Raw genomic sequence first — 54230 nt, forward strand, 5'->3', positions numbered from 1 at the left:
TAGTTCGCGTAGTGCGGCTTTATGCTGATCGCACTCCCCGCGACGTAGATTCCGTCCCTTATCCTGTGCTCGTCGTCCAAAACCGGCATGTAGTAGCCGCGCTTGAAGTAGAGCTTCCCTCCGGCCTGGGTTATCGGGTTGATGTCTGGAATCCTTCCATCGGCCACTATCAGCGCGTCAACCTCGTAGACGTTGCCGTTCTCGTCAATGACGCGCTCGACTCTGTCTTCACCTTCAACCCTCTTGACGTTCGGGACAACGATGTATTCAACACCCCAGCGCTGAAGCTCTGGGATAATCTCCTCGATGAAAGCACCGGTGACGGCGACCTTCCTTCCGGGAGCGACGCCCCAGACGTTCATGACCTCAAGTGCATCGCTCCTCCTGAAAACCCCTGGCCAGTCGTTGTTCTCGAAGAGCATTATGCTGTCAACGGCTCCAGTAGCTAAAACCACCCTCTTCGCCATGAACTCGATGAGCTGGTCGCCCCTGACGGCCGGAACGAGGAAGTACTCGCCCTTATCAAACACGCCCAGGGAGGTCGTTTTGAGAAAGACTCTCACGTTCTCAGGGAAGTTAGTCAGCTTTTCTATCGCTTCCCTCGGGTTCCCGAAGCCCTCCTGCTCAACGCCCTTGAGCCACATGTCGCCGCCGAGCCAGCCCTTCTCCTCGATGAGGGCAACCGTGAGCTTTCCACCAATCTCTTCAACGACACCGAGACCGGCCGGGCCGGCGCCTATGACTGCAACGTCCACAACGTAGCGGAGGATGGGCTTGCCCTCGTCTATACTCACTTGCTCTTGGAAGTCCGCGTAGGTTTGCCTCTCAATCTTCATGCCGTCTTTGACTTTGAGCTTTCTCCCGTTGATGTTTTTCACACCGTTTACGGTAACCGGAACCGGGCCGAAGGTGAAAGCACCTCTGTGCCTGTTCTCGTTGCTTGTAGTGAGCCAGTAAACGCCGTTGGCGAGCATCGCCACCGGAAACTTTTCCCCTTCGTAGGCCTCGTAGGGCTTTCCATCGAGGTATATAGTGACTTTCTTAGAAGGATCTTTTTCCGTAAGGTCAAGTACCCTCATTGGTTTCACCCCAGGGTTTTACAATCGGCGTCCTTACTTATACATAGATGTTTATAAATGTTAGGTTGGCCAAAAATGGTTTAAAACCTTCGGTTAAATACTGCGGAATTCCGAAACACGCGGTAAAAGATAACGACGGAATGATAGAATATAAGGAAAAAAGAAAATCAGGCCATACCTTTGGCAAGGACGAAGTCCGCGACGTTCTCGACCTGGCTCTTGGCCCTGGTCTCGGTGAGACTCTTCCTGCCGCTCTCGATGGAAACCTTTCTGAAGAGCTTCTCGTGGGTCTCGACGATTTCCTCTGGCGGCTTGGTGAGGAGGCTGACTATTATGATGATGAACAGGGTTATGAAGAAGTTAATGAAGAACACTGGAACGTCCTGGAACCAGCCGCCGATCGTTCCCCATATGCCCGGAGCGTCCTTGGTGAAGGCCCAGCCGTATATCTTGGCCTCAAAGATGACCTCGCTGACCAGACCGTAGGCCATTCCAACGATTCCGCCCTCCTTGGTGACGCGCTTCCACCAGAGGCTGAGCGTGAGTATCGGCCCAAAGCCTACCGCGAGTCCACCCCATGCCGTTGCCACCATCTGGTAGATGATCCCCGGGCCGCTTATAGCAAACCAGAGGCCCACGATGGCAACACCAAAGACGACTATCCTCGATATGTTGACCATCTGCTTCTTGCCGACCTCCTTGCCGAGAACCTTGTGGTAGAAGTCTCTCGCTATGGCCGATGAAGCGACGAGCAGCTGGGAATCGGCAGTACTCATGACGGCGGAGATTATACCCGCTATGACGAATCCCGCTATCCAGCTCGGCATGAGCTCAACGGCCATGGCGGGGATGACTCTCTCAGGATCGCTGACGTTTAGCATGCCCGCCTGGTAGAGTGCAAACCCAAGGAATCCCGCGAAGAACGCTCCCCAGAGGACTATCGTCGTCCAGATACCGCTGATGAAGATACCCGGCCTCCTGAGCTTCCTCGGGTCCTCAACGCTCATGTAACGGGTGACTATGTGCGGCTGGCCGAGGTAGCCGACTATCCACGAGGCGTAGCCTATGGCGAAGATTATGGCCGCCCACCCTGCGGCACCGCCGAAGGGGTGGAGTTTAGCGGGGTCAACCTGACCGATTACCTCCGTTGCCTTGCCAAGGCCTCCTATCTTGGCCAGGGCCAGGAACGGAACGATAATGAGGGTCAGCAGCATGAACAGGGCCTGCACCACGTCCGTCCAGACGACGGCGAAGAATCCACCGGTGATAACGTAGGCAGTCAGGATGATAACTGTTATGAGGATTCCGGTGTTGACGCTTACTCCAAAGCCCTCCGCGAAGGTCTTTCCTCCGGCGGTGAACTGAGCGGCTACATAGGCGGTCATGAAGATTATGATGATCAAAGCGCTGAGGATTCTGATGAGCTTGGTGTCATCCTTGAGCCTGGCCTCCAGGTAGTCGGGAACGGTTATTGCTCTAAACTTACCGGCGTAGATTCTAAGCCTCGGTCCGATGAGGACGTAATCTGCTAGTGTACCAAAAAGACAGCCTATTCCGGCCCAGAAGGCTCCAAGGCCTGCTTTGAACGCACTTCCTGGGTAACCGAGCATCAGCCATCCTGAAAAGTCACTCGCCTTGTCGCTGAGAGAAGCGGCAAGAATGTGAACCCTTCTTCCTCCGACGAAGTACTGGTCTTCTGTCTTGGTGTAGCGGTTGGCCCACCAACCTATGTACGCCAGGAGGGCGAGGTATATCAAAAATCCAAATAGTACTCCCGCGTTCATAGCTTACCCTCCTTCTTCAGCTCTTCAACGAGGTCTTCGTCGTAGGCGAGAATCTCGTCATCGACGTAGTACTCCTTCCCGGTTATTCTGTCCCAGTAGCCGTAGAGAACCATAGTCAAAAATCCCAAAATCGTTGGCACCAACAGAGTCGCCCAAGCTGCACCACTAAGCCCCATATTGAACACCCCCGATTGGATGCGTTGGGGAAGCCCCAACATTGTCCATTTGTGTCTTTTACGTATTTAAATATATCGCGGGAACTTCCAAAACAATGTATGGGATGTAATTCAAAAAACGCTCCCGGTTGATGAAAACTACTTCAACAATCCTCGGCCGATACCCAAGGTTTAAAATCCGGTGTGCGGTAGATTATGGGGGTGTTGAAATGGCAAAGGTTAGAGTAATGAGGCCGGTCTTCAGGCCGGAGGCGGAGGAGGGTTTTGTGCTCTACCCCTACCACATATTCCACCTCAGACTCTTCTACAAGCGACTCGGGATGAACGACAGGGTTATGGACTACTACGCCTACGTTGACCTGTACCGCCTCGGGGCCGAGAGGGGGGATGACTTCATAGCCCTGGAGGAGTGGGAGGTGGAGAATAGGATGATCATGGAGCCGCTCGTTGATTACGATGAAGCCGAGAAGAAGGCCTTCGAGAGCGCGATAACATGGGGGAACTCTCGTGTTGTATCGTGGTGGCTGCCGAGGATAGAGGTGGTCAGGCACGAGAGGGCCTACAAGGTCTTCTGGCTCTACGAGAGGGACGGTGAGAAGCTCATAATGGACAGCCTCGACGGAAAGGAGTACTCCCTTGACGCGATGGCCGGAAAGGACGGGAGAAGGTGTAAGGGCTCGTGGTGCAGGTGACGAAAACGTTATCAAATCTTAAGTTTAACGCCTTATGGGGATGTGAATGGACGTGATCTTGAGGGTGAGGGTTCCTAAGGGAATCGACGAAAAGCTCGTGGGGGAAATGGCGGAGATATTCGCACGGGCCCAGGCCTTGAGGATGCTCGCCTCCAACAAGAGAGGTGAAGACTGAGAAGGCATCATGGGGGGAGCTTCGTGAGTATCTACAGGAGTACAGGGACTTTTCTGGACAGTAGCATCCTGCTCAACTTGCTCTTTGAGACCGAACTGACAGAGAGGGCCAGGAAACTCTTTTCCATGGCGGATGATCCGCTGGTTTCCGAAACGGTCGTGGATGAGTGTGTCTACGTCACACTTAGGAAGAAGGCCTCTTCCCGCGGGATTAAGAGCATCCATGAGCTGAGGAAATTCCTGAAAACTGAAGAGGGGAGGGCCCTCCTCGGGAATCCTCCGAGATAGTGCTTTCGTTCATAGGCAAGTACGGAATTGAAATTATTGAAGACCCCGATATCTTTCTGACCCTGAGCATAGCGGAAAAGTACGGCCTTCTGATTCACGATGCAAAAATCGTTGGTGCCATGATGTCCAGCGGGGTCAGGAGAATAGCCACCCTCGACCGGGACTTTGAAGGGATACCCATAATCGAAGTCCTCAAAGAAGGATAGAAGGAAGCTTCAGGCGTTCGTGTACGGCCTCAGGATGTTGTAGATGTGCTGTGCGGCATCGGTGTAGAGTGTGTACTTCTTGTCCCTCGCCTTGAACTCAAGGTAGTGGCCTCCGAGGAGGGCCTTTTTCAGCTCAAGCCACTATATGTCCTTAATATGTGCATTGATGTATTTAGGCGTTTTGCAATCAACACCTGGAAGAAGAGAAGATTTAAAGGGCCGTTCTGCGGGTAAACCCTCTCCCTAATCCTCTCCGGCAGCTTCTAGAATGGTTCTTATTACTCCGTCGGAGAGCCTGAAACCTTTCCCGGAAAGTTCCTCCAAAAGAGGCTTAACGCTCCCAATGGCCTTCCGTTTCTTTGCGAGCAGTATTACGCCCCCGGTTCCTATAATCCGAATTCCTATGTCTCTAGATATCTTCCTTGCTTTAAGGTCGTCCAAAATAAGAAAATCTGCTCTCATCTCTATCGCTAGAGCTATGGCCTCTGCCTCTCCTGCGCCCAGAAGTTTCATGAGGGTTTTCACCAGGGGCCTGTCTTTGGGTTCTTTAAGGTGTATCCAATCCGGAAGAGGTTCTCCAAACTCCTTTGCCACCGCGGGTGGGATGAATATCTCGCCAAAAACGTCCTTTAGAAGTTCCAACCTGTCTATGTTCGAGAGCCCGATCAGCGGGCTGGTGTTGGAGACAACCTTCATAGAAGACCCTCTACCACTTCTATATCCCGCTGGGCCTCCTCAACATCGTAGTTCAACGGGATATTCCTCTTTCTGAGCTCATAGAGGAACTCTCTAACGCTTATGCCGGCGAACTCAGCGGCTTTTCCCAGACTGAGCTTGCCCTCCCTGTATAGCTCGATAGCCGCGAGCAGGCGAAGTTCCTCAGAGGGCCTTGGCCCGAGGAGCTCCCTGAAGTCCAGTGGAACGGCGCCCTCCATAAAACCACCACTTTGGAATTCGTAAAAAGTCGTCAAAAACTTTACTCTACCTCGCGTGAATCTCCACTATGTCCCCGTCCTCGAGCACGTGGTCGGCCCCGACCCTCTGTCCGGGGAACTTGACGCTCTTGCCCCACACCCTCGCGTACTTGAAGTTCTCCGCGAAGTCCTTGTGCACCTTCTTTGCTACCTCTATGACGGTGGCGCCCCTCCTCATGGGTATCGGCGGATAGGCGGGATCCTCCCCGGGGCTCTTGGTGAAGACCCTTATCACGTCCGCCAGCTTGAAGAGTTCCTCCTTCAGCTCCTCGAGCTTTATGCCCTTGCCCGCTGAGACGGGGACTATCTTGAAGCGGTCGCCGTAGGCTTTAACCAGCTTCTTGTAGTTCTCCCTGCTCCCTGGGGCGTCGCCCTTGTTCGCTATGATGATTGCCCTTTTCCACACGAGGCTCTCGTCGAGTGCATCGGCGAACTCCTCGAGGGTTACCTCTTCCTTAACCGTTATCTCCGCGCTGTGGATTTTCTCCTCGCGGAGCATTCTCATGACCTCGCTTACCTCGCCCTTGATGTTCTCCTGGCCGTTGATGATGATTCCACCGCTGGCGGTCCGCTTTATCTCCACCCTTGGTCTCCTCTTGTTGAGCTTTATTCCGGCCCTCTCGAACTCTCGAAGGAGAATCTCCATCTGCTTAACCGGGTCCTGGGAGAGGTCAACCACTATGGCTATTGCGTCGGCGTTCCTTATGACGCTCAAAAGCTGCGTCCCCATGCCCTTCCCAAGGGAGGCACCCTCAACCAGCCCCGGAACCTCAACCAGCTGTATCTGCACGTCCTTGTGGTGCATCATGCCCGGGATTGGCTCCACGGTGGTGAACGGATAATCGGCGCTCTCGACTTCCGCGTTGGTTATCCTCCCAAGTATGGAGGACTTCCCGACGTTCGGCAGGCCCACCAGCACTATCTGAGCCGCCCCTTCCTTTCTGACGCTGAAGGAGTAGCCTCCACCCTTGCGCTGGCTCTGCTGCTTCTCGAGCTCCTTTCGGAGTTCAGATAGCTTCCTCTTTATCTGGAGTCTCAGCTTCTCAGTTCCCTTGTGCTTTGGAACCGTGGCGTACATTTTCTCGAGGGCCCTGATTTTCTGGGGTATTGTCTTGGCTTCTTTATACTCTTCCTCCGCCTTCAGGTACTCTATGGTGACGTTGGTGGGCATGCTCTCACCTCGCTAATCGGATTAACCGGAGCGTATTTTTAAAGCTATGGTAATCAAGTTGCGGCAACTTTATATAACCTGTCGAAAAATTTTAGACGGTGATGACGGTGAGAGCGGTCCTCGATGAGACTGACAGGAAGATACTCGCGATACTCCAGAAGAACAGCAGGACTCCCCTGCGGGAAATCTCCAAAGAAGTTGGCCTCGCCGAATCAACGATATACGAGAGGATAAAGAAGCTCAAGGAAAACGGCGTGATAGAGCGATTCACGGTCATCCTGAACCCGGACTCCCTGGGCTTCACTATGCTAGCCTTCATTCTCATAAAATCCAGGGCGGGGATGTACCCTCAGGTGGCCGCGGACCTCGTTAAGTACCCTGAAATCGTCGAGGTCTATGAAACGACCGGCAACTACGATATGGTGGTGAAGATAAGGACTAGAAGCAGCGATGAGCTCAACACTTTCCTTGACAGAATAGGCGAGATTCCAGGGGTTGAGGCCACCCACACGATGGTGGTTCTCAAGGCCCACAAAGAAACAACGGAACTCCCCCTCTGACCAGATATGTCCAGAAAGGGTTATAAGTGTCTCTTTCTATTTATCTCTGAACGCTACGGGGGTGTTTTGTATGAAGGTGTTGTTTCTGAGTGCGGATGGCTTTGAGGACTTGGAGCTTATCTACCCGCTCCACAGAATCAAGGAGGAGGGCCACGAGGTCTACGTTGCCAGCTTCCAGAGGGGCAAGATTACGGGCAAGCACGGCTACTCCGTCAACGTTGACCTTTCCTTCGACGAGATTGATCCGGATGAGTTCGATGCACTCGTTCTTCCTGGTGGCAGGGCCCCGGAGATAGTGAGGCTTAACGAGAAGGCTGTCTCGACCGTTAAGAGGATGTTCGAGGAAGGAAAGCCCGTCGCAAGCATCTGCCACGGCCCGCAGGTCCTCATTTCGGCCGGCGTGCTGAAAGGCAGGAAGGGTACGAGCACGATAACCATACGGGACGACGTTAAGAACGCCGGTGCTGAGTGGATCGATGCGGAGGTCGTTGTTGACGGCAACTGGGTGAGTTCGAGGCACCCCGGGGATTTATACGCTTGGATGAGGGAGTTCGTAAAGCTCCTTCGCTGAATTTCTCACTTCTATTTTGCTCCCGTTTTTGATCCTTTTGGATTAGTGAAAATTCATGCATTTCCAGATTTTTAATCTGCTGACAGCGTAATACTTATATCCCTTGAGGGCGTTTTAACTTCAGGTGGTGGAAGTGAGACGCGGCGGTCTGCTCGGGGTGGTTCTCATTGTCCTCATACTGTTCGTTGCCCTCGCCGTAATAGCCGCCGCCTTGGTGATGCACGGGCTTGAGAACGGTGAGGGATTTCACTTCACCCCCTCGAAGAAGGTGGGCACCCCACACACCCTCGGTGAGTTCAACGTAACCGGAGTGCGCCTGGAGAACGTGGTGGGCAGGGTCGTGGTTCTCGGCTCAAACGGAAGCTCCCTTGTGGTGGAGACGAACCTTCCCCTTGAGTACCGTTTAAACTCCACCCTAACGCTCTACTGTCCCTCAAAATACGGGCACAACGTATGTTCTGACTACGAGAAGGGCTATGTCGGGATAAAGGCGCCGCACATGGAGTCCCTTCGTGCCGATCACCTCGTGGGAAACCTCGTGCTCAACGTTGAACTCGGGTCGCTCACTGTTAAGGGCGTCGTTGGCAACGTCATCGTGCGGAACACCTCGACGATGGTCGTTAACGACGTAACGGGCAACGTTAGGGGCTCCTGCGGGAAGGGCGTTGTGTCGAAGGTCATCGGGAACGTTGAGGTTGGGGCCCTGGAGGGGCTCACAGTCAGCGACGTCGTGGGCAACGTGAAAGTCATCCTCCCCGAAAACGCCAGTTTGGCGCTTAAGGCGGATGGCTCCTTCACGAGCAAGCTTCGGATTGGAGAGGGGGTTTATGAGGGTTCCTACGAGCTGCCCGTTGAGATAGACAACATCGTTGGAAACGTCGTGATTGAGAAGGGGGCATTCCTTATAACCCCCGAGGGCTGATATAGAGGTGGTGGGAAAATGGAGAAGAGGCTTTACAGGAGCAAAAAGAACCGGGTCTTCCTCGGGGTGCTCGGCGGGATGGGTGAATACTTCGACGTTGACCCGACGCTCCTCAGGGTTGTTTACGTGATATTCCTCCTCGCGAGCCTTGGAACCGCGATACTGCTCTACCTGTTGCTCGCCCTTGTGATTCCGGAGGAGGGAGTGGTATGAGCAAGCGTCTTTACCGGAGCAGGGAGAATAAGATGCTCTTTGGAGTTCTGGGGGGCATAGCGGAGTACCTAGGGACGGACCCGACCCTCGTTCGCGTGCTCTTCGTGCTGCTCCTCCTGGCGATGCCGGGAACGGCAATACTCCTCTACTTCATCCTCGCCATAGTGATGCCCGAGAGTCCCGAGGAAGAGGTTACCCTCGAGAAGCTCCCCGAGAAGGTGGACAAACTGCTCAAAGAGGCGGATGAGACATTGAGCAACGTTGGAAAGAGGGCACCCGACGAGATAGAGAGGGCCCAGAAGGAGGTTATCCGGGAGGACGACAGGAGGGTGCTGGCGGCAATCATAATCATCATAGGGCTCGCCATCATGGTCGGGAACATGAACCTCCTGCTTCCAGCGTGGTTCAGCTTCAAGCTTGTGGTCGCGGCCGTCTTCGTGCTCTTCGGCCTCTACCTGCTGGTGAGGGGATGAGCATGAGAAAGGTTATAGGCCTCTTTTTCCTCCTCCTGGGTGGATACATAATCCTGAAGACCTTCTATCCCGGGTTTTTTGAGGTTATAACACCCTACGCCCACTACATCAAGGCCGCGTTCCCGGGGGTCGTGCTTGTCCTCCTCGGGCTCTTCCTGCTCTCGAAGAAGAGGGGCGTGAGGAACGCAATAGGGGTCGTCTTCGTGGTTTACCTCGTCCTGTACATCGCACTCCCGGGCGAGTTCAGGGCCTACACCTTCAACGCGTCGGGAGTGAGGGCGATAGAGGTGGAAGACGTCTTTGGGGACGTGCAGATGAGGATGGTGCCCGGTGACGATGTGACCGTCAAAAGCGACGAGAGGATAAGTGTAAACCGCGAGGGAGGCATCCTTACGATTCATGCCGGGAAACGGGCCAGTGTCGTCATTGAGGTTGGCAGGGACGCCGGGGTGGAGGATATCTCCCTCAAAAACATTGTGGGGAGCATGAACCTTGAGGTGAAGGGTAGAGACCTGTCCATCAGCGAGTTCACGGGGGATGTGAACGTTGAGGTCGTGGAGCTCGAGCGGCTTGAACTCTCCAACGGCGTCGGTGACGTCACCATAGACGTTCCCTCCGACTACCGCGTGGAGGCCAACGTGCCCGTTGAAGGTAGCTCAAGCGGCGAGAAGGTCTTAAAGGTATCCGTTTGGAGCGTTGTGGGAGAAGTGAGGGTGAAGTAAATGGAGCGCTGGAAGGTGATTAAGGCGTTTACACTGGGGCCCCTGCTCGAGGCCACGATACCAAAACCTGGCAACGTGAACCGCTACCATGATTTCGAAGACCTCACCATCTACCACTTCCTATTCGGGAACACCGCCCTCCTCAACGTCCTCTACGAGGCAACCGAAGTGGCCAGGCTAGTGGCGAGGGGAACCTACGACCTGAGCGAGGCTGGGATAGGTGAGCTCATAAAGAGGGCCGTTGCGGAGTCACGGAGGGCACAGGGGGCGAACCCGAACTTCGGCGTTGTGGTGCTCGAGGTGCCGCTGATAATGGCTCTGAGCGTATCGAAGGGCCTCTTCGATGCCCGGGAAATTGTCAAGCGCCTCATCTCCGCCTCAACAGTGAGGGACACAATGGAGCTCTACAGAGCTATACGGATAGCCAACCCCAAGGGCATACCGAGCGGGGTTAAGTACGACGTTTACAGCGAGAGCGCCTTCGATGAGCTCTTCAGGGACAGGGTAAACCTGTGGGCCCTGGCGGAGATGAGCTGCGAGAGGGAGCTAATATTCTGCGAGTGGCTCAACGGTTACGAACTCTCTTACCAGACCTTTCTCCGCCTCAAGGAGCTTGTAAACGAGCTCGGGCTTGAGGAGGGGACGTTGAGGGCATTCGTGGAGCTGCTGGCGTCCCGCAAGGACACCTTAATTGCCCGAAAAGCGGGGGAGGAAGAGGCACTGCTGGTAATGCAGAAGGCCAGGGAAGTCCTGAAGGGCTCTATGAGCGTTGAGGAACTCGATAATTTCCTCAGAGAAAAAGGAGACCTCAGAAACCCAGGGAGCCTCGCGGACGTAACGGCTATCGCGCTGAGCCTCCTGGTACTCGACGGCTTCACTCTTTGACTATTTTCACCCTCTTAGCCCCTCCGAGTCCGAGACCTATGTTCTTGCTGTCTATGATAAGCGCATCTCCCCCAAGCTCCTCGAGGAGTTTCACGGGGTAGCCGGAGATCTCTGTTACGGCTTCTTCTCCGCCGAACTCCTCCCTGACCTGCTCGAGGAGGAATTCGTAGGCATCCTTTCCAAAGAGCACCAGGTCGGGGGTGTAGCCGTCCATCTTGAGCTCGTTGGCCTTCTCCTCGACCGCACTCAAAACCCTTATGAGTTCCCCGCGCATGTTATCACCGTGGTATCTTCGACGTCCGGAGTTAAAAACCTTGGCTCAGAGGCCGAAGGCTCCCTTAATGCCGTTTATAACCATCTGCACCGCCATGGATGCAAGGATGAGTCCCATCATCCTCGTGAGGACTTTTATCCCGACCTTTCCGAGCCTCTTTTCAATGCCCTCCGCAGAGAGGAGTGTGAGGTAAACAGCGGCGCTTATGAGGGTTATCACTCCAAGGATTATCCCGTTCTCCAGGGGATTGGACGCCTGTGCCATGTAAACCATCACCGTTGTTATTGCCCCCGGTCCAGATATCAGGGGGATTCCTAGGGGGATTATGGCCATGTCCGCGGCCGTTATCTCCTCCTCTTCGTCCTCGCTTATCTTGACCTTGGAAATCTGTCCGCTGAGCATATCGAGCGCCATCCTGAAGAGGAGTATCCCTCCCGCTATGGCGAAGGCGTCCACGGTGGAGCCGAAGAAGCGGAATATCCACTGCCCGACGAGCGCGAACGTTACCAAGGTAACCAGCACCGTGATGAACACCCTCTTGGCAACGCGCCTCTTGCAATCCTTCGAGAGCCCGTGGGTAACCCCCAGAAAAACCGGAACCGCACCCACGGGGTTCGTGATGGCGAACAGTCCAGCGAAGAAGAACGCGAACTCCTTGAATACCCACAGCTCCACGTCAGACCCTCCTGAGGTACTCCAGCTTTCTTAGATCAACTCCGGCGGTCATGTCTATGTTTATAGGTGTTACGCTCACCTTCCTCTCCACCTTCAGGGCGTAGGCATCGGTACCGGGCTCGAACTCCCTCCTCTTTCTCCCCACTATCCAGTAGTAGGAGTGTCCCCTGGGGTCTACGCGCTCCTCGATGGTGGGACAGTATCGTTTTCTCGCGAGTCTTGTGAGTTCCATGGGCGTTTCGGGTGTTGCATCGCTCGGAATGTTGACGTTGAGCATATCAACGCCCTCGGGGAGCCCCTCCTCGAGCACGGCCTCCGCTATCTTCCTGAGGAAAAATGACGCCGTGGAGAAGTCAATGTCCTCCCCCTCCCCCAGAACCTTCTTCCACTCGACCTCGAGGCTAATGGCTATGCTGGGTATACCATGGGTGGCGGCCTCTATAGCGGCGGAGGCCGTCCCCGAAACGGTTATCTCCGTGCTCAGATTCTCACCGAGGTTTATGCCGCTTACGGCGAGGTCGAACTCACTGAAACGGGCCATTGCAAAAATCACGCAGTCGGTTGGTGTTCCGTCAATACCGTAGGCCACCCTCGCACCGGGCACCTCTATGAGCTTGGCCCTAAGCGGCCTGTGGAGTGTCATGGCCCGACCGCTAGCGCTCCTCTGGAAGAGGGGTGCCGCAACGTAGACATCTCCCAGGTCACGCAGGGCTTCAACGGCCGCTCTAAGTCCCCTGGAGTATATGCCGTCATCGTTTGTGATGAGTATCCTCATGTTGGTCCCTCATTCTCTCTCGATTCTCCCTAAGATTTTTCGATCCGTAAAGCTACCCCTGATTTCCCATGCGGGAGAATTTTGCCCCGCGAGCCATGCATTCTCACGGAATCCCCCTTCCTCACATTTTTTCACTTTGCTGGTGGGATATAAATAGGTTCCGCCATGACCCCCTCGCGGGTTTTGTTTTCCCCCACCCAAATCCTGTGATGGCATTTTCAAAATCTTGAAATATTTTCACAGGAAAAAGATTTTATACCACAAAATACATAGAATTTATAGACACCCGGGGTGATACCCATGGAGGAAGTGAAATCAATTTCTGTTATAAGCAAATCGGCCCTTCAGGATCACCTCCAGAGGGAAAGCGGGCTGGTACTTGTGGCGTGCGAAGGGAGGCCAATCATGGTGCTCTCCTCCGGCAGACTCGTCCACGTCCTCGACGAAGTTCCCACTGTGCTTAAGGACGTTTCCATATACCGCATTGACAAATGGGAGCTCCTTGATGCTCTAAACGGCGAGTTGAAGCTTCCGGAAAAGGTTGAAAAATCCCGCAGTCCAAGGGTGGTTGAGTTCTCCATGAGCCTCGACCTCCCCCCGGAGCTGTCGCTCAAGGTTGAGAACGCAATTCTCGACTTCATCAAAAGGCTGGCCCATTCCAACCTTGCGGTGAGCTCCATAAGTGCAAGCGGCAGGGTACGTCAGGGATTCACGGGAACCAACATCCTCCTTCTTCGCGTCTCCATGGGGGGCTACACTACGGGGGACGTTCCGGTGGAGGCTCTGGCGCGTGAGATGGCATCGAGCGTTGAGAGGGAGGTTGGGTTTGAAGTAAGGGTTTACATCAAGGAGGCCAGCTTCGAGCGTGTTTCTGATCTCCCGATTGTGAGGTTCACAAGGAGCTTCGTGAACTTCAGGGGTGGCAGGATAATCGAGATACCCCTTCAGCGGCAGGGTAAGGTCATTCCAAAGGTTGACAGGGCAAAGCTTGAGGCCGAGGTTGAGAGGCTATTGAAAGAGGCGGGAATTTCCCGGGAGCTTGTGGAGCTGACGAAGGAGGGAGGGGAGCGTGTAAGCGTCGGGAGCATCGAGCGCGAGGTCATGAGCGAGCTCTCGGGTATCAGGGGCGTTTCCCTAAACTGGGTGAAGCTCACGAAGGGTGCATCAGGCTACAGAGTGACCATAGGGGTTGACAGGACCTCAAGGGACGTTACCGATTCGGAGCTTATGAACGTTCTCCGGGAAGCCCTGAAGCGTGCGGAGGGAAGAATAAAGGCGCTCGGTAGGGGCGTTGGCTTCGAGGGAGCATATCTGGTGGTCGAGAGGGACATCTACTGACCAAACCCTTAAAAAGGGGCTCCCCGACCTACCCCCAGGTGAGAAGATGAGCTACTGGACGAGCGAGGACAACGTGGCCGGAAAACCGGGGACGGCACTCTTCATAATCCTGCCCACGATAGGCTGCTACCGCTTTAGGATTGGGAAGGCCTGCTACATGTGCTCCTATCCAACCGCGGCACCAAAGGTCAGGTGGAGCCAGGAGGCAATAGTCGACTACGTGAGGGAGGCGCTCAGGAAGATTGAAGGAAAGGAAGGCCCCTTCGCCGTGAGGATGTTCACCTCGGGCTCATTCCTTGACAACGGCGAGCTCAAGCCTGAAACGAGGAAGAAAATCTTCCAACTCCTCGCGGAGCTTGACGAGGTTGAGGAGATCGTCATCGAGAGCAGGAGCGAGCTGGTGAGGTACGAGGCTGTTAAGGAGCTTGCGGAGATAGTCCCTGACAAGCACTTTGAAGTCGCCATAGGCCTTGAGACGGCGAATGATGACATAGCCGACGTCTCCATCAACAAAGGAAACACCTTTGCCGACTTCGTGAAGGCCGCAGAGATAACCCACAAAGCGGGCGCTAAAGTTAAGACCTACCTCCTCCTCAAGCCGATCTTCCTATCGGAGCGCGATGGCATTGAGGACGCCAAGGCGAGCATAATCAAGGCAGAGCCTTACACTGACACCTTCTCCATCAACATAACCGACATCCAGAAGGGGACGCTCTACGAGAGGTTGTGGGAGAAGAAGGAGTACCGCCCGCCGTGGCTCTGGAGCGCGGTTGAGGTTCTCATCTGGGCAAAGAAGAGGTTTCCCAACAAGAGAATCCTTAGCGACCCTGTAGGGGCTGGCTCGAAGCGCGGACCGCACAACTGCCTCACCGACTACGACAGAGTCATCGGTAAGGCCATAAAGAAGTTCTCAGCGACGCAGGACTTGAGTTATATTGCGAACCTCAAACCGGAGTGCCACGAGCGCTGGAGCTACATCATCGAGAATTCTCTCCTCGACTGGCAGCTGGTGACGTGGTGAAGATAGCAGGTTCATTATTTTCGTTCCTCTTGCTTCCCCCTTCAGAGGTTCCACGAATTTAATTTCATGGGTGCTTTTCTTGCGGACTTTTATTCGAAATTTTGGTACTGCTTGTGAATATTTTTCGGCAACATTAGCGCACCCTAGAATAATATTCACGTTCTCCTTGCACACAGGTGTACAGACACGAAAGCTTTAAATGCTTTACATTGGTAAAATACCTTAGCAGATTGCAGGTGAGGATTATGGCAGATGTCGAAAAGAAGACGGTGATCGTTAGGGAGGACTACCTCGTTACAGGTTCCGCCGAGGGCGTCGCCAACATAAGCGTGGACACGTTTCTCTGCAAGGGCTGTGGAATATGTGTCGAGCTCTGTCCCAGGAAGGTGTTTGAGTGGAGCGAAGAGCTCAGCGAAAAGGGTGTACACTACCCTGTTCCGGTTCACACCGAGAAGTGCGTTAAGTGCAAGCTGTGTGAGCTCCTCTGCCCTGACTTCGCCATAGCCGTCAAGTGGTGATAGCATGATCATCCGCGGCGATGAGCCCGAGCAGGTTGAGCTCCTGAGGAGGTTCTTCCCCAAGGGCAACTACTTCATGCAGGGTGACGAGGCCATAGCGTACGGCGCTCTCTTCGCGGGCTGCCGCTTCTACGCTGGCTATCCAATAACACCCGCAAGCGAAATCGCTGAGACCATGGCGCGCGAGCTCCCGAAGGTGAGGGGATACTACATCCAGATGGAGGATGAGATTGGGAGCATCGCCGCTGTAATAGGCGCCTCGTGGACGGGCCTCAAGTCCATGACCGCCACCTCCGGCCCCGGTTTCTCCCTAATGCAGGAAAATCTGGGCCTTGGGATAATGACTGAGACACCTCTGGTGCTCGTTGACGTTCAGAGGAGTGGACCATCAACAGGTCAAGCCACCAAAGGCGCGCAGGGGGACTTTTTCCAGGCAAGGTGGGGCACCCACGGAGACCACCCAATAATAGCAATATCCCCAACGAGCGTTGAGGACTCATTCTGGGAGACGGTCAGGGCCTTCAACCTCTCCGAGAAGTTCAGAATTCCAGTGGTTCTCCTGGCGGACGGAGTGATAGGGCACACGAGGGAGCAGATAAGGATTCCCGATCCGGAGGAGGTCGAGCTCATCTACCGTAGGCTTCCGAGAAATGAGGAGGAGGCGAAGCTTCCATTCGGCGACGTTGACGGTTCCCTCGTTCCCCCAATGCCCCTCTTTGGCCACGGCTACTTCACGCACGTCACCGGATCAACCCACAAGGAGAACGGCCTCCGCGATGTATACACGCCCGAAGTCCACGACAGGCTCGTGAGAAGGCTCCACAAGAAGATTGAGAAGCACGAGGCTGAGATACAGAAGTGGGAGGAGTATTACACGGACGATGCGGAGATACTCGTTGTGAGCTGGGGCGTTACCGCGCGCCCGGCTCTCGGGGCGGTGCTCAATGCGAGGAAGGAGGGAATAAAGGTCGGGCTCTTCGTTCCCAAAACGGTTCATCCATTCCCAGGGAAGCGTATGAAAGAGCTCGGAAAGCGCGTTAGGGCAATCCTAGTCCCGGAGATGAACCTCGGGCAGCTCATCATCGAGGTGGATCGCTACGTTAACGACGACGTCCTGCTGAAGGGAGTGAACAGAATAGGCGGTGTCCCGCTGACGGTGGAGGAGATATTCAGGGAAATAGTGAATGTGGGCTCAGCCGAGCGTTCTCGTCACAGTTCGGCGGATTAGATAGTCATCACTGCCCGAGGAGAATAGGTGTGAGACGTTAAAAAGGTGATGTTCATGGCGATGAAGATTTACACGAAGTATGATATGGCCAAATACCTCCGAAAGGAGGCTCTTCCCACCGCCCTCTGCCCCGGGTGCGGTGGTGGAACGGTCCTAAATGCATTCGCCAACGCCGTTGATGAGCTGGGAATTGACCCCAGAGACCTCGTAATGGTCAGCGGTATCGGCTGCTCGGCGTGGATAGCCTCCCCCTACTTCCTTGCCGACACCCTCCACACGACCCACGGAAGGGCGATAGCCTTTGCCACGGGAGTCAAGATAGGCCTTCCCGATAAGAAGGTGGTCGTGATCAGCGGCGACGGTGACCTAGCCGGCATAGGCGGAAACCACCTCCTCCACGCCGCGAGGAGGAACGTGGACATAACCGTGATCCTCGTCAACAACTTCATCTACGGAATGACCGGGGGCCAGGTGGGCCCGACGACCCCATTTGGGGCCAACACCACCACCTCCCCCTACGGGAACGTGGAGCATCCACTCCAGATAAGCGAGGTCGTGGCCGCTGCGGGAGCATCGTACGTCGCGAGATGGACCACGTTCCACGTCTATCAGCTCATAAAGAGCATAAAGAAGGCCCTCAACACCAAGGGCTTCTCCCTCGTTGAGGTCATCTCCCAGTGCCCGGTCCAGTTCGGAAGGAGGAACCGCATGAAAGCACCGGCAGAGATGCTCCGCTGGTTCCAGAAAAACAGCGTCCCGATAAGCAAGGCGAAGAAGTTGCCCCCTGAAGAGCTCGAGGGCAAGTTCATAATAGGCGAGTTCGTGGAGAGGGAAAGGCCCGAGCTCACTGAGGAGCTGAACAGGCTCATAGAGAAGGTTCTTGGAGGGTGAAGGGAATGCAGATAAGGATTGCCGGATTTGGGGGACAGGGTGTCATACTCGCAGGAGTTATACTCGGCGAAGCTGCCGCCATAGAGGGTCTTAACGTCATCCAAACCCAGGACTACGGCTCCCAGAGCAGGGGGGGCCACTCCATAGCGGACGTGATAATCTCGAAGGAGCCTATTTACGACCTCATGGTCACGAGGGCCGATGTTCTGCTCGCCCTGTCCCAGATTGGCTACAACGGCGCCATCGAGAGCCTGAGGGATGATGGGCTTTTGATCGTTGATACGGGGCTCGTGGTTACGGAGAGGGAGCACGTGGGGGCGCCCTTCACGAAGCTCGCCGAGGAAACCACTGGACTGGCTCTGACGGTCAATATGGTCGCCCTCGGCTACCTCGTGGCGAAAACTGGAATCGTGAAGAAGGAGAGCGTTGAGGAGGCCATAAGGAGGCGTGTCCCGAAGGGGACGGAGGAGATAAACATCAGGGCATTTGAGGTTGGATACGGGGAGGGCGTGAAGGGATGAGAATCCTCACTGTGCAGTCTCACGAACGCGGAAGGGTATATACGGTTGAAACAGAAAATGGGAAACAGTGCACCATACTCCTGACGTTTCACTCAATCGAAAGGGCAAGAAAATGGAGAATTGGTGAGGAGGAGGTTGTAGAGACACTCCTGAAACCTGCTGAAGTCCTCAGGGGTCACCACAACAGGCTTATTGCACACAAACCTCTGAATGACCACATCGTAAGGGTGATCTACGAGTACGAAGAGAGCTCTCCCGTTGTCGTGACTGTTTACGTTCCCCGGAAGAGCCGTTACTTCAAAGGTGGTGGTTTGTATGAAGATAGAGTACTCTCAAGATGCTGACGTTTTGGTTATCCTGCTGAAAGAAGATGAGATAGCTGACTCCATAGACCTCGAAGAAGGGGTCATAGCGCACCTCAATGAAAAGGGGGAGATCGTCGAGATAGAGATACTCGATGCCTCAAAGACCGTAGATTTTAGGGAACTCGTGGTTAGAATCCCAAGCGGGGTGATAGCATGAGATACCCGTTTCCTGTAGGAAGGTCGGATTTTATACAGGGTGATGAGGCCATAGCGAGGGCAGCAATTTTAGCGGGCTGCCGCTTCTACGCCGGCTACCCAATAACCCCCGCGAGCGAGATATTCGAGGCGATGGCCCTCTACATGCCCCTCGTTGATGGGGTAAGCATTCAGATGGAGGATGAGATTGGAAGCATTGCCGCTGTGATAGGCGCCTCGTGGGTTGGGGAGAGGGCGATGACGGCAACGTCTGGACCAGGATTCAGTCTAATGCAGGAAAACCTGGGCTACGCCGTAATGACCGAGACTCCCCTCGTTCTCGTTAACGTTCAGCGCGGCGGTCCTTCCACCGGTCAGCCGACGCTCGCGGCCCAGGGTGACGTCATGCAGGCCATATGGGGAACCCACGGAGACCACAGCATCATCGTCTTAACGCCCGCGACGGTTCAAGAGGCCTTTGACATGACCATAAGGGCCTTCAACCTGGCGGAGAAGTACCGCACACCCGTGGTTCTCCTCACGGATGGAGAAGTGGGCCACATGCGCGAGCGCGTTAACATACCCGCTCCGGAGGAGGTTGAGCTCGTTTACAGGAAGACCCCCAGGAGCAAGGAGGAGGCGAAGTTCCCCTTCAGGGACTGGGACGGGGATGGAATACCCCCAATGCCGGTCTTCGGCAAGGGGTACCACACCTACGTAACTGGCTTAACCCACGACGAGCGCGGAAGGCCGAAAACAGTTGAGGCCGAAATACACGAGAAGCTCATCAAGCGCATAATCGGCAAAATTGAGAACAACAAGAAGGACATCATAGACTACGAGACCTACGAGCTCGACGATGCTGAGGTGGCGATAGTAGCTTACGGAATAGTGGCCCGCTCGGCAATAAGGGCCGTCAAAATGCTCCGCAAGGAGGGAATAAAGGCCGGCCTTCTCAAGCTCAACGTCGTGTGGCCCTTCGACTTCGAGATGATAGAGGAGCTCGCGGAGCGCGTGGACAGGATATACGTGCCGGAGATTAACCTTGGACAGCTCTACCACCTTGTCAGGGAGGGCGCCAACGGAAAGGCTCCCGTGGAGCTCATAAGCAAGATTGGCGGCGAGATTCACACGCCGATGGACATAGTCAAGCGGGTGAGGGGGTGAGCCCATGTACCTTAAACCTAGCTACGAGATTAGGGATAAGTACCTCAGGAAGGATATGCTTCCCACAATATTCTGCCCCGGGTGCGGTATAGGTTCCGTTCTCCAGTACACTCTCAGGGCTATAGACGAGCTCGGGTGGAGCCAGGACGAGGTTGTTTGGGTGAGCGGTATAGGATGCTCCTCGCGCGTTCCCGGTTTCGTGGACTTCGACGGCCTGCACACCACCCACGGGAGGGCACTGGCCTTTGCCACGGGAATCAAGATGGCGAGGCCCGACCTCAAGGTCATAGCCTTCATGGGAGACGGTGACTCCGCTTCAATCGGTGGAAACCACCTCATCCACGCCATAAGGAGGAACCTCGACGTTACGGTGATACTCATCAACAACTTCACCTACGGAATGACAGGCGGGCAGGTCGCCCCTACCGCCCTCAAGGGTCTAAAGGGAACCACCGCCCCCTACGGCAACTTCGAAAACCCCTTCGACATCTCACAGCTCGCGGTAGCTGCGGGGGCTAACTACGTCGCCAGATGGAGCGTCTTCAACTACATCCAGGGCATGAACAGCATAAAGAAGGCCCTCCAGAAGAAGGGCTTCTCCCTCGTTGAGTTCCTCTCACCCTGCCCCATCAGCTTCGGAAGGAGGAACCGCATGAAGACCGCCCCGGAGCTCATCCGCTGGTACCAGAAGATAACCGTCCCCATCAACAAGGCGAAGAAGTTGCCTCCGGAAGAGCTCGAGGGCAAGATACTTATAGGTGAGTTCGTGGACAGGGACAGGCCCAGCCTCGACGAGGAGTACGAGGCCTACAAGAAGAGGGCCAAGAAGATAGCGGGGTGGGAAGAATGAGGAAGGAGATTCTCATAGGTGGCTTCGGTGGACAGGGTGTCATCCTCGCGAGCGTCATTATAGGCAGGGCCGCGGCCGTCTACGAGGGCCTCTACGCGGTCCAGACTCAGGCCTACGGGCCGGAATCGAGGGGTGGGGCCAGCAGGGCAGAGGTGGTTATAAGCGACGAGCCCATTGACTACCCCAAGGCCCTCAGCCCGGACTACCTGGTTCTGCTCTCTCAGGAAGCTTACGACAAGTACCTCCCGCTCGCGGGCGAGGGTGCCACCGTTGTGGTCGAGGAGGAGCTCGTCCCCCACAGGAATGTGGACCTCGAGAGGGAGCTCAAGGTGCACGCCCTCAGGCTCACGGAGATAGCGGAAGAAACCACGGGGCTCAGCCTCACGATGAACATACTTACCATTGGCTTCCTCGTGGGCCTCACGGGAGTTCTAAGCAGGAATTCCGTTGAGAAGGCCGTTCTGGATGCTGTCCCGAGGGGTACGGAGGAACTCAACCTCAGGGCACTCCACAGGGGTTTTGAACTCGGCGAAAAGGCCAAAAACGGGGAGCTTTGAGCTTCCTTCTTTTTTCATGTTGGGTTTGTTCTTAGGTTTTTCTTGTTTGAATTAGCAAGAACAACACTCCACTGGGGGTTTGAAATGTGAACAAAGGCAGATTTTCAATAAAAGAGCTCCCAGGTGTTGATTCAACAACTGCAGAAAAACTACGAGAGGCAGGATACGATAGTGTCGAATCAATAGCAATTGCGTCCCCTTTAGAATTAAAGGAAATAGCGGGCATAAGTGAAGGGATGGCACTTAAAATAATTCAAGCTGCTAGGAAAATAGCCAGCATAGGAATATTTACCAGCGCAACAGAGTACAAGAAAAGGCTTGAGGCTACGGACAAAATATCAACCGGAAGTGCAAATCTAGATTCAATACTGAAAGGGGGAATATGGACTGGTGTTATAACGGAGATACTTGGGGAACCCAACAGCGGGAGAACCCCCTTTGCGTATGCCCTCTCAGTAATGGTTCAACTACCCCCGGAGAGAGGAGGACTAAACGGGTCAGTAATCTGGATCGATACCGAAAATTCATTTAACCATTATCCCCTAGAGGAGATAGCGAGAAATAAAGGTCTAAATCCCGAGGAGATTCTTAAGAACATCTACGTTGCTAGGGCGTTTAACTCTGACCATCAAGTGTTTCTCGTGGAGAAAGCGGGAGAACTTATCGAGGAGAAAGCTAAAACAAAAAATCCGGTAAAACTGTTAGTAGTTGATTCAATTCCAGCTCATTTTCGCGTGGAGTACATCGGCAGGGGAGATCTCGCGGGAAGGCAGCAGAAGCTTGGGAAACACCTCGCAGACCTTCGGCGCATAGCAGAACTATATAATGTGGCTGTCATCATAATCAATGATATGCGCAACGGGAATCCGTGGGGAGGACACATACTGGAACACGCTTCGATGTTTAGGCTACAGATACTCAAACGGGGCCGTGGCAACTCGGACAAGAGAATAGTTCGCCTGATTAAGTCCCCCTACTTCGAAAGAAGTGAGGTCACATTTAGGATAACTGAGAGGGGTGTGGAGGATTGATTTTCAAGTTTTCACATCTTTTTTGGGCGGTAATTTCGAGATGAGCAATTAACAGACAAAATTCCCGATGACTAAATTAAAGATAAAAGAAAAGCTCAGGCGTTCTTCTTCGAGCTTATGTACTCGTCTATTGCCTTCGCGGCCCGCTTTCCATCGCCCATGGCCAGAATAACCGTCGCTTCACCCCTTATGGCGTCTCCACCTGCGAAGACACCGGGGATGCTCGTCATGAGGTTCTCGTCAACGATCAGGGTTCCGTCGGGGTTGACTTTCAGGCCGGTGGCCTCTTCCGTGATTATCCTGTTTGGCTCGAGGCCTATGGCGATGATGACGGTGTCTGCCTCAAGCGTAACGTACTCTCCGGTTCCGACTATCTTCCTCTTGCCGCGCTTGTCCCTCTCCTCGAGCGGGCGCATCTTCTCGAACTTGACAGCTTTGACCCTGCCGTTCTCGTCGCCTATGAACTCCACCGGGTTGAGGAAGAACTCGAACTTAACGCCCTCCTCTTCCGCGTGGTGAATCTCTTCTATACGAGCGGTCATATCCTCCCTTCCGCGGCGGTAGGCTATGGTAACCTCACTTCCCATCCTGAGGGCTGAGCGCGCCGCGTCCATGGCTGTATTGCCGGCGCCGATGACTATCGTCTTCTTCCCTATCGCCACGGGCTCGTCGTACTCGGGGAAGAGGTAGGCCTTCATGAGGTTAACCCTGGTAAGGAACTCGTTGGCGGAATAAATCCTTCCGAGAAGGATTCCGGGGATGTTGAGGAGCTTCGGCGTTCCCGCTCCGGTTCCTATGAAGACCGCATCGTACTCCTCGAGGAGCTCTTCGAGAGTTACCGTCTTTCCCACCACGTGGTCGAGCTTTATCTCCACTCCGAGCTCTTTGAGTTTGGCTATCTCTTTGTCGAGTATCTCCTTCGGAAGCCTGAACTCCGGGATGCCGTAGATGAGGACTCCTCCGGGCTTGTGGAGTGCCTCGAAGATAGTCACCTTATGGCCCATCTTGGCGAGCTCTCCCGCAGCTGTGAGACCAGCGGGGCCCGCTCCAACGACGGCAACCTTGCCTCCCTCCCCGGTGCACTGCTCGTTGAACTCGCAGAGGAGCTCCTCCTCTATACCGTGCTTCCTCGCGTAGTCCGCAACAAAGCGCTCGAGCTTACCTATGTTTATTGGGTCTCCAACCTTGCCCATGACACACGGGGCCTCACACTGCTCCTCCTGGGGGCAGACACGCCCGGTGACGGCAGGGAGCGTGTTGTCGTTCCATATAACCCTTAGGGCCTCCTTAACGGCTTTGTGGGGGTCGTCCCTGTGCTCAACGAGCTTCCCTATGAAGCCGGGGATGTTTATGTGGACGGGACACCCCTTGATGCACGGCGCGTACTCGGGCGGGCACTGAAGGCACCTTTCCGCCTCCTTGACTGCGGATGCAAAGTCGTAGCCGAGGTTGACCTCGACGAAGCTCTTCACCCTCTCCTCGACCGGAACCTCCGGGGTGGGGACACGCTCCTTAATGAGCTTCGGCTTTTTCCTGGCCATTCAGATCACCCCCTTCTCCTTGAGCTTGGCGATGTAGCGCTCCTTCGCCAGGTTCTGAAGTTCCGTGAAGCGGGCGTCCCTCTTTATCACGTCGTCCCAGTCCACCTTGTGGGCATCGAACATCGGCCCGTCCCTGCATGCGAACTTTATCTGCCCGTCGAAGAGTATCCTGCACGAGCCGCACATCCCGGTTCCATCAACCATTATCTGCCTGACGGTGACGATAGTGGGGATTCCGTAGGGCCTCGTTAGCTCAGCGAGCTTCTTGAGCGAGCCGAGCTTTCCGCCGGCGAAGACTATATCCACCTTGTCCTTCTCTATCAGCTCCTTCAGAACGTCGAGGTAGTGCCCCTTTATGCCGACGCTCCCGTCGTCGGTGGTGAGGTAGTGCTCATCGGCCACGGGCTTCGCCAGGAACTTCTCGGGGTAGACGTTGTCCCTGTTCTCGAAGCTCTGAATGGCTATCGTGTAGTTGCCGGCCTCCTTCATAGCCTTGAGCGTGGCATAGCTCTCGGCCTGCGCGCAGACGGCATCTGACGCGAAAACAACGTTGCCGTAATTCTTCACTTCAATCGGTTTTCCGAGCGGGCCCGTCACACTGAGGAGCTCATCTCCAACGTGGAATTCGTGCCACAGCTTGAGGGTCGTGACCCCGTGGCGCCTTATGAACATGCCTATCTTTCCGTCCTCCGCGTAGTAAACGGACATTGGGACTCTTTCGCCCTTTTCGTCGGTTATCAAAACAACGAACTGCCCTGGCTTCCATGAGCGGGCCACATGCGGCGCCTCAACTTCCATAAAAAAGTCAATGGCGCTCAGGTTTTCCTTCTTTGTTATCTTATATCCCATGGTGCATCACCCTGTGCATGTGAACAAGTTTGTTCACCATAAGTTCTGAACTTAAGGTTTATATGGCTTTTTTAAACCAAAGGTTTGGAACTCCGCAGGAGCACAAAAATTTAATAACTCCCCCCTCGACCCATTAGTCGGTGAGGTAATGGAACTTGTTGGCATAACCTTCATCACGAACCTCCTCGACAGTAAAATCATGGACGAGGGTGTGATTTATCGAATCTACGAGAAAACCAACGAGTACCTTGACATGAACGACATCCACGACATCCGGCTCGTTCTCCTAAGGAACACGACGATTGATAGGGTTTACCTAATGAAAATCCACTCCCCAAACGGCCCCATGAGGGCGTATCCCCTCAACGTGCTGGTTGATACGCTCTACCACCGCCTCCTCGAGGAGAGGGAAGACCTGCTCTGGAAACGAGAGGAGAACATCCTCGAAAAGAAGAGCCGGAACCTCCCGGAGGTTTATGATTCCGACCGATTCAAGTTCAACAAGATAATCGGGATTGTCAGCTTCCCCCTCGTTGACAGGAACAACTACTTCGGCTACTTTGAGAAGTTTCTGGGCGTTCAGAAAAGGATAGGCGACAAGAGCATAATGGTGCTCTCCATGCTCCCGTTCCTGAGCGTTAACGGTGAGATATTCGCGGAGAGGATAGCCAAGGGCATACTCCATGAGATAGGCCACGCCTTCGGGCTTGACCACTGCGAGGAGGACTGCCCCATGCACCCCCCCGCAAGGATAGAGGACTGGGATGAGAGGAGCCCCTTCTTCTGCCCCAAATGCCTCACGGAGCTGAAGAGAAATGCTGGGTGGATTTAGGATAAGCGTGGTCATTCCCGCCTACAACGAAGCTAAGCGTATAGGGAACGTGCTCGCTAAAATCCCTCCCTTCGTGGACGAGGTTATAGTGGTTGACGATGGCTCCACGGACAACACTAGCGAAGTGGCCAGAGGGTTTGGCGTTGAGGTGATCAGGATAGAGCCCAACCAGGGCAAGGGTAGGGCCATGAGGGCCGGCATCGAGAAGGCCACGGGGGACGTGGTGGTCTTCATGGACGCAGACGGGCAGCACAGGCCGGAGGAGATAGAGAAGCTGGTAATGCCCATAGTGGAGGGGGAGGCCGACTTCGTCATCGGTTCCAGGGAGATAAAGGCGCAGGGGAAGAGGCCCCTCATCAGAAAGCTGAGCAACTTCTTGAGCACCTCCCTCATAAGGCTCAAGCTGGGCGTTGAAGTCCACGACACCCAGAGCGGCTTCCGTGCCGTGAGAAGGGAGTTTTTGCCCGAGATAGAGAGCAAGCGCTACGAGGTGGAAACGGAGATGCTCATAAAGGCCGTAAAAAGAGGGGCGAGGATAAAAGAAGTGCCCGTGGAGCGCATCTACGGTATAGAGACCGGGCACTTCCGCTTTGAGGACATCCTACGCTTCCTCCATACGCTGCTGAAGTATTAGCGCTTCTTCAGGAGCGGGAGCAGCGCCAGGATACCTATGAGCGCCGGCCCGCACACCCCCTCCTTCTCCCCGGTCCCCTCCGTCGTGGTGGGGATGCTCGTTGGAGGGGTGCACGTTGAGAGACCCTTCCTCACGAGCGCCTCCGTCCAGTTGAGCCACGCGTAGACGTGCTCCGGGTATGAGAACTCCGCCCAGTAGAAGTCGCTGTCGAGGGCCTGCGCCAGGCCGTATAGGGCCTTCTTGTAGGTTCCGTCCCTCCCGCAGGTTTCCTCATAGGTTTTCGTGAGGTTGTAAACCTCCTCTGCCCGCTCCCACATCGGCTTCTGAACACTCTCTTTCTCCCTCGTCCACTTATCCCACGAGCAGAGCCACGAGGTTGTGAGTGGGGTGACGTTTTTGTAGGGTTCCCCCTTCACTGCCTCCCCGAGCGTCACCGTCTCTATGAGCCCCTTCTCCTGGGCCTCCTTTAGGTAGCCGAGGAGATACTCGAAGTACCTTGCCGTAAGGCCCGGGTTGGGGGAGAAGATAATCCAGTTCTCGCCGTCGGCCGCTATAGTCACTACCTCCGCGTTCGGGTCCGCCTTCCTAACCTTCAATATCTCCTCCAGAATTTTCCTGGCTTTCTCTCTCGCCTCATCCTCGTTCCTGAAGTCGTTGTTGAAGGCGAAGTCGTCGCTTATGGTGTGGTCCCTGAAAAGAACCTTAATCGAGGAGTTTTCTATGGCGTAAACGTGGTAGGGTGAGTAGGGATATATCGTCTTAAGGTGGCAGCGGTCGTCGAGGACGGTGTACTCTATCCCGTACTTCTCGAGAAGGGGGATGAGCTTTGGGCTGAAGGCCATCTCAGGGAGCCACATGCCCTTCGCGTCCACTCCAAGTACCCCCTCGGTGGTGGCCTTTCCGAGGGAGAGCTCGTAGTCGAGGAGGTCGAACCACCCGTACCTCTCGGCGATGTACCCGCTTATGGGGTGGGCGAAGTAGCTCGTGAGTACCTCAATCTGACCGCGGTCGTAGAGCTCCCTGTAGAGTTTCATGGCCTCCCTCACGCGCTCCGCTTCGGGGGCCCCTGGTTTAAAGCACCGATAGGAGGGGTAGCTCTGGCACCAGCCGACATTCGTCAGGTTCCACTGCCACAGGAGCGATGGCGAGAGGTGGTACGTCATCTTTATCTCCGAGTACTTACCAAGAACCCAGGCATGGAAGTAGTAGGCCCCGCCCTCGTAGTAGGGCTTGAGCTCGTCCTCGTAGGTGTGGACGAGGGCCCAGGGTCCGTGGAGTGTCCCGTTTGGCCACACGCCGGGGCTCTGGTGCTGGTGCCACACGAAGACGACCTTGAGGGGCTCCCCCTTTGTGAACCCCTCCATTACCGTGCTTGCGCTTGATATAACTCTCCCTTCCAGTTCCAGGGTCGCCTTTATCCTGCAGCTATCATGAATCTCTATGGGTATGGAAACCTCGGAGGGGCCGCTGAGGTAGACGGGGCTGCTTATGTTGGCTAGGTAGTCCCTGCAGTCCACGACCGTTCGGAGGAGGGCGCTCTCGTTGACCTGCTCCCGTGGGGTCACGAGAACGCTCACGTTGGCCTTCTCGCCCACCACGGGAATATCAGGCAGCTTAAAGGTTATTTTGAACTTCTCCCTCTCCACGAAGGGCGCGAGCTTCTCGTAGATGGCCGGGTACTTTTCCCTCAGCCCCTCAATGTGACCCACAAATATCTCGAAGCGGTACTCAACGCTCCCGTTGGGTGCTATGCTCAAGGGACCGAATTCGGCCCTCGTCTCGGTGCCCCAGCTCCCTTTCTCAAACCAGAGTGCAACGTTCTCCTCCTCCGGGAATAAAAGGGCGATAAGGTCTTCATCGAAGTCAACCAGTCCGAAGGCCTTAACGTGCGCCCCCTTCCTTACCCAGTTCTCGTTCTCGATGTGAATTTCATCGTCCAGCCAGAGCTGGCTTTCCCCTCCGGGCTCTCCGAGGTAGCCCGCCCATGCCATGGCGTAGCCAAGTCCAAAGGAGTCCCAGTTCACCTCGCTTTTGAACGTCTCATTACCCGTGTTAGTGAGCCTAACCGTGAGGAGGGCGCTTTCTCCGTCGAGGACTTTCAGGCTCTTCTCAACCAGGAGTGGGCCTTTTTCGAGCCTACCTGTTATGGTGTTTCCCTCCTCTGAGATGGTGTAAGTTTCTGTGGCTAGACTCCCTGGCCACGCCTCTCCCAGAAGCCAGTCCCAGAGAGGATAACTCTCGCCCATGGCTCCCCTGCTTCCGCCCCCTATCACGTTCTTCCCTTCAACGGTCCACTCCGTGAGCCTGAAGCCCCTCGCATCAACGTGCACACCCTCGAGGGCGCTCATCGGAGGGATAATGCTCATCAAGAGAATCAGCAGCAAAACCACCCGCCGCATTGTATCACCGTAGGGGGTATGCACCCCATTACAAATAAACTTTCCCCTACCTCCTGCTCCCAAAGAACGAGGCGAGCAGGATGAGGGCACCCCCCGCGAGCGTCATTGCCGTCGGCACCTCGCCGAAGATCAGGAAAGCGTAGAGGACGGCACTTAGAGGGTCAAGGTAGCTGAGGAGGGCAGCCTCCCCGGCCTCAACCTCCTTGAGCCCGGCCATGTAGATTAGAAGGGCCAGGAAGGTGTGGAGCAGCGCTATGAGGGAGCTAACGGCGAGCGCCCTTGGGGTGAGCGAGAGGCCGCGCCACAGCGCTAGGGGAGCCAGTACCATGGTGGCGAACACCAGCTGAAAGAACGTCAGGGCGTCGCTTTCCACGTCCCTAAGGTGCCGTCCGAGGAGGGTTACGAGCGCGTAGAAGAATGCTCCGGCCAGTGCGAAGAGCACCCCGAGGAAGTCCGAGCTCGAGAGCGACGGCTTCTCCTGGAGGACTATCATCAACGCCCCGAGGAACGCCATCCCCACGTAGAAGAGCCTTTCCCAGGTTATCCTCTCGCCGAGGAACAGGCCCGCGAGGAGAACCACGAGGATAGGGGCGAGGTAGTAGATGAGCGTCGCCTTGGCTATGGTGGTGTAGAGGACGGCCGAGAAGAAGAAGGCCCAGTTGAGGGCAAGCGCCAGCCCGAGCAGAAATACCTGCCCGATTTTGGGCCTCACGCTGGAAAACGCCCTCCTAAGCCACTCCCCGTCCCGGAGGGAGAAGAGGAGGAACATCCCGCTACCAATAAGCACCCTCAAGAACGCTAGGCTGAGCCCATCCAGTGTTGAGAAGCGTGCGAATATCCCCACACTTCCCCAGATTAACATGGAGGCTATGATTTTACTCCTGCCGTTCAAGCCACTCACCGTAGGCCTTTTCCACCTCTCTCTTCCTGAACCCCGGTACCGCGTCCCTGAATGGGTTGAAGCGCTCCAGTTCCTCCTCCCTCTGGCCTATGTAAGTCGTTATAAAGCCCACCTTCGAGTGAAGACTCGACGGTACGCGGAGAATTCTCTTAACGTCTATCGTGACCTTCCCGTCGAAGTAGGCCTTTGAGAACGTGGATGAGAGGGAGAACAGCTTCATAAGGCTCTTGTAGCTCACACCCCTCGGGAAAGCCGTGAGGAGGGCCTTCCTCACGAAGTTCTCATAAATCTCCTCCCGGTGCTCCATTATCGCCTTTATCTGGGTCCTGCTGAGACCCGCGTTCCGGAGGTGGTTCTCACTCGCCCTCCTGAGGAAGTAGCCGAAGCGGAGGCGGAAGACCCTGGGGTAGCCAGAGGAGAGCATAATCCTCTTCGAGCGTATGTCGTCAAAACCGGGCTCTCTGGCTGCTGCTATGTAAGCGAGAATCTTCTCGCGCCCCTTCGAGTCGAGCTCGAGTGCCCAGGGGTCGAGAACCCTGATGTGGTAGCCCCTGCCGGAGTAAACGACGTGTACTTCCTCAAAGCCGAAGTCCTCCCTCAGTACGGTGAGCGTATCTCTCGCGAGCTCCTTGGCGTCCTCAAGGCATATCGGGCAGACCCTGCCGCTCTCATGGGAACAGCGTTTGAGGGGCAGGTCCTTGGCGTCAATATCAAACACCAGCTCCGCACCGAGCCACCCTTCCATCCTCTCCGGAAAGTCGTAGAGCGCAACCGATGAGTAGACCGCGTAGGGCGCGGTGGTTTTCACGTAGTCCTCGAGGTCTCTAAGATCGTGAAAGACGTTCTTCCTGTCGCTTGGCCCCTCGCCGGTATGATCAAACCCGAACTCCCTGCCCTCCATCGTGGAGCGGATGAATTCAGGGAGCTTCTTCGCGTTCCACTCCCTCGAGTAGTAGAGCCTCCTCTCGCGCTTGCTGACTTCCCTGAAGAGCTCACTCATTCCCTTCACCCTTCTTCTTTTCTATGTAGAGCCTCCTGAGGTAGTAGGTGAGGGGGTTCTTTATGTACCTGCAGTGTTCGTCCGGCCTGCAGAGCTCGGGCGCGTTGGCCCTTATCTTGGAGCAGTTGGGGGGGAAGTACCACGTGGAGTTCCCGCTGTCATCAAGCGTTGGGGTTAGCGTGAATCCGAAGCCGAGGTGATACCATATGTTCTTTATCTCCCCCGGCTGGTCCTCAAAGAGGGGCGGCCTGCACCTGTTGCCGGCCTCGATTATAACAGGAAGTACCTCCTTCTCGATGATGCCCAAATCCTTCACGCAGTCCTTTACCCTAACGTTCCTGCCCCCGGAGTTGGGGCATATCCTCGCGTAGCTAAGGAAGCTCGTGAGGAGAACGGTTATGGCATAGTTCCTCATCCCGCTCCCCACGCCCTCAAGGGCCTTCTTTATGCACGGCGGGAAGAGGTCAAAGCGAAGCGGCCCCGCTTCCCCTCCAAACTTCTCCAGCCTCTCCTTGAAGTTCTCCCTCGCTATCTCGCCCAGACGGTTGTAGAGCTCGAGGTAATAGGGTGGAAGCTCGTCCCTCAGCTCGTAGATAACGTTGACCGCCCTCTCGATGTTCCTCTCGAAGGCGCTCTCCCACAGCTCCACCAGCTGCTCCTCCCGCAGGTACGCGTATCCCCTCCGGATGTAGAACTCGTGGAGTTCCTTGGAGGTGAGGGCGAGGAGGTCTTTGAGGTGCACCTTGTACTTCAGGCGGAGCCTCTCCTTCTCCTCAGGGGGGGAGGGTTTGGTCGAGGATTTTCTCCATTATGGCGGAGTCCTCCCTCGGTATCTCGTCCTTCCTCTCGTGAACCACTATGGAGAGCTCATCAACGGAAAAGCCGCGCTTAAGGCGCTCGCGGTATATCCCGAGGTTCGCCCTCTTCACGAGCTCCATCTCGATTCCGTAGGGAGAGAAGGCCAGGGCGCCCAGGAGGGCGTAGAAGCTCATAAGGTCCCTCAAATCGTCGAGCGCTATTATTTCCTCCGGAATCTTCCCATTCTTCAGCCACCTAACCCTCTCAAGCGCTACCTCCATGTCGAGATACGAGGGGATCCTGAGGAGGAACTCGTTGATGCTCTCGAACTCCCCGAGGGTTTCCTTTGCCCTCGGCCCGAAGGGGTCTATCATGGCCTCACCTTACCCCTACTTTTCGGCGGAGGTTAAAACTATATCGCCCTAATCCCGAGGCTCGGGAGGAGTGTTATGGCCATGCTCAGGAGGCCCCCGATGAGGAGGGCCGCCGCCGTCTTCTTCCTCTCCATCCCGAAGATGTAGGCTGCTAGAGAGCCTGTCCAGACGCCAGTTCCCGGCAGGGGGACGGCAACGAAGATTACGAGACCTATGAACCCCCACCTCTCCACGTAAGGATGCGCCTTGATTCTAACGCGCTCAACGTAGCGGAGGTAGAAGCGCGCGAAGCCGTCGAGGAAGGTCCCCTCGAGCCTCAGCATGACCCAGTCTATCAGGGGGAGGAGCATGGGGAGGAAGAAGGAGAGAAGCGCTACGCCGGTTCCCGCAAGGATTAGCATCTCGCCTACGGGGTACCCCCTCCCTATGCCGTAGACTATCGCGTACCTTCCCTCGAACGTCGGAACGAGTGATAGGAGGAATACGTAGAATGCCCCGTCCACTCCATCCACCGCACCTACTGGGGGGCAGAACTTTAAAGCTTAATCGGTTTGGGGCCATTCGGATATGCTAATTCTTCCGTTTATGGTCTTCACCTCGAGGGTGTTGTCCCCCTTCCCGAGGAGCAGCGCCGCCTTCCTGGGCCCGAGGGGTGCGCCCCTGTCCTCCACCTTAAGCCCCTCAATCTCAGAGACCACTGCGCCGTTCTTTGTCTCCGCCTCGACCCTCACGTTAGTCCCCCTGTCGAGATGGATTGTTATGTCGCCGTTTACGGTGCCTACGTGCACGTGCCCCTCCACATCCTTCGCATAGACCTCTATCGTCCCGTTAACGGTCTTAACGTCCCCGAGAAGCTTTCCTGTCCTAACCCTTACCTTCCCGTTAACAGCTTTCACGCTCTCCACGCGCCCTGCTTCAACCTTGATAGGGCCGTTGACGGTGCCCACCTTAACGCAGTGCTCAACGCCCTTTACCTCTATGGCACCACTCACGTTGGCGGCTTTTCTGACGGTAACTCTCCGGGGGATGAGGAGCTCAAAGTTCACCTTTGAGCCGGCTATGCCTATGTTTATGCCTTTGCTGGCCTTTGAGAATATTTTCAGGCTCTTCCCTTCCTTTCTCACCTTTACACGGGGCTCGCTCCCGAGGAGGCCCCAGCTCTTCTCAACCCTGAGCTTTATCGCCTCCCCGTCGTAGCCCGATACGCTTATCCTCCCGTTAACGTTCTCGATCTCAAGCTCCGAAACATCCACACGGTATTCCCTCTCGTAGACCTCTATCATACTCCCCACCACTTAATGATGTGTGTGGTCAATGGACTTTTAAAGCTCGCTCAATTTTGAGCAGATGGTTAGCTTTTTAAGGCTCTGGACAAAAAATCCAGTGCCATGAGGAGGCTCGCGCTACTCGCCCTGATATCAGTGGCCTCGATATTCTTCGGCGTTGCTTTCGGTTCGGTTAGCGTTCCCATTAGCGACGCCTTCTACTACGTCGTGAGGGGGGCCACGGCCGAGATAAGCTCATTCCTAAGCCGTCTCTTCGGCATTGCCGCCGTTACGCCTCCCGGGGGGCCGAACTACGCAATAATATGGAACATCCGCCTTCCGAGGGTTCTGCTTGCCTACCTCGTCGGGGTGAGCCTCGCCTCCGCGGGAACCGCCTCCCAGGCCCTCTTCAAGAACCCCCTGGGCGATCCCTACATCCTCGGCATAAGCGGTGGCGCCTCCGTGGGTGCAGCCTTTATGGCCCTCTACGCCCCGCGCTACATCGGACTGGGAGCTTTGGTGGGTGCTCTTGCGGCAGTTTACGTGGTATACAGCGTTTCCCGCGTGGATGGCCACGTTCCCGTTGATACGCTCCTTCTCGCGGGGGTTGCATTTGGCTTCTTCGCCAGCGCGCTCACATCCTACCTCCTCTACGTTAGGGCGGAGAGCATACACTACGCCGTCTTCTGGCTCATGGGGACGTTCAGCACCGCCACGTGGGGAGACGTTGGTCTCGTTGCCCTCTCAACCTCCATCGGGGTTCTCGCGCTCTCCCTCACATGGCGCGAGCTCAACCTCCTCCTCTTCGGCGAGGAGAGCATCGCCATGGGCCTCGACGTTGGAACCTACCGCAAGGTCGTGATATTTCTCATCTCACTGCTCACGGCTTTCGCCGTTTCCACGAGCGGCATAATCGGCTTCATCGGCCTTGTGAGCCCCCACGCAATGCGCACAATCTTCGGCCCCAACCACCGACGGCTCCTTCCAGCGAGCGCCCTCTTCGGGGGGGCCCTGACGGTTTTCGCCGACCTGATCGCGAGGGTCGTATCGGCCCCCGCCGAACTCCCCGTGGGGATAGTCACCGCTATGATAGGGGCGCCGTTCTTCATGTATCTCCTTGTGAAGCGCAAGAGGGGGGAGCTCTATGCTTGAGGTCGAGCTTTCCTTTTCGTACCCCACCCGCGAAGTTCTACGTAATGTGCGCTTTAATGCGGAGAGGGGGCAGTTTCTAGCGGTAATAGGCCCCAACGGTGCCGGAAAGTCAACGCTCCTCAAGTGCATGGTCGGCATACTGCGGGGGGAGGGGAGGGTGCTCTACGAAGGTAAAGACCTGCTCTCAATGGGGCCGAGGGAGAGGGCAAGGTACATAGCCTACGTCCCCCAGAGCTCTTTCCCCGAGTTCGCTTTCACTATAGAGGAGTTCGTTGAGCTCGGAACCTACGCCACTGGCGGGAGCGTTGAGGAGGCCCTTAAGAGGGTAGGCATGTGGGAGAGGAGGAGGGAGTTCATAACCAACCTCTCAGGGGGCGAGTACCAGCTCGTCCTGATAGCGAGGGCCCTGGCGCAGGGGAGCGACGTGGTTCTCCTCGACGAGCCGACGAGTCACCTCGACATAAACCACGCCCTGGAGGTCATGGAACTCCTCAACGGCCTTAAGGAGGAGAAGACCGTCGTGGCGGTTATGCACGACCTCAACCTCGCCCTGACCTACGCGGACAGGCTCATACTCCTATCCGGGGGCAGAGTGGTCTGGGATGGAAAAAGCGAAGAGCTGGAAGAGAGCGTTCTAGAGAGCGTTTACGGCGTGAACGTTAAGATAGTGGACGTTGAGGGCAAAAAAATAGTTCTGGCGGCCCCCTGACCCAAAGCTTTATAAAGCCCCGCACAGATGTAGGTATGGTGCTCTTCTGAGAGTGCTGAAAGGAAATAAAAGGAGTTTGATTGAAAATGTACGGTAGTGGATTCGATAGAGGTTTTGAGGCGCCGGTTAAGGTCGGGGAGAGGTACACTGTTAAAATAGAGAGCATTGGCCAGGGTGGCGATGGAATCGCCAGGATACAGGGTTTTGTTGTCTTCGTGCCGAACACCAAGGTCGGCCAGGAAGTTGATATCGTAATCAACTCGGTCAAGAGAAGGTTCGCCTTCGCCGAAGTTATCTGATGCCTTAGGGCGTCTTCAATTTTCTACTTTTGTGCTTATTTATGAATATGTGTTTCAGCGCCCCAGGTGCTGCTGAAGTTTTTCGAGGATTTCCAGGGTTAGGTTCTCCCTGTTCTCGATGGTTAATGTGTAGAGCTCCCCGTAATTCCTAAACTGGTGTGCAAAGCGTCTGTGGACGGTCGCTAAGAGAGGTACATCGCTCCGGAGAAGCTCATCAAGGGCCTCCGCGAACGCTCGACTCTTCATCTCCATAGCCCCTATCTCGTCAACTATCGCCAGCTCGGAGTTCAAAGCGCGCCTGAGGGCGGAAACGCCAACGCGCTCGAGGTCTTCCAAGTTTACGGCGTAGCGCCCCACCATGACATCGCCCTTCCCAACGCGGGCCAGCCAGCCCTCCTCACCCGTGTCGAGGGCCCTTATCCTGAAGCCCACCCTTCTCCCGCGCTCCCTGACTTCCTCCGTCACGAAGCCAGCGATTCTGGCGTCCCCTTTAAACCTCTCCCACGCCCTGAGGGCCAGTGTGGTCTTCCCAACGCCCGGCTTTCCCGTGACAAAAATCCTCATTCCTTCACCTCCCAGAAGCGGCGCGTCCTTATGAAAGTCCTCTCCGCCTCGAGGAGGGCCACGAGGAGCGCCTCACCCCGGTACTGCCCGAGGAGCCTGGCGGCGGTATCGGGGCCGACCCCGTAGGCGCTCAAAGCCAGTATCGCCTCCCACCCGTAGCTCTGGATTAGGTCGCTCGCCTTTATCAGCTTCCTGTAGGCCTTCTCTTCCTCCTTCTCGAGTTTTTCCTTTTTCTTCATCTTTTTCACGGCCTTCACGAAGAGTTCGGCATCTATGGGGTGCGCCACGGCGAGCATGAGGGAACCGCACTTCGGGCACCTCCAGTCGTCGAGGCGCGACCTGAGCCTCCCCACCCTCGTTCTCGCGTTCCAGCCGCAGTTGGTGCAGAGGAGAACCACCTCGCTCTCCTCGAGGCGCTTCCTGAACAGCTCGAGCACCTCGTCCCTCTCAAGCTCCCCCGTGACTAGGAACTCGCCCCCAACTGAGAGGTTCAGCTTAGCTAATGGAGAGGGCTCCCTAGCGAGCTTCGTCTTCACCCGGAGCATCCCCTCCCCGAGGAGTTTGAGCACTCTCTCCGCGCCCCCTATGTCGAGCTTGTCGTGGAAGAGCTCGTTCAGCGTCTCCTTCTCCACCACGGTGCCCTCGAAGAGCCTGTCAACCCGCCTTATCTTCGCGTCCCTCCGCAGGGCCCCGAAGCGCTTCGCCACGTTGAGCATCCTCCAGCGGTAGACGTTGCTCTCCCGAACCGCTCTACCGACTATAAACTCAAGGGCCTCGGGGCTCGTTCTCAGGAGCGAGGCCACCTCCGCTGGATTCAGCTGGAAGGGCGTTTTGAATACTATGGCGTGTCCCTGTCCCTTGAGCGTGAACACCTTCCCGTACTTCGAGCTCAGGAACGCCCATAGAAACCTCCCGATGGTCTCGTTTACCCTGTTCCCGAAATCCGCGTGGATAACCAGGCCCTTTGGAAGGCTTTCCACACCTATGTCCCTGTCCGTGGAGAGGGGCTCCTGCCCCCTTAAAACCTTCAGAACCCTCTCGAGCTCCTCCTCCCTGAAGTTCACCCCCTTCAGGAAGCGCGTCGCGAGCGTTTCGTTGTAAATCAGCTCCCTCTTGAGCTTACCGGTCTCGAGCGCCACCTCGAAGGGGACGGGAATCATCTCCCCCTCCCAGCTGGGGACCGCGCTCTCCAGGCTCCTGCTCTCCTTCGCCTTTATGAGCCTCGCCTCCTCGTCTATGGAAAGGAGAATCCAGCTCCTTCCGTGCATTATGAACTCCATGCCGTCCTCCAGGTCCATCACGAAGCTCTCGTCAAGTCTTCCAACTACGTGGCCGCTCGAGGCATCGAGGACGCGGTAGGATATCTCATCGGGAATCGTGGAGAGGTTCTCGTAGTAGTACTTGAAGGCGCCCCTCCGGAGGTAGAGGCTCCCCGTCACCTCGTCAATCCCCACCAGCCGGGCGCTCTCGAGGAGCTTCACCACGGCGCTGAAGTCCTCCTCCGAGAGGTTCCTGTAGGGGTACGAACCCTTCGCGAGGGAATAGACCTCCTCGGGCAGAAGTTTTTTCTCCTCCATGAGGGAGCCCACCGTGAAGTGCGCAAGCACGTCGAGGGCGTTCTCGTAGGGTCTCACGGGCTCGTAGAGGCCCTTAACCGCCCTCCGCGCTATCACGAGGCTCTCGAGGTAGTCCTCAGGGTTGGTCGCTATTACGTAGCCCTCGCTCACCTCCCCGAGCCTGTGGCGCGAGCGCCCCATCCTCTGGACAAGCCTGTTCACCTGGCGGGGGCTCATGTACTGCACGACAACGTCCACATCCCCTATGTCAATGCCGAGCTCCATGGAGGATGTGCACACGAGCGCCCTTACCTTCCCTTCTTTGAGCGCTTTTTCGGCCCTTATGCGCGCCTCCTTTGCGAGGGAGCCGTGGTGGACTTCAACCGGCTTCCCCCAGGCCTTCAGTCGGTGGGCGAGTATCTCCGCGAACTGGCGTGTGTTCGTGAATATTAACCCCTTTCCGTGCTCCTCCACCACCTCCCACACGGTTCTGAGCCTCGCCGCGACCTCGGGGCTAACCTTTAATGCCCTCGCGAGCTCAAAATCCCCCTCTTCCGGTTCCGGATAGAGCACGTGGACGTGGTAGGCCTTCCTCATTTCCGGCTTGACTATGGTGTCAGCCTTAAGCCAGTCCTTTATCTCCCCCTCGTTGCCGACGGTTGCGCTAAGGCCTATCCTCTGGAAGTTGGCCCTCTTTGCGAGCCTCTCTAGGGCGAGACTGAGCTGCGCGCCCCTCTTACTATCCACGAGCTCGACTATCTCATCTACAATCACGAACCGTACGTTGGCGAGGTGCTTCCTCATGGACTTCATGACGAGTAGTATGCCAAGCGTCTCGGGGGTTATGATGAGCACATGGGGAGGGTTCTTCACCTGCTTTGCCTTCGCGTAGGCGGAGGTGTCCCCGTGCCTCACCTCAACGCCGATCCCCGTCCTCTCCCCCCACCAGCGGAGCCTCTCGAGGAGGTCCCTGTTGAGGGCCTTTATGGGGGCTATGTAGAGGGCCGCTATGGGCGGGAGGTTCTCCTCAAGGATGGCGTTCAAAACAGGGAGAAAAGCCGCTTCCGTCTTCCCGCTCCCCGTGGGAGAAACCACGAGAACGCTCTTTCCGGAGCTAACCGCATCAAAAGCCTTCAGCTGGAGCTCGTTGAGCTCAAAGCGCTCCCTCAGAACTGCCTCAAGTCTCGGGTGCATGGAGTAAAATAGGGAGTTACATTTAAAAATCAGTCGGGGGCCTTTGAGGATGTCGGCCCCCTGGGGGTCCCGATGTCATCGCAACCCAGATACTCATCGGGCATGGGTATGTGGGCTTTTTGGGATAAAACGTTTGTGCTCTGCAAGGTGTCAATCCAATATGGCAGAATTAAACCACCGTTTGAACCTTTCTCATAATATCGGCGAAAAACTTATAATGTGTGGGCAGTTTTTACTGTTTATGATTGTACTAAAAAAGAGGCGCCAGAGTAATCCAGCCACTTTAGCAGGAATGAACCGGTCATTTAAAGTCAAACTTTTGAGGTGGTAGAATGAGAGGGGTTAAACTCTACACACTACTCCTTACAGTTTTTGTTTTTGGGGCAACTTTCATGTATGCCCTCCCCTACATCGAACCCGGAATAAAGCTTGAGCTGACGGACGAGGAGGGGAAAGCGTTAAAGGGGTTCTCGGAGGACTACGAGGTTCAGATTCAGGTGGACATGGCAACCCCAGAAGGAATAAAGAGCGTGGGGAGTTACTCATACGGCTCCATGACTTTCTGGCGCTTTGATTTTACAAGACCCGTGATAACTCTCAACATTCCCCAGAACCTTCCTTCTCCTTCCACCGGGACGGAATACGGGGTTAGAGTCTCGGTCTGGATCATAGACGCTAGGAACCGGGTACTCTACGAGGGTGTTGGGGGTACCACTTTAACACATGAGGAAATAGGAAACAACAGGGCACTCAAGGAGGTTCGGATAAGCTGGGTGAGGAAAACAACCCTACATGAAATCTTTAACGTAGAAACATCGCGGATTAACCGCCCGGTTCCCCCCAAACCTCAGTGGCGGGTTGAGTTTGAGTGGAGACGGGTGCCCGACTCGTGGGAGGCCCAAGATTATGTAAAAGTTCCCGTTCTCATAGTGGACAACCGGAAGGGCTCTGGGCCGGTTTCAGCCAGTTTTGACCTCAGTGGTTCTTATAAAACGGAGTTCTCGGCAACGTTGGCCTATGGTTTTAAACTTACGAAGGCATTCAAAGGGCGTGAAGATCCCGTTGAAGTACTCTCCACTTCTGTGGACATATACGGGAAGAAATGGGTACCCGTTAGCGGAAGCTACTATTTCGGCAAGATCATCAGGATCTCGGGAGGCGGTACTGGGTATATTTACATACATGCCAAACCCTACTATCTCCACGAGAAGGAGTACGTATGCACCGCATACGGGTGCACAGAAACTGGATACGAACGTATTGACGTCGGTGTTTTTGACGTTAGGATAGCAGAAAGAGTGGATAACAAAGCGTTCCTGGATGGAGGGGGAGTTGAGGGGATACCGAATCTCCCTGGGTTCCACAATTTCATAAGCGCATCATCCAACAAAGCTTTTCAGGAGCTGAAAGCTAACGGTGATTCGAGAACCCTAAAATACCTGTTTGATGACCTCGGTGGAGAGTGTGGCATAAAATTCGGCGTTGGAATACCTGTAGGGGCGATTGCGGTTGCCTTTGGGGCCCCTGCTCCGGTGGCTGGGCTTGTTGCGTCGGTGCAGTACGAAAAGAGCGGCAGCGTTTCCATTGATGGTGTGATACAAAACGATGGGGGTTATCCTGTTGTCCTCGAAGGTGCTGGCTCCCCCACAAAGTACACGTTCAAAGAAAGCCTCTTCAAATCCTGTGACGTCTCCGTTCCTATGGGGTTCTATATGGAGGTTGAATCCGCCTGGAGAGATAATCCCATGGAACCCTCTCCTCCTTCGCCTGATCCCTCTCCCGAGCCGTCTCCCACCCCTTCGCCGGAGCCAACTCCCGGACCGCTTCCTCCCTGCAATCCACGCTCGGGGATATGCCCCCTCTCTTAACCTCACTTCCCAAATCCTTTATAACGTCCCCACCCAACTTCAGTTAGGTGTTGTTCATGGGTAGGACGATAAGCAAAATCATCAGTTATAACGACGAGGAGGCGTTTCTCGCCGGTATGGAGGAGGTTATGGAGCGCTTCACTTATCTGGCTTCCCGCTACGGGAGCGGGAACGTTGTGGAGGGTTTTCTTCTGTGGGACTACGTAGGCGTGAGGGACGATGAGGGCGTGAAGGTCTTCAGGCTTGGCGAGTTCCCCTACGTCGAGGGTGTCCTCCGGGTGGACATCGAAAAGCTCAGAATAATGGAGCGCTACTTTGACGAGATGGAGAGCAAGTGGGACGAGATAACCCCGGAGGAGATAAAATACTTCGTTGGGCTCCTTAACGAAGAACTCGGGGAGGAGATGGTATACTATGAGGCCTATGACCTCGGACTTGACAGGGACGAAGCCTACATCATACTCAACGTGAGCGCGCTGCACTACCTCGACCACGTGGTGGACGCCGAGGACAGGGACGTTTTTGAGGAGGCCGTGGCGCTCCTCATGGAGTACATTTGAGCGGGAAAAGGTTTAATTACTTTCCGTCATAAATCCGGTGGGTGAAACCATGGACTACGCAACGGCTGCACTGATGGGTCTGCTCCAGGGCGTAACGGAGTGGTTGCCAATAAGCAGTTCGGGGCAGACTATGCTCGCCATGATGAACTTTCTTGATATTCCTCCCGGGGAGGCCTATTCCCTCGCGATGACACTTCATCTCGGCACCCTTATGGCCCTCCTCTGGAAGTTCCGCTTCGACCTCGGTGAGATATTCCTCCGCCTTATCCGCTTTAGGGTGGGTGAGGAGGAGAGGTTTCTCGTTTACTCTACGCTCTTTACCGCCCTCGTCGGCTATCCGGCCTATAAGGCCCTCACCACAAGGCTCGAAGGCATGAACCTCGAGCTTGCGAACGCTCTCATCGGGGTTCTTCTTATCTTCACGGGCTTCTTCCTCCACAGGACGAAGGAGCACCCGGTGGTGAAAAAGGAGCGGGAAGCGGGCATCAGGAGCGATAGTGAGGTGGGCATAGCCGAGGCAATAGCGGCGGGGATAGCCCAGGGAATAGCGGTTCTACCGGGAGTTTCACGCTCTGGAATGACCGTTGGAACACTTCTCCTCTTCGGCACGGAGCAGAGAAAGGCGTTGAGGCTGAGCTTTTTGATGGCGGTTCCAGCGATACTGGGCGCGCTGTTCCTCGAGATGCCGAAGGAGCCCCTCCCCCTCGACCTCTCGCTCGTGGCCGTTCTGACGTCCTTCGTGGTGAGCCTCGCATCACTTGAGGTCATGCTCAAGCTGGCCGAGAAGCTCGACTTCTCGAAGTTCTGCTTCCTGTTCGGTGGAATCGCCTTGATAGCGGGTTTAATGGGGGTGTTGATGTGAAGGCCGTTGTCCTTGCCGCAGGAAAGGGTGAAAGGTTGAGGCCCCTTACCGATGACAGGCCCAAGGTGACCCTAAAAGTAGCCAACAGGCCAATAATCGAGTACGTTCTCGAGAACCTCTACCCCTTCGTTGATGAGTTCATCCTCGTGGTGCGTTACAAAAAGGAAGTGCTTATGAAGATCCTCGGCGACGAGTTCCATGGGAAGCCGGTAACCTACGTGGAGCAGAAGGAGGGTGAGGGAACGGCGAGGGCGATAGGCTCCGCCCGGGAGTTCGTTGATGAAGAGTTCATAGCCGTCAACGGGGACATATACTTTGAGCGCGACGCCGTGAAGGAACTCCTCAGGGCATTCAAAGGCGCCGACGCCGCCCTCGTGGTTAAGGAATTCGACGACCTGAGCCACTTTGGCATGGTCGAGGTGGAGGAGGGCTTCGTCAGGACCATAAAGGAGAAACCCGGTCCCGTCAGGGGCTACGCCAACCTCGGGGTATACCTCTTCAAACCCGAAATCTTTGAGTTCATCGAGAGAACCCCCCTGAGCGAGCGCGGGGAGTACGAGATAACCGACACGCTTTCCCTCTACATCTCCGCGGGGCATAAGGTCGGTGCGGCTGTCTATCCCGGTTACTGGAACGATATCGGCAGGCCCTGGAACCTCCTCGAGCTCAACGAGTACCTCCTTAAAACGAAGCTCGAGCACAGGATAGAGGGACTCGTGGAGGAGGGGGCGACGGTAATCCCGCCGGTGGGGATAGGTAAGGGTACCGTGGTGAGGAGCGGGGCCTACATAGTCGGGCCGGTAAAAATAGGTGAAGACTCAAAAATCGGTCCGAACTGCTTCATAAGGCCATACACGAGCATAGGGAACCACTGTCACATCGGAAACGCCGTCGAGGTGAAGAACTCCATAATAATGGACCGCTCCAACGCCCCCCACCTCAACTACGTGGGGGACTCGATAATAGGCGAGAACAGCAACCTCGGGGCCGGAACGATAACGGCCAACCTGAGGCACGACAACGGGCACGTTAGGGTGGAGATAAAGGGTCGTCTCGAGGATTCGGGAAGGAGAAAGCTCGGTGCGATAATAGGGCACAACGTGAAGGTTGGAATAAACGTCACCATCTACCCGGGCAGGAAGATAGGGAGCAACTCCTTCGTTGGGCCGGGGGTGGTGGTTGATAGGAACGTCCCGCCCAACAGCCTCGTCGTCGTCAGGCAGGAGAAAGAGGTGGTGGAGAGATGACGTGGGAGGGCATACTCCCCTACCTCAACTTTTTCTCACGGTGGGCCCTCTTCCTGGCCGTGGCCTACAAGGCCTACAGGGAGAGGGAGAAGAGCTGGGCGCTTCTGGCGTTCGCGTTCTTCATAAACGCCCTCGACATTGAGAAGTATCTCCTCACCCCCCTCGGCCTGACGGTCAACAGGGAGGCCTACGACGTGGCGTCCAAGGTTTCAAACTTCTTCGTGGCGGTTCTGGCTGTGTGGGGGGCCCTGCACCTGAAGTACAGTACATCCAAGTTGAGGCACACCCTGTACCTCGGCACCTTCGCGGTTGCCTCCTACGTGTGGCTTTTCCTCCTCGCGACGGACTTCTTCGGGGACAGCTTCGCGCTGAAGGCGTCCTTCCCATCACTGGCCTTTGGGGGGGCGCTCATCTACGTGGGTTACATCCTCAGGGGCTACGTGATAGAGAGGCGCAGCCTCCAGGAGCTCCTCCCCTGGGGATTAATCCTCCTCGGGGCGCTCAACCTGACTTACCCCGTTGGGAGGCCTATTGAGTGGTACTCCGAGTTCGCCTTCTCTCTCGCCGCGGTGGCGCGCTTGATGGCCGCCTTGGGGGCCCTGCAGTTTGTCCTTCTCCCTTCACCGCCCCTCCAGCAGAGCATTTCCTCCGTGGACATGGGAACGTTCCTCTTCACGAACGAGGAGGCCTTCAAGAGAAAATTCCCGGATGAGTTTAGAAAGGGCCATACGGTGGTTCTGACGAGGAAGGGGCCCGACTGGATAAATTCTAACGTCGGCCGCTACGGTGTGGCATTCTGGCTCACGAGGGTAAAGGAGGGAAGGATAGGGGACAACATAATCGCCATCTCCCCCACGAAGATAGACATCCTCGTTGACCTCGTTGAGAAGGAGCTCGAAAGGGGCTTCAGAGTGGTTTACCTCGATGCCTTCGAATATCTCATGGTGGAGGACGGTTTTGACGTGGCCGTGAAATTCCTGCTCTCCCTTAAGGACCGCGTCCTGGCGCACGAGGGTCGGTTCGTGGTTGTCATGAGCATGGATGCCCTCGACGAGAAGCAGAGGGCAATAATAAAAAGGGAGTTCGAGGTCGTGGAGGAGGCCTAAAAGAGGGCCCCGTACTTGTAGAATATCTGGCACGTGCCCTCGTAGGACACCATACACGGCCCCACTGGGTGCCTAGGCGTGCACTCCTTCCCGAAGAGCGGGCACTCCGTAGGCAACGCCAGCCCCCTCAGCACGGCGCCGCAGCGGCAGCCCTTCTCGAGGTCGGGCAGCTTCGGGGGTTTGACATTGTAGAGGCTCCTTATCTCGAAGTCCCTGAACTCCTTCCGAAGCTCCAGACCGCTCTCCGGGATTGTGCCGAGGGCGCGCCACTTCGAATCCCTCACCTCGAAGAGCCACTCTATGGTCTCCCTCGCCTCAACGTTTCCCTCGTACTTGACCACCCTCGTGTACTCGTTCTCCACTTTGGCTTCGCCCTTCCTTATCTGTCTGAGGAGCATGAGGATGCCCATGAGGAAGTCCACGGGTTCAAAGCCCGCTATCACCTGGGGAACCCCGTACTCCTCGGTTATGGGCTCCCAACCCCTGACGCCCACTATGGTGGAAACGTGGCCCGGATCTATGAGGCCGTGGAAGACAGTTCCCTGCTTTATCAGGGCTTTAACGGCCGGGGGAGTAAGGCGGTGCACGGAGTAAATCTTGAAGTTCTCCACCTCTTTCTCGACGGCCTCTTTGAGTATTCCGGCTGCGGGGGCTGTGGTGGTCTCGAAGCCCGGCGAGAAGTGGACGACGAGCTTCCCCTCGTTGAGGGCCATCTTGTAGGCGTCGTAAATGGAGTAAACGATTCTAACGTCGAAGCCTTCCCCTTTGAGGTCTGCGAAGCTCCCTATCGCCGTTGGGATTTTGTACATGTCCCCGAATGTCGTCAGGGTTATCTCCTCCCCCTCCTCCCTCGCGAGCCTCATTATCCCCATCATGGCAGCTATATCCTCGGCGGGGGTTATGCAGACTGGACACCCTGGTCCGCTGAAGATTTTAACGTTCTCGGGGAGGAGGGAGCGTATTCCCGAGCGCGTCACGGTGTCCTCGTGGGTTCCGCACACGTGCATAAGCCTTACTTCACGCCCAATTCGCTCCGCTTCCTTTTTTATCGCCGAGAGTATTCTCTCCGCAAGGGCTCTGTCTTCAAACACCTTGAGGTCTAGCATGCTCACTCCTCCAGGGCTTTCATCACTTCTTCCCACGCCTTGAGGCTCTCCAGAGCGGCCTTCTCATCGAGCTTCTCTATGGCGAAGCCCGTATGGACTATAACGTAGTCTCCAACCCTAAGGTCTTTTATGAAGTCCGTTCTGGCTTCCCTCTTCACGCCCCCGAAGTCAACTATCGCGACGTTACCATTAATCTCGAGAACCTTAGCTGGAACGGCAAGGCACATTTTTCTTCACCTGTTAGGGAGTTGGGGAGAAGGGTTTTTTAGGAATTTTTCAAACCAAAGGTTTGAAACAGAAAAGATGGGCTCAGAGGCCCAGGTGCTCTATAAACCTCTTCGTGTACTTAACGCTCTTCTGGAGCTCCACCTTCTGGAGTATCTGCCTTTCAATGGCCCTTATGGCGTCGTGGACTGCCTGGATGGCTCCCCACGTTTCGCCGGTGGCCACGTAGCTTCCCCTGTCGGTAACGACCCTCATCCTCGCCTGGTAGAGGTGCACTCCCCTGAACTTCTCGGGGAAGCGCCTTATGGTGAGGTAGATTATACCCTCGTTTCCGAGGGCGTCCTCGTAGCCGTCCACGAACTTCCTGACGTCCGCGATTATGCGCTCCCTCGTGAAGTCGCTGAGGACGTGGGCATCCCCTCCGAGCTGGAGGTAGAAGTGAACCTCCTTCTCCGTCATCTTTGAGATGGGCAGGAGAAGGTCCTTCGTCGTGAGTATTCCCACCACCCTGTTTTCTCCATCAACCACGACGAGGCCGTCTATATCGTTCTCCACGAGGCTACCAACGGCCTCCTTTATGCTTGCCTCGGGGCCTATCGTTATGACGCCCCTTATCATAACCTCCCTCAGCTGGGTTGAGAAGGGAGGTATCTTCTCCCCCGCGACCTCTCCGAACTGGGCCTTGAAGCGGGGCTTCATGAAGCGTATTATGAGGTCGTGGAGGGTAACCAGACCGAGGAGCTTACCCTCTTCGTCAACCACGGGTATCCTCGATATGGCGTTGTCCCTCATCGTGGCGAGGGCCTTGGCCACGGTGTCGTCGGGCCCGAGGGTTATGACCTCCTTCGTCATGAGTTCCTCAACCTTCTTCTTTCCAAACTCCTCCTTTGCGAGACGCCTCAGAATCTCAACATCGCTTATTACACCAATTATCTCCTTTTTGCTCTCTCCAACAGGGAGGGAGCGTGAGTCTATCTCGAGCATCAGCTTTGCAGCCCTGCTAAGGTCGTCCTTGGGGTTCAAAATTCCGGCTGGCTTGTAGACGTCCCTAACCTTAGCCTTGGTTGGGTCCCACTTGAGGTGGGAGCGAATTATCAAGTCCTGCGTCAGAATTCCCTTGTACGTCTTGCCCTCAAAAACAACTATCAAATCCGGGTCTTCCTTTTCAAAGATGCCGATGGCTTCAGAAAGGGGCGCTTCGATGTCAATCCTTGAGAACCTGTCGGTCATTACTTCTTCCACGAGAATACCGACCATGTTGTCACCTCCTTCAATTAAATATATCTCTTTCATTGCATTTAAACCTTGCTGATGGGTTTATGAATGCAAAAAAGCTGCATTGGATACCCATCCCCGAATTTCAGCGGTGATACTCCATAAAAAATAAAGAAAGAATTTTCAGCCGAGAAGTTCAACGGCCTCCCGCATCTCCATGTACGCCTTCCGTATATCGAAGAGCCGCGGGAAGGTTCCCCCCATTGACCATATGTTCTGCCTCAGGTACTCGAGGTCGTCCACACCCCAGCCCTGCATCATCAGGTTTACCGCGTCGTTGTACTTTTCCATCGCGAGCGCTAGCGTCTCGTTGTCGGCGGTGCTGTTGGGGTAGAGGGCGTCGAACTCGTCCTTCATGTCGAAGAACCACACCGTCCAGGCTATGGCGATGGAGTAGAAGCGCATTATCGAAACCTCTTCCGCGACCGCGCCCACGGTTATTGTCACGGGCTCAAGGCCATCCACGGTAACCGCGTACTCTCCCGCGTCCTCGAACGTGTAAGTGAAGCTCAGCGTTTTCGGATAACCGGGAACTATCGGCCCGCTCTTGGCCGCCTTGACGTCGCCATTGACCTTGAGCTCCGCGGTGTAGCTTCCGAGGGAGTGCCCCTCGTTTGAAACCACCGCGCTAACGGTCACGCTCTCGCCGGGTTTTATGGAGGTTGCGTTCACGTTGAGGTTTGAATAGACGATCTTCGCTTCCCGAGGAACCGGCTCGAGCAGCCACGGATCAAAGTAGACGTTGTCGCTAACGGTGTCCCCGCTTCCCGTCGGGGTCTGGAGGGTGTATGCAAAGCCCTCTATGGCGCTCGGCCCGTCTGGGGCGCCCCACCAGTTAAGTGTGGCGTTCACCCACGCATCGCTCCACGGATTGTAGATACCTATGTAGTTGCCCTCTATGTTGTTGTGATGAACCTCGAAGCCCGGTGTCGCCGCGAGTGCGTAAATTCCCCTGAGCCCGTTCTCTCTGATGCCGTTGTACGTTGCCTCCAGGTTGGAACAGTTGCCTACGGTCTCAATGCCATCCATACCGTTTGAGTTGATGTCGTTACCCATGATCTCAACGCTCATGGCGTCCCAGAGCCTCACGCCCACCTGGCTGTTGTTGGTTATGGTGTTGTATCCGATTAGGGCGTTCTTGTGGAGCTCGCCGGGGCTTCCGCCGAACTCGTAGGAGGTCATCTCCCCCACATCAAATCTCCGGAGCTGGTCCTCCACAACGCCCTCAACGTTTGAGTCCATGTCGTATACACCGGTCCAGAAGTCGCCGTCGTTTATTATCGGCTCGAACTCCTTTATGTTCCACCTTATCCTTCCATCAGGATAGAGAACCACCTGGAAGCGCAGGGGTGCCTCCGTAACGTTCTCAACGAAGTCCCAGTCCTCGTAGGTAATGAGGTAGAAGTCTATAACGACCCTGTCCGAAAATCCGAATATAGCCACGTAGCCCCCGTATTCGGCCGCGAGGTCATCGTTCAAGGCAAAGATAGCGTCCATGTTCCCAAAGTGGTCCCCGTCCGCGTGGGTCTCGTAGTCGTCGCACTCGTAGCAATCGTCGCCGTCTTCGAGGAGTTCTATGAGGCCGTTCGTGTTGACGTCTATGGCGGTTATGTTCTTTCCGAAGAACGGGAATGTGAACGGGAGCGGATAATACTCGCCCGTCTCGTCGTAAACGTCGTAGTCATCGCCCGTTAAGATGATGTCCGCATAGTCCTTGTTGAGCTCAACCCAACCATAGTCCACCCTTGGAATGGAGAAGAGGCTGATGTTCTGAGTCTTTTCCACGGATACTCCATAATCGTTCCGGGTTACATCGTTTCCAAGTACGCTTACGTAGTTCTCCATGTAGGTGTGTATTCCCCTGTTAAGCGTGCGGCTCTCGCTCACGTTGTTGTAGAGCAGGACGTTGTTATTGCCGTATCTAACCTCCATACCCCCACCGTTGTCGTGCACTCTGTTGTTCGTGAACATGCTGTTGTGGGAGTAGTAGGAGTAGATGCCGTTCTGGAAGTAGGATATTTCGTTGCCGTCTATGGTGTTTTCATTTCCGTATCTGATGTGTATTCCATACTGGCCGTCGTCGGATGTTATGAAGTTGTTTCTCACCGTGGTGAAGGACACGGTGTAGAGGTAAATAGCCTGGTAGTGGAACGTGAGGTTGTTGTTCTCTATGAGGAGCCTTCCCCCGTACTCTATGTTGATACCGTAGTTTCCTCCGGTAAAGTTGTTGTCTGCTATGGTGCCATGGTGGACGTAGTAGCCGTAGATGGCCACATCAAACTGGTTGTCCTGTATGGTAAAGTCGCTCACGTACTCGAGGTTGAGGTTCCCTGCCTCAAAAATGCATCCCTGAATCGTTAAGCCCTTCACGCCGCCCGCAAGGAGTCCGCCGAAAAAGTGAAGCTCCTTGAGGGTAACGTCCGCCGTGTCAGTTATGGAAACGCTGTCCTGTATTGAAGGCATGCCTCCATAGCCGCGCACAATCATGCTCCGTCCTATATGGATCGTGGTGCCTTCCAGATAGTTGCCGGGCAAAACGTAAATCGTGCCTCCTTCCTTAACTATGCCAACCGCTTCTTGGAGTGTGTGCACATGGTTAGCGTCGTACCAGTCTGGTGAGGCATCATCATCAACCCATACCACGGGATACGTACCGCCGTTAGCCGTTACTGTAGAGTAGGGGATAATGGACGCCAGTAGCAAAAGGGATAGAAAAAGGGACATCTTCTTCATGCTCTCCCCCCGCGGAGAAGCACAGCTCTCCACGTTTATTTCTTTGCCTTTTTTCTATTTAATCTTTGCTGTTTATACATGATTTTTGGGATAAAAATGCCTTCATTACATAATTTTATCGAATATTTTTTGGATATGGTTTTATAATGTGATGGGGCAAAGAGAGGGGAATGCAGGAACACTCTTTCGGCCGGTTCCGAGGGTAACCACGGCTACCACGTGGGAGAGCGTTCACCAAAAAAGCTATAAACTCGAGCCTTAAGAATGCAACTGAGCGCCGGGGTAGCCTAGCCAGGGAAGGCGGTGGACTCGAGATCCACTGGGCGTTCGCCCGCCAGGGTTCAAATCCCTGCCCCGGCGCCACAACGCCGAGCCCTTCTCTTTTTTAAACGAGCATTACCCAGTTTATGTCACTTATTTTAATCAGCAGGGCGTTCCCCCTGTTGCCCGTGAAATCCCTAACGTTCTCGAGCAGGATGACCTCCTCGTCAAAGTCCTTAAGCGTGCCCGTGAAGAGGTGCTCCGCCCCTATGGCCACCACCACGTTCCTGTTGAGCCAGGATTTCAGCGTCTCTTCAAGCAGGTACGGTCCTTCCTCTGCCGCCTCTCCCATTCTCTCACCCTATCCGGATAAACCCAAAGTCTATAAATGCTTTTCCTAAGAGGGACATGGGTGAAAAAATGAGATTCGTGATAAAGGATGAAGAGACCAAGAGAAAGTTCCTTGAGGAGCTCAGGGCTTCGGGCATACGCTACTCCCTCAGGGAGGAGCTCGGGTACGAGACGTTCATAGGCTACGTCATTGAGGGGACCCTCGAGGAGATAAGGGCGATAATAGACACGCTCACGGAGGACGCGAGGGAGGTTCTCATACAGGGGTATGAGAGCTTCAAGGAGAGCGTGGTGCACGCGGCGGGACACCTCAAGGAGGGGGAGAGCATCGAGGCCCTCCTCCAGGAGGGCTACTGGATGGCCGAGATAGTGGAGCAGCTGATGAGGAACGACGCCGTGGAGATAAGCGATGACGGCACGATAAAGCTCAAGGAGGGCGTTGATGTAACCTCCCTTAAATTCCAGTTCAAGATACCCTACGAGGTGATTCCGAACCCCGAGTCCATCGAGAGGGTGGCGAAGCAGTTCGCCTTCACCGACCTCCTGCCCCAGTACGTGGTTGAGATAAGGGAGCTCGAGGTTGGCAAAATAAACGCGGCACTGGCAATAGCCGCCAAGTACTTCGATGAGAGGAACGTCTTGGACGCTTACTTTGCTCTCCTCTCAACGGGCCTGATCGCCAAAGAAATCACGGAGAGCGTCAGGAACCACGAGAAGCTTCCGGTGGAGGCCCTTGTAAGGAGCTTCGTGGGCTCCGCGCCAATAGAGATAAACACCGAGAAGGGGGTCATGGTGGTCAACTACAACGCCAGGGCCCTTGAGGAAGTTCTTAAAAGGCTGGAAAAGGAAGGATACATCGACATAAAGGCCGGAAAGCTCAGGTTGGTGAGGGAGCTTTAATAAACCCTCACTTCTCCCTCTTTTACCTCGTTTTCTGACGGGAGGAGTACAAGGCCAATGAGCATCAGAGCGCCGCCGATGCGGCTCGTGAGGATGAGGGCGAGGATTGAAGGAATCAGGAGCGTATCCCTCGCATCTTTATAACGTCCCTCATCCACGAGAGCAATGGCATCCTCCATCCTGCGGTATATCCATATCCCCAGCACCACGAGTGGAAGGCCAATTATTATGCCTATTATCGTCATCAGCAGGAGCACCCCTATGAAGAGGGGCACGATAACGCTTAGTATTGCCCCCACCTTTATGAGGAGCTTCGCCGTCTCCACATCCGCCATGCTATCACCTCCGATTGTCAGTCCTTACAACACATAAACTTTTCGCAGTTTTATCGTGGAAAGTAGAACATGTTCGGGAGATAAAGGACAAATTGTGCACATATTTGATGCACCATTTCTTTCACATCCAACCAGACGTTACATGAGTTGTAACAACCCTCGGGAGATTCTCCCACGACGGATAACGCAAAGGTATAAAAACCATGAGTGCGCCCTTTGGTTATTAGAAAAATTCTCGCAACTGGTGGAGTGTGCCCTTCATGGAGAGAATGAAGCTCTGGTACCTATCTCTCGTGATAGGAGCGTACATGGTGGGTCTCGGGAACGTGTGGCGCTTTCCAGTTCTCGCCATGAAGTACGGCCTGGGCGGAATCCTCCTCTACCTTGTGGCGGTTTTTCTCATGGTGGGTATCGTTAGTACGGCCATGGAGAGCACGAAAAAGCGCCGCTACGAGGTCGTCGAGTACTATTTGCGGGAGCATGGAAAACCCGCCTTTGGGGTTCTCTTCCTCCTCTTTGACCTGCTCTTCATAGGCTACTACTCTATCTTGGGCGGCTGGACCGTGACGAGCACTTTCGTCCGCGGGGCCTACGATTCCCCCGTGTGGAGCATGGTCTCGCTCCTCGTCTTCATTCTGGTAATGGTACTCATACTTCTTCAGGGGCGCGAGAGGACGTTCGACACGATGGTTTTTTCGCTCGTGGCACTCTTCCTCTCGATATCGGCGCTGTTATTCATCATCAACTCCACCTCCAAAACGTCCGTCCCGGCCTACGTCGTCGAGAGTCTGCTGGTATGGAGGGGGATTACCCCCCATTATGGTGAAGGACATGGCGGAGCAGGCGGTGTATTCTCTCGGCGTTGGTCTTGGATTTTTCCTCGTCATGGGTTCGTACCTGCCGGATGACGTTCCCACGCCTCTGCTGGCCCTCGGCGGTGCCCTCGTGGATACCCTCGCATCTTTTCTTGGTACGTTCCTTACGGGTGCGGTTATTGGGCTGAACTCCCCGGCCGCTATGGACGGGGACAGCATACTCTTCACCGTCCTCCCCGAGACCCTGGGGGAAATCCCTCACGGAACGGTCCTCCGCTACCTCTTTGCTTTTGCGCTCTTTTTGGCGGCCATCACAAGCATGATACCCCTCGGAGAGACCGTGGCAAGGATTTACTCCGAGGTTTCATGGGTCAAGAGAAGCGATGCGGTGGTTAAGACGATGCTGGGTGCGTTTTTTGTGGGGGTCTTTGCTGTCCTTGGGATGGAGCGGGGGTTTGATACTGTGGGCCTCCTCGACTCCACGGTGGCAACCTTCGCCCTCATTGGGGGAGTCGTATCCGCGTGGGCGGCACTGACCGGCAAAAACTACATCCCGCCCTATCTCAGGGCCTGGGCGCTTCTTGGGGCTCTGTCCCTCGCGGTACTTGGAGTGTTTGCTGTTTACAACCTCTTCATCTCGGGGAGATACCTCCCGCTGCTCCTCCTCGCGATGGGCGTGCTGCTTGCGATGTCGCTCACATCCCGCGTGAAGGAGCGCGTGGAGATGGGGCTGAGGATACCAAGTCGCTACCGCTGAAGCCACACCACCTTCGCCCTTCCATTCTTTTCCAGCCATCCGAGGAGCTCCCTCGCGAAGGCGAACTTCTTCCTCTTGCTCTCCCAGACGGGCGAGTGCTCCCTTAGGTTGGGCTTGCTCCACCTCCCCACGACCTCGCCAAAATCGAAGCCGATCAGGACTATTTCCCTCGCCCCAAGCTCCTCCGCAAGAAAAGCCGCCCTGTCTCCGTCCGTGAAGCCCCCGAAGTTGTAAACTACGTCGAGAGGCTCCGTCTGGGTTGTGCCGAGAACTCTGGAAAATAGGGGCACGTAGGCGGTGAGCTTCTCAACGTTGTCGCCGTGTGCGTGAACCACCATAAAAGAGCCTTTGTCATTGGCTATTTTGAGGTCGGGGATTCTTCCATCGAGGTCGCTCACTATTATATCCGGAACGATGCCCTGGTCAAGCAGGGCCGAAGTCGTCCCATCTGCCGCTATAACCGTTCCGTCGGAGAAGTCCCCTCCCCTGAGGGCATCCTCGAGGCTCGGGCCGGCTCCAAAGACGTAGGCCCTCTTTTCAAGCACCGCCCCCAGCTCCTCCCTCGTCAGGTACTCGTCCCCTTCGAGGAGGAGCGCCCTCAGGACTTCCGCGGCTTTTCTGTCCTCCTCTATCGAATAGCCCATCTCGCGGACGATGCGAAGGTAGAAGGGCTTCCATTCACTCCAGTCCATGGTATCGCCTCTGAGGGAGGGGTATAAAACACTATCTTTTCCCTGTTCCGGAACCTTCGAAAGCATCACCCGGGATGGATTCGTGGGAGAAGAACACCAAGGAGAAAATGAAAAACCCTCAGGTGGCATCCACCATACCCGTACTTTTTTCGAGGATGGTTCCTACTTCGAAGGATTTCTTCGTGTTTTACATCTATGTAAACTTTTTTCCAGAATTCGTCCCTTTGACGAAAAGTTAACCACAAAAGGTTTAAATGCAACGGTGGCCATAGATATACCTTGGTGAACGCCATGAATAAGCGTGGTACCTCTTTGTTCTTGGTTGGACTTTTTGTTTTTGCAGTGTTTGCCAGCGGATGCATCGGTGGTGGTGGGGAAACCACGTCAACCCAGTCGGGCACAACCTATGCGGAACAACTCGTTATAGGTGTCACCGATAAGGTGACGGACATTGACCCCTCGAACGCCTACGACTTCTACACCTGGGAAGTGCTGAACAACATAATGGAGGGTCTCGTCAAGTACGAGCCCGGAACCCTTGAGATTAAGCCCGCCATAGCGGAGAGCTGGGACGTGAACGATGACTCAACCGTCTGGACGTTCCACCTGAGGAAGGACGTCAAGTTTGCCGATGGAACTCCCCTGACCGCGAAGGACGTCAAGAGGAGCATCGAGAGGGTCATGACCATCAACGGCGACCCCGCGTGGCTCGTGACAGATTTCGTGGATAAGGTCGAGGCCCCCGATGACTACACGGTGGTGTTCTACCTCAAACAGCCCACGAGCTACTTCCTCTCACTCCTCACGACGCCGCCCTACTTCCCGGTGCACCCG

General features: G+C 55.4%; 64 protein-coding genes, 1 tRNA gene and 1 pseudogene (2 of these 66 cut by a window edge). 39 read left to right on the plus strand and 27 right to left on the minus strand.

The genetic code is table 11. The features are described from left to right. The 3 genes from PFER_RS10125 to PFER_RS10135 all read right to left on the minus strand — a co-directional run. Positions 1–1079: the 5' portion of an FAD-dependent oxidoreductase gene (locus PFER_RS10125; protein ID WP_048151822.1), read on the minus strand. Its footprint begins 400 nt before the window's first position; 1079 of the gene's 1479 nt are visible here — the first part of the coding sequence; its start codon is at positions 1077–1079; its stop codon lies beyond the left edge, outside the window. A gap of 167 nt (positions 1080–1246) precedes the next feature. Further along, positions 1247–2863, minus strand: coding sequence for a sodium/proline symporter (locus PFER_RS10130; RefSeq protein WP_048151824.1), 1617 nt, complete (start codon positions 2861–2863; stop codon positions 1247–1249). After that, the gene (locus PFER_RS10135) at positions 2860–3039 is read right to left on the minus strand and encodes a hypothetical protein (RefSeq protein WP_048151827.1); all 180 of its coding nucleotides are present in this window, start codon (positions 3037–3039) and stop codon (positions 2860–2862) included. Before PFER_RS10135 ends, PFER_RS10130 begins: the two co-directional genes overlap by 4 nt. Positions 3040–3248: 209 nt before the next feature. Between PFER_RS10135 and PFER_RS10140 the strand changes: the two genes are divergently transcribed. The 4 genes from PFER_RS10140 to PFER_RS10150 are packed head-to-tail and all read left to right on the plus strand — an operon-like array spanning position 3249 to position 4399. Then, complete coding sequence (locus PFER_RS10140; RefSeq protein WP_048151829.1) at positions 3249–3731, plus strand: hypothetical protein; 483 nt, start codon at positions 3249–3251, stop codon at positions 3729–3731. Positions 3732–3777: 46 nt separating this feature from the next. Continuing rightward, the gene (locus tag PFER_RS12555) at positions 3778–3906 is read left to right on the plus strand and encodes a hypothetical protein (protein ID WP_281175724.1); all 129 of its coding nucleotides are present in this window, start codon (positions 3778–3780) and stop codon (positions 3904–3906) included. 23 nt (positions 3907–3929) lie between these two features. Then, positions 3930–4193, plus strand: a complete 264-nt coding sequence (locus tag PFER_RS10145; RefSeq protein WP_048151832.1) for a PIN domain-containing protein — start codon at positions 3930–3932, stop codon at positions 4191–4193. Further along, positions 4193–4399 (plus strand): type II toxin-antitoxin system VapC family toxin, encoded by a 207-nt coding sequence (locus PFER_RS10150; protein WP_048151835.1) that lies wholly within the window; start codon positions 4193–4195, stop codon positions 4397–4399. The genes PFER_RS10145 and PFER_RS10150 overlap by 1 nt, the downstream gene beginning before the upstream one ends. Before the next feature lie 243 nt (positions 4400–4642). Here the strand turns inward: PFER_RS10150 and PFER_RS10155 are convergent, their stop codons facing one another. Genes PFER_RS10155 through PFER_RS10165 form a run of 3 tightly spaced genes read right to left on the minus strand, consistent with a single transcriptional unit; the run spans position 4643 to position 6544 of the window. Then, the gene (locus PFER_RS10155) at positions 4643–5095 is read right to left on the minus strand and encodes a DUF3368 domain-containing protein (RefSeq protein WP_048151838.1); all 453 of its coding nucleotides are present in this window, start codon (positions 5093–5095) and stop codon (positions 4643–4645) included. Beyond that, positions 5092–5334 (minus strand): UPF0175 family protein, encoded by a 243-nt coding sequence (locus PFER_RS10160; protein WP_048151840.1) that lies wholly within the window; start codon positions 5332–5334, stop codon positions 5092–5094. The genes PFER_RS10155 and PFER_RS10160 overlap by 4 nt, the downstream gene beginning before the upstream one ends. Before the next feature lie 46 nt (positions 5335–5380). Next, complete coding sequence (locus PFER_RS10165; protein WP_048151843.1) at positions 5381–6544, minus strand: OBG GTPase family GTP-binding protein; 1164 nt, start codon at positions 6542–6544, stop codon at positions 5381–5383. 101 nt (positions 6545–6645) lie between these two features. On the opposite strand from PFER_RS10165, the gene PFER_RS10170 reads away from it, so the two are divergent. From PFER_RS10170 to PFER_RS10200, 7 genes are all read left to right on the plus strand, one after another. Further along, positions 6646–7104: an Lrp/AsnC family transcriptional regulator gene (locus tag PFER_RS10170; RefSeq protein WP_048151845.1), complete on the plus strand. Its 459-nt coding sequence runs from the start codon at positions 6646–6648 to the stop codon at positions 7102–7104. 70 nt (positions 7105–7174) lie between these two features. Next, positions 7175–7675, plus strand: a complete 501-nt coding sequence (pfpI, locus tag PFER_RS10175) for a deglycase PfpI (RefSeq protein ID WP_048151849.1) — start codon at positions 7175–7177, stop codon at positions 7673–7675. 124 nt (positions 7676–7799) lie between these two features. Beyond that, positions 7800–8597 carry a hypothetical protein gene (locus PFER_RS10180; protein ID WP_157255209.1) on the plus strand — a complete coding sequence of 266 codons (798 nt, stop codon included), beginning with the start codon at positions 7800–7802 and terminating at the stop codon, positions 8595–8597. An 18-nt stretch (positions 8598–8615) separates the two neighbouring features. After that, positions 8616–8810, plus strand: a complete 195-nt coding sequence (locus tag PFER_RS10185; protein ID WP_048151853.1) for a PspC domain-containing protein — start codon at positions 8616–8618, stop codon at positions 8808–8810. Continuing rightward, positions 8807–9283, plus strand: a complete 477-nt coding sequence (locus PFER_RS12065; RefSeq protein WP_048151856.1) for a PspC domain-containing protein — start codon at positions 8807–8809, stop codon at positions 9281–9283. Before PFER_RS10185 ends, PFER_RS12065 begins: the two co-directional genes overlap by 4 nt. After that, positions 9280–10005, plus strand: a complete 726-nt coding sequence (locus PFER_RS11920; RefSeq protein ID WP_052696231.1) for a hypothetical protein — start codon at positions 9280–9282, stop codon at positions 10003–10005. Before PFER_RS12065 ends, PFER_RS11920 begins: the two co-directional genes overlap by 4 nt. Beyond that, entirely contained in the window at positions 10006–10890 is an 885-nt protein-coding gene (locus PFER_RS10200; protein ID WP_048151858.1) for a triphosphoribosyl-dephospho-CoA synthase, read from the plus strand. Here the strand turns inward: PFER_RS10200 and PFER_RS10205 are convergent. The 3 genes from PFER_RS10205 to surE are packed head-to-tail and all read right to left on the minus strand — an operon-like array spanning position 10880 to position 12614. Further along, positions 10880–11164, minus strand: coding sequence for a family 4A encapsulin nanocompartment shell protein (locus PFER_RS10205; protein WP_048151862.1), 285 nt, complete (start codon positions 11162–11164; stop codon positions 10880–10882). The genes PFER_RS10200 and PFER_RS10205 overlap by 11 nt on opposite strands. Before the next feature lie 45 nt (positions 11165–11209). Next, positions 11210–11833: a neutral amino acid NAAT transporter SnatA gene (gene snatA, locus PFER_RS10210; RefSeq protein ID WP_048152646.1), complete on the minus strand. Its 624-nt coding sequence runs from the start codon at positions 11831–11833 to the stop codon at positions 11210–11212. Positions 11834–11840: 7 nt separating this feature from the next. Further along, the gene (gene surE / locus PFER_RS10215) at positions 11841–12614 is read right to left on the minus strand and encodes a 5'/3'-nucleotidase SurE (protein WP_048151863.1); all 774 of its coding nucleotides are present in this window, start codon (positions 12612–12614) and stop codon (positions 11841–11843) included. Between the two features lie 300 nt (positions 12615–12914). Between surE and PFER_RS10220 the strand changes: the two genes are divergently transcribed. From PFER_RS10220 to radA, 12 genes and pseudogenes are all read left to right on the plus strand, one after another. Then, positions 12915–13952, plus strand: a complete 1038-nt coding sequence (locus PFER_RS10220) for a hypothetical protein (protein WP_048151866.1) — start codon at positions 12915–12917, stop codon at positions 13950–13952. A gap of 46 nt (positions 13953–13998) precedes the next feature. Further along, positions 13999–14973 (plus strand): archaeosine biosynthesis radical SAM protein RaSEA, encoded by a 975-nt coding sequence (locus PFER_RS10225; RefSeq protein WP_048151867.1) that lies wholly within the window; start codon positions 13999–14001, stop codon positions 14971–14973. Positions 14974–15218: 245 nt separating this feature from the next. Continuing rightward, on the plus strand, positions 15219–15491 hold the full coding sequence (locus PFER_RS10230) for a 2-oxoglutarate ferredoxin oxidoreductase subunit delta (protein ID WP_048151870.1): 273 nt from the start codon (positions 15219–15221) through the stop codon (positions 15489–15491). 4 nt (positions 15492–15495) lie between these two features. Continuing rightward, positions 15496–16719 carry a 2-oxoacid:acceptor oxidoreductase subunit alpha gene (locus tag PFER_RS10235; RefSeq protein ID WP_048151871.1) on the plus strand — a complete coding sequence of 408 codons (1224 nt, stop codon included), beginning with the start codon at positions 15496–15498 and terminating at the stop codon, positions 16717–16719. 54 nt (positions 16720–16773) lie between these two features. Beyond that, entirely contained in the window at positions 16774–17610 is an 837-nt protein-coding gene (locus PFER_RS10240) for a 2-oxoacid:ferredoxin oxidoreductase subunit beta (protein ID WP_048151875.1), read from the plus strand. A gap of 5 nt (positions 17611–17615) precedes the next feature. Then, positions 17616–18131 (plus strand): 2-oxoacid:ferredoxin oxidoreductase subunit gamma, encoded by a 516-nt coding sequence (locus tag PFER_RS10245; RefSeq protein ID WP_048151879.1) that lies wholly within the window; start codon positions 17616–17618, stop codon positions 18129–18131. Then, positions 18128–18475, plus strand: coding sequence for a DUF4258 domain-containing protein (locus PFER_RS10250; RefSeq protein ID WP_048151884.1), 348 nt, complete (start codon positions 18128–18130; stop codon positions 18473–18475). Before PFER_RS10245 ends, PFER_RS10250 begins: the two co-directional genes overlap by 4 nt. Further along, complete coding sequence (locus PFER_RS10255) at positions 18447–18653, plus strand: DUF2283 domain-containing protein (RefSeq protein WP_048151889.1); 207 nt, start codon at positions 18447–18449, stop codon at positions 18651–18653. Before PFER_RS10250 ends, PFER_RS10255 begins: the two co-directional genes overlap by 29 nt. Then, positions 18650–19798 (plus strand): 2-oxoacid:acceptor oxidoreductase subunit alpha, encoded by a 1149-nt coding sequence (locus PFER_RS10260; protein WP_048151892.1) that lies wholly within the window; start codon positions 18650–18652, stop codon positions 19796–19798. The genes PFER_RS10255 and PFER_RS10260 overlap by 4 nt, the downstream gene beginning before the upstream one ends. A 4-nt stretch (positions 19799–19802) precedes the next feature. Next, positions 19803–20648, plus strand: a complete 846-nt coding sequence (locus tag PFER_RS10265; protein ID WP_048151895.1) for a 2-oxoacid:ferredoxin oxidoreductase subunit beta — start codon at positions 19803–19805, stop codon at positions 20646–20648. Next, positions 20645–21205 (plus strand): 2-oxoacid:ferredoxin oxidoreductase subunit gamma, encoded by a 561-nt coding sequence (locus PFER_RS10270; protein WP_048151900.1) that lies wholly within the window; start codon positions 20645–20647, stop codon positions 21203–21205. The genes PFER_RS10265 and PFER_RS10270 overlap by 4 nt, the downstream gene beginning before the upstream one ends. A 104-nt stretch (positions 21206–21309) precedes the next feature. Beyond that, positions 21310–22236: pseudogene (gene radA, locus PFER_RS10275) on the plus strand (DNA repair and recombination protein RadA); the annotation flags it as partial. Positions 22237–22331: 95 nt separating this feature from the next. On the opposite strand, the gene gltA reads toward radA, so the two are convergent. Both gltA and PFER_RS10285 read right to left on the minus strand, forming a co-directional pair. Beyond that, positions 22332–23777, minus strand: coding sequence for an NADPH-dependent glutamate synthase (gltA, locus tag PFER_RS10280; RefSeq protein ID WP_048151905.1), 1446 nt, complete (start codon positions 23775–23777; stop codon positions 22332–22334). After that, positions 23778–24626, minus strand: coding sequence for a sulfide/dihydroorotate dehydrogenase-like FAD/NAD-binding protein (locus tag PFER_RS10285; protein WP_048151909.1), 849 nt, complete (start codon positions 24624–24626; stop codon positions 23778–23780). Positions 24627–24774: 148 nt separating this feature from the next. On the opposite strand from PFER_RS10285, the gene PFER_RS10290 reads away from it, so the two are divergent. Both PFER_RS10290 and PFER_RS10295 read left to right on the plus strand, forming a co-directional pair. Further along, complete coding sequence (locus PFER_RS10290) at positions 24775–25458, plus strand: zinc metalloprotease (RefSeq protein ID WP_048151914.1); 684 nt, start codon at positions 24775–24777, stop codon at positions 25456–25458. Next, the gene (locus PFER_RS10295) at positions 25442–26092 is read left to right on the plus strand and encodes a glycosyltransferase family 2 protein (protein WP_048151918.1); all 651 of its coding nucleotides are present in this window, start codon (positions 25442–25444) and stop codon (positions 26090–26092) included. Before PFER_RS10290 ends, PFER_RS10295 begins: the two co-directional genes overlap by 17 nt. On the opposite strand, the gene PFER_RS11925 is transcribed toward PFER_RS10295, so the two are convergent. Genes PFER_RS11925 through PFER_RS10325 form a run of 7 tightly spaced genes read right to left on the minus strand, consistent with a single transcriptional unit; the run spans position 26089 to position 32847 of the window. After that, a complete protein-coding gene (locus PFER_RS11925; protein ID WP_052696233.1) occupies positions 26089–28491 on the minus strand; it encodes a hypothetical protein in 2403 nt (800 codons plus the stop codon). The genes PFER_RS10295 and PFER_RS11925 overlap by 4 nt on opposite strands. A gap of 46 nt (positions 28492–28537) precedes the next feature. Next, a complete protein-coding gene (locus tag PFER_RS10305) occupies positions 28538–29392 on the minus strand; it encodes a DMT family transporter (RefSeq protein WP_394297003.1) in 855 nt (284 codons plus the stop codon). Further along, entirely contained in the window at positions 29367–30392 is a 1026-nt protein-coding gene (priS, locus tag PFER_RS10310; protein ID WP_048151925.1) for a DNA primase catalytic subunit PriS, read from the minus strand. Before priS ends, PFER_RS10305 begins: the two co-directional genes overlap by 26 nt. Next, entirely contained in the window at positions 30385–31134 is a 750-nt protein-coding gene (locus tag PFER_RS12615; protein WP_342666398.1) for a hypothetical protein, read from the minus strand. The genes priS and PFER_RS12615 overlap by 8 nt, the downstream gene beginning before the upstream one ends. Before the next feature lie 31 nt (positions 31135–31165). Beyond that, the gene (locus PFER_RS12620; protein ID WP_342666399.1) at positions 31166–31564 is read right to left on the minus strand and encodes a hypothetical protein; all 399 of its coding nucleotides are present in this window, start codon (positions 31562–31564) and stop codon (positions 31166–31168) included. A gap of 38 nt (positions 31565–31602) precedes the next feature. Beyond that, entirely contained in the window at positions 31603–32067 is a 465-nt protein-coding gene (locus PFER_RS10320) for a COG2426 family protein (RefSeq protein ID WP_048151940.1), read from the minus strand. A gap of 39 nt (positions 32068–32106) precedes the next feature. Next, positions 32107–32847: a DUF4097 family beta strand repeat-containing protein gene (locus PFER_RS10325; protein WP_048151944.1), complete on the minus strand. Its 741-nt coding sequence runs from the start codon at positions 32845–32847 to the stop codon at positions 32107–32109. A gap of 105 nt (positions 32848–32952) precedes the next feature. On the opposite strand from PFER_RS10325, the gene PFER_RS10330 reads away from it, so the two are divergent. From PFER_RS10330 to PFER_RS10340, 3 genes are all read left to right on the plus strand, one after another. Next, positions 32953–33981, plus strand: coding sequence for a FecCD family ABC transporter permease (locus PFER_RS10330; RefSeq protein ID WP_048151946.1), 1029 nt, complete (start codon positions 32953–32955; stop codon positions 33979–33981). Beyond that, positions 33974–34690 carry an ABC transporter ATP-binding protein gene (locus PFER_RS10335; protein WP_048151949.1) on the plus strand — a complete coding sequence of 239 codons (717 nt, stop codon included), beginning with the start codon at positions 33974–33976 and terminating at the stop codon, positions 34688–34690. Before PFER_RS10330 ends, PFER_RS10335 begins: the two co-directional genes overlap by 8 nt. An 86-nt stretch (positions 34691–34776) precedes the next feature. Next, complete coding sequence (locus tag PFER_RS10340) at positions 34777–34989, plus strand: TRAM domain-containing protein (RefSeq protein ID WP_048151952.1); 213 nt, start codon at positions 34777–34779, stop codon at positions 34987–34989. A gap of 54 nt (positions 34990–35043) precedes the next feature. On the opposite strand, the gene PFER_RS10345 is transcribed toward PFER_RS10340, so the two are convergent. Both PFER_RS10345 and PFER_RS10350 read right to left on the minus strand, forming a co-directional pair. Then, positions 35044–35553, minus strand: coding sequence for an NTPase (locus PFER_RS10345; RefSeq protein ID WP_048151954.1), 510 nt, complete (start codon positions 35551–35553; stop codon positions 35044–35046). Then, positions 35550–38303 carry a DEAD/DEAH box helicase gene (locus PFER_RS10350; RefSeq protein ID WP_048151957.1) on the minus strand — a complete coding sequence of 918 codons (2754 nt, stop codon included), beginning with the start codon at positions 38301–38303 and terminating at the stop codon, positions 35550–35552. The genes PFER_RS10345 and PFER_RS10350 overlap by 4 nt, the downstream gene beginning before the upstream one ends. Positions 38304–38635: 332 nt before the next feature. Between PFER_RS10350 and PFER_RS10355 the strand changes: the two genes are divergently transcribed. The 5 genes from PFER_RS10355 to PFER_RS10375 are packed head-to-tail and all read left to right on the plus strand — an operon-like array spanning position 38636 to position 43946. After that, positions 38636–40171: a hypothetical protein gene (locus PFER_RS10355; protein ID WP_052696234.1), complete on the plus strand. Its 1536-nt coding sequence runs from the start codon at positions 38636–38638 to the stop codon at positions 40169–40171. A 56-nt stretch (positions 40172–40227) separates the two neighbouring features. Continuing rightward, positions 40228–40731 carry a hypothetical protein gene (locus PFER_RS10360; RefSeq protein ID WP_048151960.1) on the plus strand — a complete coding sequence of 168 codons (504 nt, stop codon included), beginning with the start codon at positions 40228–40230 and terminating at the stop codon, positions 40729–40731. Positions 40732–40780: 49 nt separating this feature from the next. Beyond that, entirely contained in the window at positions 40781–41593 is an 813-nt protein-coding gene (locus tag PFER_RS10365; protein WP_048151963.1) for an undecaprenyl-diphosphate phosphatase, read from the plus strand. After that, positions 41590–42840 (plus strand): bifunctional sugar-1-phosphate nucleotidylyltransferase/acetyltransferase, encoded by a 1251-nt coding sequence (gene glmU, locus PFER_RS10370; protein WP_048151965.1) that lies wholly within the window; start codon positions 41590–41592, stop codon positions 42838–42840. Before PFER_RS10365 ends, glmU begins: the two co-directional genes overlap by 4 nt. Then, complete coding sequence (locus tag PFER_RS10375) at positions 42837–43946, plus strand: DUF835 domain-containing protein (RefSeq protein WP_048151966.1); 1110 nt, start codon at positions 42837–42839, stop codon at positions 43944–43946. Before glmU ends, PFER_RS10375 begins: the two co-directional genes overlap by 4 nt. On the opposite strand, the gene hypD is transcribed toward PFER_RS10375, so the two are convergent. The 4 genes from hypD to PFER_RS10395 form a co-directional block, all read right to left on the minus strand. Beyond that, positions 43943–45052, minus strand: coding sequence for a hydrogenase formation protein HypD (gene hypD / locus PFER_RS10380; protein WP_048151970.1), 1110 nt, complete (start codon positions 45050–45052; stop codon positions 43943–43945). The two genes, PFER_RS10375 and hypD, sit on opposite strands and share 4 nt — an antisense overlap. A 2-nt stretch (positions 45053–45054) precedes the next feature. Further along, entirely contained in the window at positions 45055–45279 is a 225-nt protein-coding gene (locus tag PFER_RS10385) for a HypC/HybG/HupF family hydrogenase formation chaperone (RefSeq protein ID WP_048151973.1), read from the minus strand. 82 nt (positions 45280–45361) lie between these two features. Beyond that, positions 45362–46534 (minus strand): CBS domain-containing protein, encoded by a 1173-nt coding sequence (locus PFER_RS10390; protein WP_048151975.1) that lies wholly within the window; start codon positions 46532–46534, stop codon positions 45362–45364. 141 nt (positions 46535–46675) lie between these two features. Further along, positions 46676–49285, minus strand: coding sequence for a right-handed parallel beta-helix repeat-containing protein (locus PFER_RS10395; protein WP_084593960.1), 2610 nt, complete (start codon positions 49283–49285; stop codon positions 46676–46678). Between the two features lie 276 nt (positions 49286–49561). On the opposite strand from PFER_RS10395, the gene PFER_RS10400 reads away from it, so the two are divergent. Then, positions 49562–49648: transfer RNA gene (locus PFER_RS10400), tRNA-Ser, on the plus strand. 22 nt (positions 49649–49670) lie between these two features. Here the strand turns inward: PFER_RS10400 and PFER_RS10405 are convergent. Further along, the gene (locus PFER_RS10405; protein ID WP_048151979.1) at positions 49671–49898 is read right to left on the minus strand and encodes an LSm family protein; all 228 of its coding nucleotides are present in this window, start codon (positions 49896–49898) and stop codon (positions 49671–49673) included. A gap of 68 nt (positions 49899–49966) precedes the next feature. On the opposite strand from PFER_RS10405, the gene PFER_RS10410 reads away from it, so the two are divergent. Beyond that, a complete protein-coding gene (locus PFER_RS10410) occupies positions 49967–50797 on the plus strand; it encodes a hypothetical protein (protein WP_048151980.1) in 831 nt (276 codons plus the stop codon). Here PFER_RS10410 and PFER_RS10415 read toward each other — a convergent pair. Then, a complete protein-coding gene (locus PFER_RS10415; protein ID WP_048151983.1) occupies positions 50794–51132 on the minus strand; it encodes a hypothetical protein in 339 nt (112 codons plus the stop codon). The two genes, PFER_RS10410 and PFER_RS10415, sit on opposite strands and share 4 nt — an antisense overlap. 260 nt (positions 51133–51392) lie before the next feature. On the opposite strand from PFER_RS10415, the gene PFER_RS12560 reads away from it, so the two are divergent. Both PFER_RS12560 and PFER_RS12565 read left to right on the plus strand, forming a co-directional pair. Beyond that, complete coding sequence (locus PFER_RS12560) at positions 51393–52040, plus strand: sodium-dependent transporter (protein WP_157255211.1); 648 nt, start codon at positions 51393–51395, stop codon at positions 52038–52040. Continuing rightward, on the plus strand, positions 51964–52704 hold the full coding sequence (locus tag PFER_RS12565; RefSeq protein WP_170218369.1) for a sodium-dependent transporter: 741 nt from the start codon (positions 51964–51966) through the stop codon (positions 52702–52704). The genes PFER_RS12560 and PFER_RS12565 overlap by 77 nt, the downstream gene beginning before the upstream one ends. Here the strand turns inward: PFER_RS12565 and PFER_RS10430 are convergent. Continuing rightward, positions 52695–53396 (minus strand): 6-hydroxymethylpterin diphosphokinase MptE-like protein, encoded by a 702-nt coding sequence (locus PFER_RS10430; protein ID WP_048151991.1) that lies wholly within the window; start codon positions 53394–53396, stop codon positions 52695–52697. The genes PFER_RS12565 and PFER_RS10430 overlap by 10 nt on opposite strands. Before the next feature lie 82 nt (positions 53397–53478). Between PFER_RS10430 and PFER_RS12230 the strand changes: the two genes are divergently transcribed. Both PFER_RS12230 and PFER_RS10435 read left to right on the plus strand, forming a co-directional pair. Next, positions 53479–53682 (plus strand): hypothetical protein, encoded by a 204-nt coding sequence (locus PFER_RS12230; RefSeq protein ID WP_157255216.1) that lies wholly within the window; start codon positions 53479–53481, stop codon positions 53680–53682. Positions 53683–53687: 5 nt separating this feature from the next. Further along, positions 53688–54230, plus strand: partial view of an ABC transporter substrate-binding protein gene (locus tag PFER_RS10435; protein WP_048151995.1) — the 5' portion only. It continues 1035 nt past the right edge of the window; 543 of the gene's 1578 nt are visible here — the first part of the coding sequence; it begins with the start codon at positions 53688–53690; its stop codon lies beyond the right edge, outside the window.

The organism is Palaeococcus ferrophilus DSM 13482, from assembly GCF_000966265.1.
GTDB classification, from domain to species: Archaea; Methanobacteriota_B; Thermococci; order Thermococcales; family Thermococcaceae; genus Palaeococcus; species Palaeococcus ferrophilus.

Coding starts and splice junctions, on each gene's coding strand:
- PFER_RS10130 (WP_048151824.1), bottom strand. CDS start 2,863: ATGAACGCGGGAGTACTATTTGGATTTTTGATATACCTCGCCCTCCTG.
- PFER_RS10135 (WP_048151827.1), bottom strand. CDS start 3,039: ATGGGGCTTAGTGGTGCAGCTTGGGCGACTCTGTTGGTGCCAACGATT.
- PFER_RS10140 (WP_048151829.1), top strand. CDS start 3,249: ATGGCAAAGGTTAGAGTAATGAGGCCGGTCTTCAGGCCGGAGGCGGAG.
- PFER_RS12555 (WP_281175724.1), top strand. CDS start 3,778: ATGGACGTGATCTTGAGGGTGAGGGTTCCTAAGGGAATCGACGAAAAG.
- PFER_RS10155 (WP_048151838.1), bottom strand. CDS start 5,095: ATGAAGGTTGTCTCCAACACCAGCCCGCTGATCGGGCTCTCGAACATA.
- PFER_RS10160 (WP_048151840.1), bottom strand. CDS start 5,334: ATGGAGGGCGCCGTTCCACTGGACTTCAGGGAGCTCCTCGGGCCAAGG.
- PFER_RS10165 (WP_048151843.1), bottom strand. CDS start 6,544: ATGCCCACCAACGTCACCATAGAGTACCTGAAGGCGGAGGAAGAGTAT.
- PFER_RS10170 (WP_048151845.1), top strand. CDS start 6,646: ATGACGGTGAGAGCGGTCCTCGATGAGACTGACAGGAAGATACTCGCG.
- pfpI (WP_048151849.1), top strand. CDS start 7,175: ATGAAGGTGTTGTTTCTGAGTGCGGATGGCTTTGAGGACTTGGAGCTT.
- PFER_RS10185 (WP_048151853.1), top strand. CDS start 8,616: ATGGAGAAGAGGCTTTACAGGAGCAAAAAGAACCGGGTCTTCCTCGGG.
- PFER_RS12065 (WP_048151856.1), top strand. CDS start 8,807: ATGAGCAAGCGTCTTTACCGGAGCAGGGAGAATAAGATGCTCTTTGGA.
- PFER_RS11920 (WP_052696231.1), top strand. CDS start 9,280: ATGAGCATGAGAAAGGTTATAGGCCTCTTTTTCCTCCTCCTGGGTGGA.
- PFER_RS10200 (WP_048151858.1), top strand. CDS start 10,006: ATGGAGCGCTGGAAGGTGATTAAGGCGTTTACACTGGGGCCCCTGCTC.
- PFER_RS10205 (WP_048151862.1), bottom strand. CDS start 11,164: ATGCGCGGGGAACTCATAAGGGTTTTGAGTGCGGTCGAGGAGAAGGCC.
- surE (WP_048151863.1), bottom strand. CDS start 12,614: ATGAGGATACTCATCACAAACGATGACGGCATATACTCCAGGGGACTT.
- PFER_RS10220 (WP_048151866.1), top strand. CDS start 12,915: ATGGAGGAAGTGAAATCAATTTCTGTTATAAGCAAATCGGCCCTTCAG.
- PFER_RS10225 (WP_048151867.1), top strand. CDS start 13,999: ATGAGCTACTGGACGAGCGAGGACAACGTGGCCGGAAAACCGGGGACG.
- PFER_RS10230 (WP_048151870.1), top strand. CDS start 15,219: ATGGCAGATGTCGAAAAGAAGACGGTGATCGTTAGGGAGGACTACCTC.
- PFER_RS10235 (WP_048151871.1), top strand. CDS start 15,496: ATGATCATCCGCGGCGATGAGCCCGAGCAGGTTGAGCTCCTGAGGAGG.
- PFER_RS10240 (WP_048151875.1), top strand. CDS start 16,774: ATGGCGATGAAGATTTACACGAAGTATGATATGGCCAAATACCTCCGA.
- PFER_RS10245 (WP_048151879.1), top strand. CDS start 17,616: ATGCAGATAAGGATTGCCGGATTTGGGGGACAGGGTGTCATACTCGCA.
- PFER_RS10250 (WP_048151884.1), top strand. CDS start 18,128: ATGAGAATCCTCACTGTGCAGTCTCACGAACGCGGAAGGGTATATACG.
- PFER_RS10255 (WP_048151889.1), top strand. CDS start 18,447: ATGAAGATAGAGTACTCTCAAGATGCTGACGTTTTGGTTATCCTGCTG.
- PFER_RS10260 (WP_048151892.1), top strand. CDS start 18,650: ATGAGATACCCGTTTCCTGTAGGAAGGTCGGATTTTATACAGGGTGAT.
- PFER_RS10265 (WP_048151895.1), top strand. CDS start 19,803: ATGTACCTTAAACCTAGCTACGAGATTAGGGATAAGTACCTCAGGAAG.
- PFER_RS10270 (WP_048151900.1), top strand. CDS start 20,645: ATGAGGAAGGAGATTCTCATAGGTGGCTTCGGTGGACAGGGTGTCATC.
- gltA (WP_048151905.1), bottom strand. CDS start 23,777: ATGGCCAGGAAAAAGCCGAAGCTCATTAAGGAGCGTGTCCCCACCCCG.
- PFER_RS10285 (WP_048151909.1), bottom strand. CDS start 24,626: ATGGGATATAAGATAACAAAGAAGGAAAACCTGAGCGCCATTGACTTT.
- PFER_RS10290 (WP_048151914.1), top strand. CDS start 24,775: ATGGAACTTGTTGGCATAACCTTCATCACGAACCTCCTCGACAGTAAA.
- PFER_RS10295 (WP_048151918.1), top strand. CDS start 25,442: ATGCTGGGTGGATTTAGGATAAGCGTGGTCATTCCCGCCTACAACGAA.
- PFER_RS11925 (WP_052696233.1), bottom strand. CDS start 28,491: ATGCGGCGGGTGGTTTTGCTGCTGATTCTCTTGATGAGCATTATCCCT.
- priS (WP_048151925.1), bottom strand. CDS start 30,392: ATGAGTGAGCTCTTCAGGGAAGTCAGCAAGCGCGAGAGGAGGCTCTAC.
- PFER_RS12620 (WP_342666399.1), bottom strand. CDS start 31,564: ATGATAGACCCCTTCGGGCCGAGGGCAAAGGAAACCCTCGGGGAGTTC.
- PFER_RS10325 (WP_048151944.1), bottom strand. CDS start 32,847: ATGATAGAGGTCTACGAGAGGGAATACCGTGTGGATGTTTCGGAGCTT.
- PFER_RS10330 (WP_048151946.1), top strand. CDS start 32,953: ATGAGGAGGCTCGCGCTACTCGCCCTGATATCAGTGGCCTCGATATTC.
- PFER_RS10335 (WP_048151949.1), top strand. CDS start 33,974: ATGCTTGAGGTCGAGCTTTCCTTTTCGTACCCCACCCGCGAAGTTCTA.
- PFER_RS10340 (WP_048151952.1), top strand. CDS start 34,777: ATGTACGGTAGTGGATTCGATAGAGGTTTTGAGGCGCCGGTTAAGGTC.
- PFER_RS10345 (WP_048151954.1), bottom strand. CDS start 35,553: ATGAGGATTTTTGTCACGGGAAAGCCGGGCGTTGGGAAGACCACACTG.
- PFER_RS10350 (WP_048151957.1), bottom strand. CDS start 38,303: ATGCACCCGAGACTTGAGGCAGTTCTGAGGGAGCGCTTTGAGCTCAAC.
- PFER_RS10355 (WP_052696234.1), top strand. CDS start 38,636: ATGAGAGGGGTTAAACTCTACACACTACTCCTTACAGTTTTTGTTTTT.
- PFER_RS10360 (WP_048151960.1), top strand. CDS start 40,228: ATGGGTAGGACGATAAGCAAAATCATCAGTTATAACGACGAGGAGGCG.
- PFER_RS10365 (WP_048151963.1), top strand. CDS start 40,781: ATGGACTACGCAACGGCTGCACTGATGGGTCTGCTCCAGGGCGTAACG.
- PFER_RS10375 (WP_048151966.1), top strand. CDS start 42,837: ATGACGTGGGAGGGCATACTCCCCTACCTCAACTTTTTCTCACGGTGG.
- hypD (WP_048151970.1), bottom strand. CDS start 45,052: ATGCTAGACCTCAAGGTGTTTGAAGACAGAGCCCTTGCGGAGAGAATA.
- PFER_RS10385 (WP_048151973.1), bottom strand. CDS start 45,279: ATGTGCCTTGCCGTTCCAGCTAAGGTTCTCGAGATTAATGGTAACGTC.
- PFER_RS10390 (WP_048151975.1), bottom strand. CDS start 46,534: ATGGTCGGTATTCTCGTGGAAGAAGTAATGACCGACAGGTTCTCAAGG.
- PFER_RS10395 (WP_084593960.1), bottom strand. CDS start 49,285: ATGAAGAAGATGTCCCTTTTTCTATCCCTTTTGCTACTGGCGTCCATT.
- PFER_RS10405 (WP_048151979.1), bottom strand. CDS start 49,898: ATGGGAGAGGCGGCAGAGGAAGGACCGTACCTGCTTGAAGAGACGCTG.
- PFER_RS10410 (WP_048151980.1), top strand. CDS start 49,967: ATGAGATTCGTGATAAAGGATGAAGAGACCAAGAGAAAGTTCCTTGAG.
- PFER_RS10415 (WP_048151983.1), bottom strand. CDS start 51,132: ATGGCGGATGTGGAGACGGCGAAGCTCCTCATAAAGGTGGGGGCAATA.
- PFER_RS12560 (WP_157255211.1), top strand. CDS start 51,393: ATGGAGAGAATGAAGCTCTGGTACCTATCTCTCGTGATAGGAGCGTAC.
- PFER_RS12565 (WP_170218369.1), top strand. CDS start 51,964: ATGGCGGAGCAGGCGGTGTATTCTCTCGGCGTTGGTCTTGGATTTTTC.
- PFER_RS10430 (WP_048151991.1), bottom strand. CDS start 53,396: ATGGACTGGAGTGAATGGAAGCCCTTCTACCTTCGCATCGTCCGCGAG.